This window comes from Pseudomonas sp. PA27(2017), assembly GCF_001945445.1.
GTDB lineage: Bacteria > Pseudomonadota > Gammaproteobacteria > Pseudomonadales > Pseudomonadaceae > Aquipseudomonas.
Genome location: NZ_MSXW01000058.1, coordinates 110,180 through 166,868, shown reverse-complemented (window position 1 = coordinate 166,868; position 56,689 = coordinate 110,180). Strand labels below are relative to the sequence as shown.

Annotated in this window: 53 protein-coding genes, 1 pseudogene and 1 riboswitch (1 of these 55 only partly in view); of the genes and pseudogenes, 41 read left to right on the top strand and 13 right to left on the bottom strand. The window is 64.4% G+C overall.

The window, feature by feature from the left end; translation table 11 throughout:
- Positions 1-229 precede the first annotated feature (229 nt).
- Positions 230-524, top strand: a riboswitch (FMN riboswitch).
- A gap of 92 nt (positions 525-616) precedes the next feature.
- The 9 genes from BVH06_RS21035 (at position 617) to BVH06_RS20995 (ending at position 6,804) form a co-directional block, all read left to right on the top strand.
- The gene (locus BVH06_RS21035; protein ID WP_075931537.1) at positions 617-1,078 is read left to right on the top strand and encodes a 6,7-dimethyl-8-ribityllumazine synthase; all 462 of its coding nucleotides are present in this window, start codon (positions 617-619) and stop codon (positions 1,076-1,078) included.
- A 12-nt stretch (positions 1,079-1,090) separates the two neighbouring features.
- The gene (locus BVH06_RS21030) at positions 1,091-1,753 is read left to right on the top strand and encodes a riboflavin synthase (protein ID WP_075935372.1); all 663 of its coding nucleotides are present in this window, start codon (positions 1,091-1,093) and stop codon (positions 1,751-1,753) included.
- A 13-nt stretch (positions 1,754-1,766) separates the two neighbouring features.
- Positions 1,767-2,858, top strand: coding sequence for a bifunctional 3,4-dihydroxy-2-butanone-4-phosphate synthase/GTP cyclohydrolase II (gene ribBA / locus BVH06_RS21025; protein WP_075931539.1), 1,092 nt, complete (start codon positions 1,767-1,769; stop codon positions 2,856-2,858).
- Between the two features lie 98 nt (positions 2,859-2,956).
- Complete coding sequence (gene ribE, locus BVH06_RS21020) at positions 2,957-3,433, top strand: 6,7-dimethyl-8-ribityllumazine synthase (protein WP_075931540.1); 477 nt, start codon at positions 2,957-2,959, stop codon at positions 3,431-3,433.
- Complete coding sequence (gene nusB / locus BVH06_RS21015; protein ID WP_075935371.1) at positions 3,430-3,909, top strand: transcription antitermination factor NusB; 480 nt, start codon at positions 3,430-3,432, stop codon at positions 3,907-3,909. Before ribE ends, nusB begins: the two co-directional genes overlap by 4 nt.
- 5 nt (positions 3,910-3,914) lie before the next feature.
- Entirely contained in the window at positions 3,915-4,880 is a 966-nt protein-coding gene (gene thiL / locus BVH06_RS21010) for a thiamine-phosphate kinase (protein ID WP_075935370.1), read from the top strand.
- Positions 4,873-5,406 (top strand): phosphatidylglycerophosphatase A, encoded by a 534-nt coding sequence (locus BVH06_RS21005; protein WP_075931543.1) that lies wholly within the window; start codon positions 4,873-4,875, stop codon positions 5,404-5,406. Before thiL ends, BVH06_RS21005 begins: the two co-directional genes overlap by 8 nt.
- Positions 5,407-5,421: 15 nt before the next feature.
- A complete protein-coding gene (locus BVH06_RS21000; protein WP_075935392.1) occupies positions 5,422-6,144 on the top strand; it encodes an ABC transporter substrate-binding protein in 723 nt (240 codons plus the stop codon).
- A gap of 15 nt (positions 6,145-6,159) precedes the next feature.
- Positions 6,160-6,804, top strand: coding sequence for a TIGR02281 family clan AA aspartic protease (locus BVH06_RS20995; RefSeq protein ID WP_075935368.1), 645 nt, complete (start codon positions 6,160-6,162; stop codon positions 6,802-6,804).
- Positions 6,805-7,082: 278 nt separating this feature from the next.
- On the opposite strand, the gene BVH06_RS20990 is transcribed toward BVH06_RS20995, so the two are convergent.
- Positions 7,083-8,357, bottom strand: a complete 1,275-nt coding sequence (locus tag BVH06_RS20990; protein ID WP_075931545.1) for a sodium:proton antiporter — start codon at positions 8,355-8,357, stop codon at positions 7,083-7,085.
- A 307-nt stretch (positions 8,358-8,664) separates the two neighbouring features.
- On the opposite strand from BVH06_RS20990, the gene BVH06_RS20985 reads away from it, so the two are divergent.
- Genes BVH06_RS20985 through BVH06_RS20970 form a run of 4 tightly spaced genes read left to right on the top strand, consistent with a single transcriptional unit; the run spans position 8,665 to position 12,106 of the window.
- Positions 8,665-9,378, top strand: coding sequence for an ABC transporter permease (locus BVH06_RS20985; RefSeq protein ID WP_075931546.1), 714 nt, complete (start codon positions 8,665-8,667; stop codon positions 9,376-9,378).
- Positions 9,379-9,389: 11 nt separating this feature from the next.
- Positions 9,390-10,280 carry a glycine betaine ABC transporter substrate-binding protein gene (locus BVH06_RS20980; RefSeq protein WP_075935366.1) on the top strand — a complete coding sequence of 297 codons (891 nt, stop codon included), beginning with the start codon at positions 9,390-9,392 and terminating at the stop codon, positions 10,278-10,280.
- Between the two features lies 1 nt (position 10,281).
- Positions 10,282-10,941 (top strand): ABC transporter permease, encoded by a 660-nt coding sequence (locus BVH06_RS20975; protein WP_075931548.1) that lies wholly within the window; start codon positions 10,282-10,284, stop codon positions 10,939-10,941.
- A gap of 10 nt (positions 10,942-10,951) precedes the next feature.
- Positions 10,952-12,106, top strand: a complete 1,155-nt coding sequence (locus tag BVH06_RS20970; protein WP_075935365.1) for an ABC transporter ATP-binding protein — start codon at positions 10,952-10,954, stop codon at positions 12,104-12,106.
- 52 nt (positions 12,107-12,158) lie between these two features.
- On the opposite strand, the gene BVH06_RS20965 is transcribed toward BVH06_RS20970, so the two are convergent.
- A complete protein-coding gene (locus tag BVH06_RS20965) occupies positions 12,159-12,518 on the bottom strand; it encodes a cupin domain-containing protein (protein ID WP_075935363.1) in 360 nt (119 codons plus the stop codon).
- A gap of 248 nt (positions 12,519-12,766) precedes the next feature.
- Here BVH06_RS20965 and BVH06_RS20960 point away from each other — a divergent pair, with 248 nt between their 5' ends.
- On the top strand, positions 12,767-14,260 hold the full coding sequence (locus BVH06_RS20960; protein ID WP_075935362.1) for an aldehyde dehydrogenase: 1,494 nt from the start codon (positions 12,767-12,769) through the stop codon (positions 14,258-14,260).
- Positions 14,261-14,354: 94 nt separating this feature from the next.
- Complete coding sequence (locus tag BVH06_RS20955; protein ID WP_075935361.1) at positions 14,355-15,497, top strand: MFS transporter; 1,143 nt, start codon at positions 14,355-14,357, stop codon at positions 15,495-15,497.
- On the opposite strand, the gene BVH06_RS20950 is transcribed toward BVH06_RS20955, so the two are convergent.
- Both BVH06_RS20950 and BVH06_RS20945 read right to left on the bottom strand, forming a co-directional pair.
- Positions 15,492-17,045: a phospholipase D family protein gene (locus BVH06_RS20950; RefSeq protein ID WP_075935360.1), complete on the bottom strand. Its 1,554-nt coding sequence runs from the start codon at positions 17,043-17,045 to the stop codon at positions 15,492-15,494. The genes BVH06_RS20955 and BVH06_RS20950 overlap by 6 nt on opposite strands.
- A gap of 62 nt (positions 17,046-17,107) precedes the next feature.
- A complete protein-coding gene (locus BVH06_RS20945; RefSeq protein WP_075935359.1) occupies positions 17,108-18,541 on the bottom strand; it encodes a PLP-dependent aminotransferase family protein in 1,434 nt (477 codons plus the stop codon).
- Positions 18,542-18,718: 177 nt separating this feature from the next.
- Here BVH06_RS20945 and BVH06_RS20940 point away from each other — a divergent pair, with 177 nt between their 5' ends.
- Entirely contained in the window at positions 18,719-18,958 is a 240-nt protein-coding gene (locus BVH06_RS20940) for a DUF1127 domain-containing protein (protein WP_075935358.1), read from the top strand.
- 85 nt (positions 18,959-19,043) lie between these two features.
- Here the strand turns inward: BVH06_RS20940 and BVH06_RS20935 are convergent, their stop codons facing one another.
- Positions 19,044-20,357, bottom strand: coding sequence for an FAD-binding oxidoreductase (locus BVH06_RS20935; RefSeq protein ID WP_075935357.1), 1,314 nt, complete (start codon positions 20,355-20,357; stop codon positions 19,044-19,046).
- Between the two features lie 152 nt (positions 20,358-20,509).
- On the opposite strand from BVH06_RS20935, the gene BVH06_RS20930 reads away from it, so the two are divergent.
- Positions 20,510-20,863, top strand: a complete 354-nt coding sequence (locus BVH06_RS20930; protein ID WP_075931556.1) for a YkgJ family cysteine cluster protein — start codon at positions 20,510-20,512, stop codon at positions 20,861-20,863.
- A 1-nt stretch (position 20,864) separates the two neighbouring features.
- Here the strand turns inward: BVH06_RS20930 and dadR are convergent, their stop codons facing one another.
- Complete coding sequence (dadR, locus tag BVH06_RS20925; RefSeq protein WP_013789818.1) at positions 20,865-21,353, bottom strand: transcriptional regulator DadR; 489 nt, start codon at positions 21,351-21,353, stop codon at positions 20,865-20,867.
- Positions 21,354-21,509: 156 nt separating this feature from the next.
- Here dadR and dadA point away from each other — a divergent pair, with 156 nt between their 5' ends.
- The 6 genes from dadA to BVH06_RS20895 all read left to right on the top strand — a co-directional run bounded on the left by dadA (position 21,510) and on the right by BVH06_RS20895 (position 28,173).
- Positions 21,510-22,808: a D-amino acid dehydrogenase gene (gene dadA / locus BVH06_RS20920; protein ID WP_075935356.1), complete on the top strand. Its 1,299-nt coding sequence runs from the start codon at positions 21,510-21,512 to the stop codon at positions 22,806-22,808.
- Complete coding sequence (locus tag BVH06_RS20915) at positions 22,783-23,133, top strand: RidA family protein (RefSeq protein WP_075931558.1); 351 nt, start codon at positions 22,783-22,785, stop codon at positions 23,131-23,133. The genes dadA and BVH06_RS20915 overlap by 26 nt, the downstream gene beginning before the upstream one ends.
- A gap of 160 nt (positions 23,134-23,293) precedes the next feature.
- Positions 23,294-24,367 carry an alanine racemase gene (alr, locus tag BVH06_RS20910; RefSeq protein WP_075935355.1) on the top strand — a complete coding sequence of 358 codons (1,074 nt, stop codon included), beginning with the start codon at positions 23,294-23,296 and terminating at the stop codon, positions 24,365-24,367.
- A 96-nt stretch (positions 24,368-24,463) separates the two neighbouring features.
- The gene (locus BVH06_RS20905; RefSeq protein ID WP_075931560.1) at positions 24,464-25,012 is read left to right on the top strand and encodes a cupin domain-containing protein; all 549 of its coding nucleotides are present in this window, start codon (positions 24,464-24,466) and stop codon (positions 25,010-25,012) included.
- A 472-nt stretch (positions 25,013-25,484) separates the two neighbouring features.
- Positions 25,485-25,907, top strand: a complete 423-nt coding sequence (locus tag BVH06_RS20900) for a cytochrome c5 family protein (protein ID WP_075935354.1) — start codon at positions 25,485-25,487, stop codon at positions 25,905-25,907.
- 133 nt (positions 25,908-26,040) lie between these two features.
- Positions 26,041-28,173 (top strand): acetyl-CoA hydrolase/transferase C-terminal domain-containing protein, encoded by a 2,133-nt coding sequence (locus BVH06_RS20895; protein WP_075935353.1) that lies wholly within the window; start codon positions 26,041-26,043, stop codon positions 28,171-28,173.
- On the opposite strand, the gene BVH06_RS20890 is transcribed toward BVH06_RS20895, so the two are convergent.
- From BVH06_RS20890 to rep, 3 genes are all read right to left on the bottom strand, one after another.
- Positions 28,157-28,729, bottom strand: a complete 573-nt coding sequence (locus BVH06_RS20890; RefSeq protein ID WP_013789825.1) for a xanthine phosphoribosyltransferase — start codon at positions 28,727-28,729, stop codon at positions 28,157-28,159. The two genes, BVH06_RS20895 and BVH06_RS20890, sit on opposite strands and share 17 nt — an antisense overlap.
- A gap of 117 nt (positions 28,730-28,846) precedes the next feature.
- Positions 28,847-29,329, bottom strand: a complete 483-nt coding sequence (locus BVH06_RS20885; RefSeq protein ID WP_075931563.1) for a UPF0158 family protein — start codon at positions 29,327-29,329, stop codon at positions 28,847-28,849.
- 199 nt (positions 29,330-29,528) lie between these two features.
- Entirely contained in the window at positions 29,529-31,538 is a 2,010-nt protein-coding gene (rep, locus tag BVH06_RS20880) for a DNA helicase Rep (protein WP_075931564.1), read from the bottom strand.
- 257 nt (positions 31,539-31,795) lie between these two features.
- Here rep and BVH06_RS20875 point away from each other — a divergent pair, with 257 nt between their 5' ends.
- Complete coding sequence (locus tag BVH06_RS20875) at positions 31,796-33,472, top strand: bifunctional diguanylate cyclase/phosphodiesterase (RefSeq protein WP_075935352.1); 1,677 nt, start codon at positions 31,796-31,798, stop codon at positions 33,470-33,472.
- 185 nt (positions 33,473-33,657) lie between these two features.
- On the opposite strand, the gene BVH06_RS20870 is transcribed toward BVH06_RS20875, so the two are convergent.
- The gene (locus BVH06_RS20870) at positions 33,658-35,040 is read right to left on the bottom strand and encodes a NorM family multidrug efflux MATE transporter (RefSeq protein WP_075931566.1); all 1,383 of its coding nucleotides are present in this window, start codon (positions 35,038-35,040) and stop codon (positions 33,658-33,660) included.
- Positions 35,041-35,179: 139 nt separating this feature from the next.
- On the opposite strand from BVH06_RS20870, the gene BVH06_RS20865 reads away from it, so the two are divergent.
- The 9 genes and pseudogenes from BVH06_RS20865 to BVH06_RS20830 all read left to right on the top strand — a co-directional run bounded on the left by BVH06_RS20865 (position 35,180) and on the right by BVH06_RS20830 (position 44,847).
- Entirely contained in the window at positions 35,180-36,100 is a 921-nt protein-coding gene (locus BVH06_RS20865) for a LysR substrate-binding domain-containing protein (protein WP_075931567.1), read from the top strand.
- A gap of 186 nt (positions 36,101-36,286) precedes the next feature.
- Positions 36,287-37,408: pseudogene (locus tag BVH06_RS26405) on the top strand (Cache 3/Cache 2 fusion domain-containing protein); the annotation flags it as partial.
- Positions 37,403-38,263 carry a methyl-accepting chemotaxis protein gene (locus BVH06_RS26400; protein WP_371915310.1) on the top strand — a complete coding sequence of 287 codons (861 nt, stop codon included), beginning with the start codon at positions 37,403-37,405 and terminating at the stop codon, positions 38,261-38,263. The pseudogene BVH06_RS26405 and the gene BVH06_RS26400, both read left to right, overlap by 6 nt.
- Positions 38,264-38,783: 520 nt before the next feature.
- Complete coding sequence (locus BVH06_RS20855) at positions 38,784-39,947, top strand: type III PLP-dependent enzyme (protein ID WP_075931569.1); 1,164 nt, start codon at positions 38,784-38,786, stop codon at positions 39,945-39,947.
- Positions 39,948-40,082: 135 nt separating this feature from the next.
- A complete protein-coding gene (locus tag BVH06_RS20850; protein ID WP_075935351.1) occupies positions 40,083-42,551 on the top strand; it encodes a Lon protease family protein in 2,469 nt (822 codons plus the stop codon).
- A 180-nt stretch (positions 42,552-42,731) separates the two neighbouring features.
- A complete protein-coding gene (locus tag BVH06_RS20845; RefSeq protein WP_075935350.1) occupies positions 42,732-43,073 on the top strand; it encodes a hypothetical protein in 342 nt (113 codons plus the stop codon).
- A 189-nt stretch (positions 43,074-43,262) separates the two neighbouring features.
- A complete protein-coding gene (locus BVH06_RS20840; protein WP_075931572.1) occupies positions 43,263-43,751 on the top strand; it encodes a TIGR00645 family protein in 489 nt (162 codons plus the stop codon).
- 106 nt (positions 43,752-43,857) lie between these two features.
- Positions 43,858-44,163 (top strand): DUF6482 family protein, encoded by a 306-nt coding sequence (locus BVH06_RS20835; protein ID WP_075931573.1) that lies wholly within the window; start codon positions 43,858-43,860, stop codon positions 44,161-44,163.
- 66 nt (positions 44,164-44,229) lie between these two features.
- Positions 44,230-44,847: an FKBP-type peptidyl-prolyl cis-trans isomerase gene (locus BVH06_RS20830; protein ID WP_075931574.1), complete on the top strand. Its 618-nt coding sequence runs from the start codon at positions 44,230-44,232 to the stop codon at positions 44,845-44,847.
- Between the two features lie 221 nt (positions 44,848-45,068).
- On the opposite strand, the gene BVH06_RS20825 is transcribed toward BVH06_RS20830, so the two are convergent.
- Both BVH06_RS20825 and BVH06_RS20820 read right to left on the bottom strand, forming a co-directional pair.
- Positions 45,069-45,296: a hypothetical protein gene (locus BVH06_RS20825; RefSeq protein ID WP_070887188.1), complete on the bottom strand. Its 228-nt coding sequence runs from the start codon at positions 45,294-45,296 to the stop codon at positions 45,069-45,071.
- 172 nt (positions 45,297-45,468) lie between these two features.
- On the bottom strand, positions 45,469-46,437 hold the full coding sequence (locus BVH06_RS20820) for a polyprenyl synthetase family protein (protein ID WP_075935391.1): 969 nt from the start codon (positions 46,435-46,437) through the stop codon (positions 45,469-45,471).
- A 272-nt stretch (positions 46,438-46,709) separates the two neighbouring features.
- On the opposite strand from BVH06_RS20820, the gene rplU reads away from it, so the two are divergent.
- The 5 genes from rplU (at position 46,710) to BVH06_RS20795 (ending at position 50,460) form a co-directional block, all read left to right on the top strand.
- Complete coding sequence (gene rplU / locus BVH06_RS20815) at positions 46,710-47,021, top strand: 50S ribosomal protein L21 (protein WP_075935349.1); 312 nt, start codon at positions 46,710-46,712, stop codon at positions 47,019-47,021.
- Positions 47,022-47,059: 38 nt separating this feature from the next.
- Entirely contained in the window at positions 47,060-47,317 is a 258-nt protein-coding gene (gene rpmA / locus BVH06_RS20810; protein WP_013789841.1) for a 50S ribosomal protein L27, read from the top strand.
- 213 nt (positions 47,318-47,530) lie between these two features.
- Positions 47,531-48,754, top strand: coding sequence for an Obg family GTPase CgtA (gene cgtA, locus BVH06_RS20805; protein ID WP_075931575.1), 1,224 nt, complete (start codon positions 47,531-47,533; stop codon positions 48,752-48,754).
- A 101-nt stretch (positions 48,755-48,855) separates the two neighbouring features.
- On the top strand, positions 48,856-49,974 hold the full coding sequence (proB, locus tag BVH06_RS20800; RefSeq protein ID WP_075935390.1) for a glutamate 5-kinase: 1,119 nt from the start codon (positions 48,856-48,858) through the stop codon (positions 49,972-49,974).
- Positions 49,975-49,995: 21 nt separating this feature from the next.
- On the top strand, positions 49,996-50,460 hold the full coding sequence (locus BVH06_RS20795; RefSeq protein ID WP_075931576.1) for a CreA family protein: 465 nt from the start codon (positions 49,996-49,998) through the stop codon (positions 50,458-50,460).
- 279 nt (positions 50,461-50,739) lie between these two features.
- Here the strand turns inward: BVH06_RS20795 and rpsT are convergent, their stop codons facing one another.
- Positions 50,740-51,015, bottom strand: coding sequence for a 30S ribosomal protein S20 (rpsT, locus tag BVH06_RS20790; RefSeq protein WP_075935348.1), 276 nt, complete (start codon positions 51,013-51,015; stop codon positions 50,740-50,742).
- Between the two features lie 260 nt (positions 51,016-51,275).
- Between rpsT and murJ the strand changes: the two genes are divergently transcribed.
- From murJ to ileS, 3 genes are all read left to right on the top strand, one after another.
- A complete protein-coding gene (gene murJ / locus BVH06_RS20785) occupies positions 51,276-52,820 on the top strand; it encodes a murein biosynthesis integral membrane protein MurJ (RefSeq protein ID WP_075935347.1) in 1,545 nt (514 codons plus the stop codon).
- A 106-nt stretch (positions 52,821-52,926) separates the two neighbouring features.
- On the top strand, positions 52,927-53,877 hold the full coding sequence (gene ribF, locus BVH06_RS20780; RefSeq protein ID WP_075935346.1) for a bifunctional riboflavin kinase/FAD synthetase: 951 nt from the start codon (positions 52,927-52,929) through the stop codon (positions 53,875-53,877).
- Positions 53,874-56,689, top strand: the 5' portion of a protein-coding gene (gene ileS, locus BVH06_RS20775; RefSeq protein WP_075935345.1) for an isoleucine--tRNA ligase. Its footprint extends 19 nt past the window's final position; 2,816 of the gene's 2,835 nt are visible here — the first part of the coding sequence; its start codon is at positions 53,874-53,876; its stop codon lies off the right edge, out of view. The genes ribF and ileS overlap by 4 nt, the downstream gene beginning before the upstream one ends.

Below are 56,689 nucleotides of genomic sequence, written 5' to 3'. Positions count from 1 at the left end.
CCGACCTCGGGGCGAAACGATTGCAGCCTGACTGCCTATTTCGGCGGTGCCTGAGCGATTCGCCGCGAGGTCGCAGCTCCCACAATGGATCGGATAACGGCCGCTTGCGCCACGCTGCAGTCAAATAACTAAAGCCCGGCACGAAGATCGTGAACAGGCTCTTGGGCAGAGCCGCCGTGCGCTGGCGCAGCAAGTGTGGTAAAACGCCTGTCGGCTGCGACAAGCAGCCACACGTTCTCAGGGCGGGGTGTAATTCCCCACCGGCGGTAATGGTGCCAAGAACCTGTTTTAGATCTGCTGCGCGTCGGCCATACGGCGTTGAAATTGGGCTCGGGCTGCTCATTTACAGCCTGTAAACTCCGCGCCCTCGCCCAATTTCGCCTTGTCTGGCGCTAGCTCGCGAGATCTAAACTCAGGTTCTACCTAGCCCGCGAGCGCCCGGTACGGCACCAGCCGCCCGGGGACGAGCAGACCCGGTGCGATTCCGGGGCCGACGGTATAGTCCGGATGAAGAGAGAGCGGGATTGCCTGGTCAGGCAGCCCTCGTGCTGCTGCATGTCCGTACCATCCCTATCGATCCAAGCTGCCCTGTTTTAACCATAAACAGGAGTCGAACATGTCCATCTCTAACAACGTACGTCGGGTCGCCTTCGTGCAGGCCTGCTGGCACCGCGAAATCGTCGATCAGTCGCGCCATGCCTTCATCGAAGAAATGCAGCGCCAGGGTTACGCGGCCAGCGAAATCGATTGCTTCGAAGTCGGCGGCGCCTTCGAAATCCCCCTGCACGCCAAGCGCCTGGCCAAGAGTGGCCGCTACGCCGGCATCGTCGCTGCCGGGCTGGTGGTCGATGGTGGTATCTACCGCCACGAGTTCGTCGCCCAGGCGGTGATCGAGGGCCTGATGCAGGTGCAGCTAGACACCGACGTGCCGGTGTTCTCGGCGGTGCTCACGCCCCATCATTTCCATGCCGGCGAAGAACACCAGACGTTCTTCCGCGAGCATTTTCTGGTCAAGGGCGCCGAAGCGGCGCGCACTTGTGCCGACACGCTGCGCAAACTCAAAGAATTGCCGGTCTGACGAGGAGTTCTCATGTTCACCGGAATCATCGCATCCATCGGCAGCATCGCCGCCATCACGCCCAAGGGCGGTGATGTGCGGGTCTACGTGAAGACCGGCAAACTGGATCTGGGCGACGTCGTGCTGGGCGACAGCATCGCGGTCAACGGCGTGTGCCTGACCGCCGTCGAACTGCCGGGTGACGGCTTCTGGGCCGACGTCAGCCGGGAAACCCTGGCGCGTACCGCCTTCATCGACCTGAAGAGTGGCAGCCGGGTCAATCTGGAAAAGGCCCTGACGCCGACCACGCGCCTCGGTGGCCATCTGGTCAGCGGGCACGTCGACGGCGTTGGCGAGATCGTCTCCCGCGAGGAGAACGCCCGCGCCATCCAGTTCAAGGTGCGCGCGCCGCGCGAGCTGGCCAAGTACATCGCCCACAAGGGCTCGATCACCGTCGATGGCACCAGCCTGACGGTCAATGCCGTCGACGGCGCCGAGTTCGAGCTGACCATCGTGCCGCACACCCTGGCCGAAACCATCATGGCCGATTACCGCCCCGGGCGTCGCGTCAACCTCGAGGTCGACCTGCTGGCCCGTTACCTGGAGCGCCTGCTGCTCGGTGACAAGGCCGCCGAGCCGAGCAGCTCCGGGCTGACCGAAGGTTTTCTCGCCGAACACGGCTATCTGAAGCATTAAGGACACCGCCACCATGGCACTCAACAGTATCGAAGAACTGGTCGAGGACATCCGCGCCGGCAAGATGGTCATTCTCATGGATGACGAAGACCGCGAGAACGAAGGCGACCTGATCATCGCCTCCGAATGCGTGACCGCCGAGCACATCAATTTCATGGCCCGCTTCGCCCGCGGCCTGATCTGCATGCCGATGACCCGCGAACGCTGCGAAACCCTCAAGCTGCCGCTGATGGCGCCGCGCAACGGCTCCGGCTTCGGCACCAAGTTCACCGTATCCATCGAGGCAGCCGAAGGCGTCACTACCGGCATTTCCGCTGCCGACCGCGCGCGTACCGTGCAGGCCGCTGCGGCCAGGCACGCGGTGGCCGAAGACATCGTCAGCCCTGGCCACATCTTCCCGCTGATGGCCCAGCCCGGCGGCGTGCTGGCCCGTGCCGGCCATACCGAGGCGGCCTGCGATCTGGCGCGCATGGGCGGCTTCGAGCCGAGCGGGGTGATCTGCGAGATCATGAACGACGACGGCACCATGGCCCGTCGCCCGGAGCTGGAAGAATTCGCCGCCAAGCACGGCATCAAGATCGGCACCATCGCCGACCTGATCCACTACCGCATGCTCCACGAGCGCACCGTGCAGCGCATCACCGAGCAGCCGCTGGACAGCGAAGTGGGCCAGTTCAACCTGGTGACCTACCGCGACTCGGTGGAAGGCGACGTGCACATGGCCGTGACCCTGGGCACCATCTGTGCCGAAGAACCGACCCTGGTGCGCGTGCACAACATGGACCCCATGCGCGACCTGCTGATGGTGCGCCAGCCGGGGCGCTGGAGCCTGCGCGCGGCGATGACCGAAGTGGCCGAGGCCGGCAGCGGCGTGGTGTTGCTGCTCGGCCATTCGCTGGGCGGCGACGAGGTACTGGCGCATATCCGCGAAGCGGACGGCGCCACCACCAGCAAGATGCCGAGCACCTACAGCACGGTCGGTGCCGGTTCGCAGATCCTGCGTGACCTCGGCGTGCGCAAGATGCGCCTGATGAGCGCGCCGATGAAGTTCAACGCGATATCCGGTTTCGACCTGGAAGTTGTAGAATACCTGCCGCCCAAATAAGCGCGGCGACCGCGATGGAGCCTCGGCTCTCATCGCCTATATTTTCGGGGCCTGCCATGGCAGGCCCTGGCTCTTTAAAGACAGCTCGAGAACTCGCTATGACACTCAAGACCATCGAAGGTACTTTCATCGCTCCCAAGGGCCGCTTCGCCCTGGTGGTCGGCCGCTTCAACAGCTTCGTGGTCGAAAGCCTGGTCAGCGGCGCGGTCGACGCCCTGGTTCGCCACGGCATCAGCGAAGACGACATCACCATCATCCGCGCGCCGGGTGCCTTCGAGATTCCCCTGGTCGCCCAGAAAGTCGCGCAGCGCGGCGAGTACAGCGCCATCATCGCCCTCGGCGCAGTGATCCGGGGCGGCACCCCGCACTTCGAATACGTGGCCGGTGAGTGCACCAAGGGCCTGTCCCAGGTCTCCATGGAGTTCGGCGTACCGGTCGCCTTTGGCGTGCTGACCGTCGATTCCATCGAGCAGGCCATCGAGCGTTCCGGCACCAAGGCCGGCAACAAAGGCGCCGAAGCTGCCCTGTCCGCTCTGGAAATGGTCAGCCTGCTGGCGCAGTTGGAGGCCAAGTGAGCCAGAACGACAAAAAGCCAGCCAAGAAAGGCCCGAGCCCCAAGCTGCTGGCTCGCCGTCAGGCGCGCACCCTGGCCATGCAGGCCCTGTACTCCTGGCACATCGCGGGCCAGGCACTCAACGAGATCGAAGCGCAGTTCCGCGTCGACAACGATTTCAGTGCGGTCGACGGCGCTTACTTCCACGAGATCCTGCACGGCGTGCCGCGCCAGAAGAGTGAGATCGACGGCCTGTTCGAGCCGCTGCTCGACCGCCCGCTGGACGAGATCGACCCGGTCGAGCTGTCCATCCTGCGCCTGTCCACCTACGAGCTGCGTAACCGCATCGACGTGCCGTACCGCGTGGTGATCAACGAAGGCATCGAACTCGCCAAGGTGTTCGGCGCCACCGATGGTCACAAGTTCGTCAACGGCGTGCTCGACAAGCTGGCGCCGACCCTGCGCGCCGACGAAGTCCGCGACTTCAACAAGCGCTGAGTGTTTTGGGCGAGTTCGAGCTGATTCGTCATTACTTCGCCGCAGCCGCCTGTGCACAGGCGGCCGATGGTGTGGTGCTGGGGATCGGCGACGACTGCGCCCTGCTCGAAGTGCCCGCCGGCGAACAACTGGCGGTGTCCACCGATACCCTGGTCGCTGGCGTGCATTTTCCGGCCGATGCGCCGGGACGCCTGCTCGGCCAGCGTGCCCTGGCCGTTTCGGTCAGTGACCTGGCCGCCATGGGCGCCGCGCCCCTGGCGTTCACCCTGGCGCTGACCCTTCCTGACGTTTCTCCCGACTGGCTGGCCGAATTCACGGCCGGGCTGGAAAGCATGGCGCGCCAGTGTGGCGTACGCCTGGTCGGCGGCGACACCACCCGCGGGCCGCTGAGCCTGACCCTTACCGTGTTCGGCCGCGTCCCGGCTGGCCAGGCGCTGACCCGCGCGGGCGCCCGTCCGGGCGACCTGCTGTGCGTCGGCGGCCCGTTGGGCAATGCGGCCGGCGCGCTGCCGTTCGTGCTGGGCGAGCGGGCCGAGCAAGCCGGTGCTGCCGAGCTTCTGGCCCACTACTGGTCGCCCATGCCGCAGCTGCAGCTGGGCCAGGCCCTGCGTGGCATGGCCACGGCGGCGCTGGATATCTCCGACGGCCTGCTCGCCGACTGCGGGCACATCGCCCGGGCGTCCGGCGTCGCGCTGTTCGTCGAGCAGCAGCGCCTGCCGCTGTCGGCCGCTCTGCTGGCTTGTGTGGGTGACGAAAGCGCACGTCAGTTGGCGCTTGGGGGTGGCGACGACTACGTGCTTGCCTTTACCCTGCCTGCCGAGAAACTGGACGTGCTGCGCGCCATGGGCCAGCCTGTACAGGTGATCGGTCGGGTCGAGGCCGGACAGGGCGTGCACCTGCTGGACGCCAGAGGCCACGCCATCGAGCCACGGTACAGTGGCTACCAACATTTCGGAATGCACCGTGACTGATCATCCCAAGCAAGTCCCCGCCGAGTTCGTGCCACCTTCCGTATGGCGCAACCCGTGGCATTTCCTGGCCTTCGGCTTCGGCACCGGCACCATCGCCAAGGCGCCGGGTACCTGGGGTTCGCTGGCCGCCGTGCCGTTCATCCCGCTCTGGCAGATGCTGCCGGACTGGGGCTACTGGCTGATGCTGGGCGTGACCATGGTGTTCGGCGTGTGGCTGTGCGGCAAGGTCGCCGACGACCTGCGCGTGCATGACCATGAAGGCATCGTCTGGGACGAGATGGTCGGCATGTGGATCACCCTGTGGCTGGTGCCCGAGGGCTGGGGCTGGGTGCTGGTGGGGTTCCTGATGTTCCGCTTCTTCGACATTCTCAAGCCGTGGCCGATCCGCTGGATCGATCGCCACGTGCACGGTGGTTTCGGCATCATGCTCGACGACGTTCTGGCTGGGGTCTTCGCCTGGCTGGCCATGCAGCTGCTCGTTTGGGGCTGGGCCAATGGCCTGGCCTCCAACCTGGGCTTTGGCTGATCAGGAGGCAGGATGATGCGTGCGCTATGGCTGGCTCTGTTGTTGTCCTTCGGTGTCTGCGCTCAGGCGAGCAGTGACGTGCCGGCCAGCATCCGAATGGCCAGCGACGTGTGGGTCGATCGCATCAACCCCGACGGCACCGGTATGTCCTGGGACATCCTGCGCCTGGTCTTCGAGCCCGCCGGCGTCAAGCTGGAAATGCAGATCGTGCCCTATACCCGCTCCATCGGCCTGGTGAAGCGCGGCGAGGCGGACGCCTGGGTCGCCTCCTACCAGAACGAGGTCAGTGGCGGTGTGGTGTACCCGAGCTGGCATTACGATTCCGACCTGATCAGCGCCCTGAGCCTGGCGGCCAAGGCCGCGCCGGACCAGGCCGAGCTGCGCCGCTCGCGTCTGGTGTGGATGCGCGGCTACGAGTATCAGCGCTACATCCCCGGGCTGACCCATTACAACGAGCTGCAGCGGCGCAGTGGCATCCTGTCGATGCTCGACCAGGGCCATGCCGATTACTACATCGATGCCCGCCCAGAGGTCGAGCAAACGCTCGCTGGCGCCAACGATCCCGGCAAGTATCGGGTGACCGACCTGCTGCGCCTGCCGCTTTACATCGGTTTTTCCGATACGCCACGTGGGCGCGCGCTGGCCAAGCTGTTCGACCAGCGCATGGCCGAGCTGGTTGAAAAAGACGAGCTGCGTGCGGTCTTCGAGCACTGGGGCCAGCATTACCCTTTCGAATAGCTGGGAGAGGCACGGATGCGTCGAGTGATGATGGTCATGGCAGGCTTGTTGGCGGCGCCGCTGTTGCTGGCAGCCACACCGGTTCAGGTGGTCGGCCTGTTTCCCGGCGCGGCGGTGGTCTCGGTCGACGGCCAGCGCAAGCTGGTGCGCGTCGGTCAGACCGGTCCCGGCGGCGTGCAGGTGGTCAGCGTCGACAGCCGCAGCGCGGTGCTGCGCGTCGATGGCGTGGAGCGCAGCTACGGCCTCAGCCGCGAATACAACACCGAGGGTTTCGCGGCGCCGCAGAAGCAGACTCTCAGCATCGCCCGCAGCAATGGCGGCCATTACTGGGCCGAAGGCGCGATCAATGGCCGCGCCCAGCAATTTCTGGTGGATACCGGCGCCACGTCGGTGGCCCTCAATGAAAATCATGCCCGCCGCCTGGGCATCGACTACCGCACCCGCGGCCAGCCGATCCAGGTCAGCACTGCCAGCGGCACGGCTCGGGGCTGGCGGGTGACCCTGGACAAGGTCAGCGTCGGCTCCCTGCAGGTCACGGGCGTCGAGGCGGTGGTGCTCGAAGGCGCCTCGCCGACCGAAGCGCTGCTGGGCATGAGCTTTCTCAATCGCGTCGGCTGGCGGGTGGAGAACAACCTGCTGGTGCTCGAATCGCGCATCTGAATCTGGGCGCCATAGGCGGGCGCCCCTATCGTCTTAGAGCCTGTTCATAATCTTTAAGCCCAGGTTCGGCGATTTTGGCGGCTAAGTGGCGGGAGCGGTCGTTATTCGATCCACTGTAGGAGCCGCGACCTCGCGGCGATTCGCTCAGGCACCGCCGAAATAGGCAGTCAGGCTGCAATCGTTTCGCCCCGAGGTCGGGGCTCCCACAGATTGGTTTGAGTGGCTGCTTCTGCCTTGTAGTTGCCGCTTCATGCGCAGATAAGACTTTGAACAGGCTCTCAGTGCGAGTCGTCAGCGCTGGTCTGCGGCGTGCCGCGGTACAGCCGGCTGACTAGCGGGCCGATGGACAAGCCCTGGAGCAGGATCGAGGTGAGCACGACGATGTAGGTCAGGCTCAGCAGCAGATCGCGTTCCTCGCCGAGCGGCAATGACAACGCCAGTGCCACCGACACGCCACCGCGTAGCCCGCCCCAGGTGAGGATGCGGATCGCCCCGTGGGATACCTGGCGACGCCCGCCGGCACGCCGGCGCATCACGAACACCGCCGGCGCCACCGTCAGCAGGCGCGCCACCAGCACCGCACCGCCGAGCACGAAGGCGGCGATGATGTGCAGCCAGGAGAACGGCAGGAGCAACAGCTCCAGGCCGATCAGGGCGAACAACAAGGCGTTGAGGATCTCGTCGATCAGCTCCCAGAAACCGTCCACATAGCGGCGCGATTCGTCCGACATGGCGTGCTTGCGGCCCAGGTTGCCGATGATCAGGCCGGCCACGACCATGGCGATCGGCCCGGAAACGTGCAGCCGCGCGGCCAGTGCCGCGCCGCCGAACACCAGCGCCAGGGTCAGCATCACCTCGACCTGATACTGGTCGATGCTGCGCAACATGAGCAGCACGCCATAGCCCAGTGCGGCGCCGAACAGCAGGCCTCCCACCGCTTCGTGAACGAACAGCCAGCTCACCGTGCCCAGGGTCGGCGTGCTGCCCAGTTGCAGGATGCCGAGCAGGATGGTGAACACCACCACCGCGGTACCGTCGTTGAACAGTGACTCGCCGACGATGGTGGTGGCCAGTGGCTTGGGCGCGCCGGACGATTTGAGGATGCCCATCACCGCAATCGGGTCGGTCGGCGAGATCAAGGCGCCGAACAGCAGGCAGTAGATGAACTCCACGTGCCAGCCGAACAGGGCAAAGATGTAGTAGGCCAGGGTGCCGATCACGCTGGTGGCGATCAGCACGCCGACGGTGGCCAACAGGCCAATGGGCCATTTGTAGCTGCGCAAATCATGCAAGTCGACGTGCAATGCGCCGGCGAACAGCAGAGCCGGCAGGAACCAGGTCATCAGGATGTCGGAGAAGTCGATGCGGCGGATGATTTCCTGCGCCTCGATCTCGATCAGTGGATAACCGAGCTGGCTCAGGCCCTGGGCGATCAGCGAGAAGATCAGCGCGGTGGCCATCACGCCAATGGTCGGCGGCAGGCGGATGAAGCGGTAGTTGACGTAGGTAAGCAGCGTGGTAAGGACGATGAAGGCGGCAACGAGGTCGAGCACGGGGTCTCCTTTGACGGCTGATGTTCGCCATCCCGGCGAACACCCTGGAGACCCGATGATACCTGGCTTGTAACCGGATATGTTGCAGCATCGGCCCGCCGGCCCATGGCAGAACGATGGCAAAAAGGGGGAACCGAAGCGGCGCTACAGGGTCGAGTAAACATGGGTCGGAAGGCTGCAGGGCGCGTGCGCCCTGGCAAGAGGGGCATCGCGTGACGATGTTCCAGCCTCCGGCATTGGAGGGCCGATGCGCAATGCATACGGCCAGCTCGACACGCCAACGGCGGTCGTAAACTGGAGTCGAAATATGCTGAAAAGCTTCGGCAAGGTGCTGCTGGGCGCTGTTGCGCTGATCGCAGTACTGGCCTTGCTGGTCCACTGGATCACCCCGGCGGTGCTCGCGCAGCACCGCGAAGACCTCATCTATTACCTGCAGGCGCACCTGTTCCTGGTGTTCGTGTCGATGCTGGCGGCCCTGGCGGTTGGCATTCCGGCCGGTATCCTGCTCAGCCGTCCTGGCCGCGAGCACAGCGCCGAGCGCTTCATGCAGGTGTTCAACGTGGGCAACACCGTGCCGCCGCTGGCGGTGCTGGCCATCGCGCTCTCGGTGGTCGGCATCGGCAACGGCCCGGCGGTTCTCGCGCTATTCCTCGCCTCGTTGTTGCCCATCGTGCGCAATACCTACGAAGGCCTGCGCAACGTGCCGGGTTCCCTCAAGGAAGCCGCCACCGGCATTGGCATGACGCCGCGCCAGGCGCTGTGGAAGGTCGAGCTGCCCAACGCGGTGCCGATCATCGTCGGTGGCATCCGTGTGGCGCTGGCACTGAACGTCGGTACGGCGCCCCTGGTGTTTCTGATCGGCGCCAACAGCCTCGGCAGTCTGATCTTTCCCGCCATCGCCCTGGAAAACCAACCCCTGCTGATTCTTGGCGCCGCTGCCACGGCTCTGCTGGCGCTGCTGCTCGACGGCCTGGTGGCTGCCACCAGTCGTTTCTGGTTCGAGCGTGGGGTGGCCCGTTGAAGGAAAAGATAATGAAGTCTCTCGTTCTATGCTTCGGCCTGTTGCTGGCAGCGACCAGCCAGGCTGCGGAAATTCGTATCGGTGCCAAGGTATTCACCGAGCAGGTGATCCTCTCCGAACTCACCGCGCAGTACTTGCGCCCCCACGGCTACCAGGCGCGTATCGTCGGCAACCTGGGCAGCACCATCGCCTGGAACGGCATGAAGAGCGGCCAGCTGGACCTGACCTGGGAATACACCGGCACCTCCCTGGTGGCCTACAACAAGGTCACCGAGCGCCTCGACAAGGAAGCCGCCTACCAGCGCGTCAAGGAGCTGGATGCCAAGAGCGGTGCGATCTGGCTGGCGCCCTCGCGCTTCAACAACACCTACGCTTTGGCGCTGCCGGAAAAGGTCGCCGAGGAGAATCCGGATATCCACACCATCAGCGACCTTGCCCAGGCCCTGAAAACACCGGACAAAGGCAACCGCCTGCTGGCGCTGGACATCGAATTCGCCAATCGCTCCGACGGCCTGGACGGGCTGGTCAAGGAGTACGGCCTGACCTTTACGCGCAACGAAATCCGCCAGATGGATCCGGGCCTGGTCTACACCGCGCTGCGCAATGGCCAGGTGTTCGTTGGCCTTGTGTACACCACCGACGGCCGCCTGGATTCGTTCGGTTTGCGCCTGCTCGAGGACGACCGTAAATACTTCCCGGACTACACCGCCGCACCGGTGGTCAACGCCGACTACCTCAAGCAGCACCCGGAGCTGGAAGCGCTGCTCAAGCCGCTCGCCGAGCGCCTGGACGACGCCACCATGCGTCGCCTCAACGCCCGCGTCGACGTGGATCGCGAAACGCCCGCTGCAGTGGCCGCCGACTTCCTGCGTCAGGAAAAACTGATCGGGGAGGGCAACTGACATGGATTTCATGACCGCTTTCCAGCATATCGACTGGGGCCAGGTGCTCAGCCTGACCGTCGAGCACATCGCCCTGGTCGGCATCGCCGTGGGCCTGGCGATTCTCATCGGCGTGCCGCTGGGCATTCTGATGACCCGTTTCCCCTGGCTTGCCGGGCCGCTGCAGGGTTTGGCTACCGTGGTGCTGACGCTGCCGGCCATCGCCCTGTTCGGTCTGTTGCTGCCGTTCTACTCGCAGTTCGGCCAGGGCCTGGGGCCACTGCCGGCGGTAACCGCGGTGTTCCTGTACTCGCTGCTGCCCATCCTGCGCAACACCTACCTGGCGCTGACCAGCGTGGAGCCGGGTATTCGCGAGGCGGGCAAGGGCATTGGCATGAGCTTCTGGCAGCGCCTGCGCATGGTCGACCTGCCGATTGCCGTGCCGGTGATCCTGGCCGGCGTGCGTACTGCCGTGGTGATGAACATCGGCGTGATGACCATCGCCGCCACCATCGGTGCCGGCGGCCTCGGCGTGCTGATTCTCACCGCCATCAGCCGCAGCGACATGGCGACCCTTTTCGTTGGAGCCGTGCTGGTGAGCCTGCTCGCCATCGTCGCCGACCTGTTTTTGCAGTGGCTGCAGAAAACGCTCACTCCCCGTGGCCTGAAAGCCGCCCACTGAGGACTCGAACATGATTCAACTCGACAAACTGACCAAGAAATTCCACCAGAAAGGCAAGGACGTCGTCGCCGTCAACGAAGTCAGCCTGACCGTCGACGAAGGCCAGATCTGCGTGTTCCTCGGCCCCTCCGGCTGCGGCAAGAGCACCACCCTGAAGATGATCAACCGACTGATCGAGCCGACTTCCGGGCGCGTGCTGATCAACGGTGAAGACACCACCGGCATCGACGAGGTGACCCTGCGCCGCAACATCGGCTACGTGATTCAGCAGATCGGTCTGTTCCCCAACATGACCATCGAGGAGAACATCACCGTGGTGCCCAAGCTGCTCGGCTGGGACAAGAAGCGCTGCCACGAGCGCGCCGTGGAGCTGATGAGCATGGTGCAGCTGGAGCCCAAGCAGTACCTGTCGCGTTACCCGCGCGAACTGTCTGGCGGCCAGCAGCAGCGGATCGGCGTGATCCGCGCCCTGGCGGCCGACGCCCCGGTATTGCTGATGGACGAGCCCTTCGGTGCCGTCGACCCGGTCAACCGCGACGCCATCCAGAACGAGTTCTTCCAGATGCAGCGCGCGCTGAACAAGACCGTGATCATGGTCAGCCACGACATCGACGAGGCCATCAAGCTGGGCGACAAGATCGCCATCTTCAAGGACGGCACGCTGCTCCAGTTCGATCACCCGGACACCCTGCTGGCGCACCCGGCCGACGATTTCGTCAGCGGTTTCGTCGGCCAGGACAGCACCCTCAAGCGCCTGCTGCTGATCCGCGCCGAAGACGCCGCCGACGATGCACCCTCGGTACTGGCCGAGACCAGCATCGCCGATGCCGTGGAGTTGATGGAGGAGCATGACCGCCGTCACCTGGTGGTCACCGACGCTGGCAAGAAGGCCCTGGGCTACGTTCGCCGTCGCGATATGCGCGGGCAGGGCGGCTCGGTGCAGCCCTTCGTGCAGCCGTTCAACGCCACCGCCGCCCACGACGAACACCTGCGCATCCTGCTGTCGCGCATGTACGAGTTCAATCGCTCGTGGCTGCCGGTGCTCAGTGCGGAGAACGACTTTCTCGGCGAGGTGACCCAGGAGTCCATCGCCGACTACCTCAGCTCCGGCCGCTCGCGGGGCAAGAGCAGCATCGTCTCGCCGGCGGAGCAGGTCGCCAGCTGACGAGCTGCCCGAAGCCGGTCGTGTATGGCCGGCTTCGGGCTTACCCTCACGTTCAGGCCTGCTCGAAGATCACGTAGACCTTGCGGCATGGCTCCAGCACTTCCCAGGTGCCGGTGAAGCCGGCCGGAATCACGAAGCGGTCGCCGGCGCGCACGGTCTTGGCATTGCCATCACCGTCGCGCAGCACCGAGACGCCCTGGAGGATTTCGCAGTATTCGTGCTCGGTGTAGGTCACCGTCCACTGGCCGACCTCGCCCTCCCAGGTGCCGGCGTTGAATTGCCCGCAGGGGCTGGCGTAGTGGTTACGGACCTGCTGCTGCGGGTCGCCCTTGAGGATCTTTTCGGCAGCGGGACGGTAGCTTTCGGAGCTGCCGGCGCTTTGCGCGAAATCGACGATCTGCTGGATATTCATACTCGCTTCCCTGGTCAACGTGAACGTACGTCGATCTTCCCATGGCCACTGCAGGTCAGGGGCGGCGCGGCGTAACGATTTGTTCGAGTCTATGTTTAAAAAAATGAACGCAGCAAGGGCGTTTGCCCACCAAGTGTCAAGAATATTGAAAATCCTGCGAGCGCTGGTTTAGTGTGGCTCGCAGTTTTTGGCCCATGGCGGCCACCGTAGGCGCCCACGCGCCTCCACCGACGAAAGAGGATGATCAGATGACCCGTTTGACCCGTACCGACTGGGAGCAGCGTGCAAAGGATCTGAAAATCGAGACCCGCGCCTTCGTGCAGGGGCAATACCAGGCTGCACAGAGCGGTGAAACCTTCGAATGCATCAGCCCGGTCGATGGCCGGGTACTCGGCCAGGTCGCCAGTTGCGACCTGGCCGACGCCGAACTGGCGGTGAAATCGGCGCGCGCCGCCTTCGATTCCGGCGTGTGGTCGCGTATCGCTCCGGCCAAGCGCAAGGCCAAGATGATCCGCTTCGCCGAGCTGCTGATGGCCAACGTCGAAGAGCTGGCGCTGCTGGAAACCCTCGACATGGGCAAGCCGATCAGCGATTCGCTGGGCATCGATATTCCAGCGGCGGCCAACGCCATTCGCTGGAGCGCCGAGGCGATCGACAAGGTCTACGACGAAGTCGCGCCTACGCCCCATGACCAGCTCGGCCTGGTGACCCGCGAGCCGGTTGGCGTGGTGGCAGCCATCGTGCCGTGGAACTTCCCGCTGTTGATGTCCAGCTGGAAGCTCGGCCCAGCCCTGGCCACCGGTAACTCGGTGATCCTCAAACCCTCCGAGAAATCTCCGCTGACCGCCATTCGCGTCGCTGCCCTGGCCGTCGAAGCGGGCATTCCGGCTGGCGTATTCAACGTGCTGCCCGGCCATGGCCATACCGTGGGCAAGGCCCTGGCGCTGCACATGGACGTCGACACCCTGGTATTCACCGGCTCCACCAAGATCGCCAAGCAGTTGATGATCTATGCCGGCGAGTCGAACATGAAGCGCGTGTGGCTGGAGGCGGGTGGCAAGAGCCCCAATATCGTCTTCGCCGATGCGCCGGACCTCAAGGCCGCCGCCGAGTCCGCTGCCAGCGCCATCGCCTTCAACCAGGGTGAGGTGTGCACCGCCGGCTCGCGCCTGCTGGTGGAGAACGCCATCAAGGAGCGCTTCCTGCCCATGGTGGTCGAGGCCCTGAAAGGCTGGAAAGCCGGCAACCCGCTGGACCCGGACACCAACGTCGGCGCGCTGGTCGACACCCAGCAGATGGACACCGTGCTGCGCTACATCGAAGCCGGCCACAAGGATGGCGCCAAGCTGCTGATCGGCGGCAAGCGCACCCTGGAGGAGAGCGGCGGCACCTACGTCGAGCCGACCATCTTCGACGGCGTGACCAATGCCATGACCATCGCCCGCGAGGAAATCTTCGGGCCGGTGCTTTCGGTGATCGGCTTCGATAGCGCCGAGCAGGCCGTGCAGATTGCCAACGACACCGTGTACGGCCTGGCCGCCGCGGTATGGACAGCGGACATCTCCAAGGCGCATCTCACCGCTCGCGCCCTGCGCGCCGGCAGCGTGTGGGTCAACCAGTACGACGGCGGCGACATGACCGCGCCTTTTGGTGGCTTCAAGCAGTCGGGTAACGGCCGTGACAAGTCGCTGCACGCCTTCGACAAATACACCGAACTGAAAGCCACCTGGATCAAACTCTGATCCAGCACGGATGAGGCTCGCCAGCCGGCGAGCCAGAGCAGACCGGCGGCCGGGCTCCTAGAGCCCGGCCGCTGTGCTTTTACTGGAGTCAGTGATGCGTTGGGGAACCTACTTCGCCGTCTGTGCGGCGGTGATCAGTATTGGCCTTGCCATGGGCGTGACCATGCCGCTGGTGTCGTTGCGTCTGGAGAGTTGGGGCTATGGCTCGTTCGCCATCGGCATCATGGCGGCCACGCCGGCCATCGGCGTGCTGCTGGGCGCCTCGTTGGCCGGTGGGCTGGCTTCGCGCTGCCCGACGCCGCGGCTGATGCAGTTCTGCCTGCTGGCTGGCGCGCTGTCGGTCACTGGCCTGGCGCTGCTGCAGAGCTACGCCATCTGGATCGTGCTGCGCCTGTTGCTGGGCGTGACCCTGACCGTGGTGTTCATCCTCGGTGAAAGCTGGATCAACCAGCTGGCCGTCGAGAAGTGGCGCGGCCGCTTGGTGGCGCTGTATGGCACCGGCTATGCGCTGAGCCAGCTGTGCGGGCCGCTGCTGCTCAGCGTACTGGGTACCGATACCGATCTGGGGTTCTGGTTTGGTGTGTCGCTGCTGATCGGCGGCTCGCTGCTGTTGATCGGGCGCACTGGCGCGCCGGTGGTCGATGCCCACAGCGCATCCGGGCGTGGCCTGTTGGTGTTCTGCCAGCGTATGCCGGCGATCGCCTGGGCGGTGATGCTGTTCGCGGCCTTCGAGGCGATGATGCTCACCCTGCTGCCGATCTACGGTCTGCGCCAGGGCTTCACCCAGGAAGTGGCGCTGTTCATGGCCAGCGTGGTGGTGGTCGGCGATGCCGCGCTGCAATTGCCCATCGGCCTGCTGGCCGATCGCATCTCGCGGGTCACGTTGTTCCGGGCCTGTGGCGTGGTGCTGCTGTTCTCCAGCCTGGGCATTCCGCTGCTGTTGCACACGCCAGTGATCTGGCCGGTGCTGGTGCTGTTCGGCGCCAGCGCGGGCGGCCTGTTCACCCTGTCACTGATCCTTATCGGCGAGCGCTTTCGCGATGACCAACTGGTGCGCGCCAATGCCCACGTGGCGCAGCTGTGGGGCATCGGCTGCCTGATCGGGCCGCTGGCCACCGGCGCGGTCAGCCAGTGGGTCAGCGGGCATGCGCTGCCGATGTTGATGGCGGTCGGCGCGGCGGCGTTCATCTGGCTGGCCTGGCGGCCCCATGCCTTCGACGAACAGGTCGCGCTATAGCATCTTCTCCAGACCGATGGCCCGGGCGAACCAGGCGTTGAAGCGCCGCCAGCGGCTGCCCGGTTCCTCGGTGAGGACGAATTCCTTGCCGTCGTCCTCACCGAGCCAGACCATCCGCGTCGCACCGTTGGCGTCGTGCTGCAGGCGCACTTCGTAGCTCACCGATGGCTTCATGCCCTGCAGTGCCAGTTCGCGCAGGTAGGCGGCGAGTTTGGGGCTGTCGACCAGTACGCCGACCTCGGTATTCCACAGCACCGAGCGTGGGTCGACGTTGAAGGAGCCGACGAAGGATTTCTGCTTGTCGATGACGATGGCCTTGCTGTGGAGGCTAGAGTTGGAGCTGCCGCTGAAGCTGTAGGCCGGTGGCGAATCCGCGCCGGGCTGGCTGCGCAGCTCGAACAGGCGCATGCCGTGCTCGAGCATTTCCTGGCGATAGGGCGCGTAGCCGCCATGCACGGCGGGCACGTCGGTGGCTTCCAGGGCATTGGTGAGCAGGCGGATCTCCACGCCGTTGTCGGCTAGGCCGATCAGGTACTGCAGGCCGGCGGGGGCGGGTACGAAGTAGGCGGACACCATCACCAAATCGCTTTTGGCGCCCTGCAGGTGCGGCGCTAGCTGGGTGGTGAGCAGCAATTGTGGGTCCGGTTCGCCGCTGGCCAGCACCTTGCTCGGTGCATCCCACAGGGCGATGCCTGGCGCCCAGATCAGCTCGTCGAGCCACACCTTGAGCTTGGGGTCGTGTTGGTAGGCGAGCAGGCGTTCGTAAAGCTCCGGCTGTTCGACGCGGGCGGTGTCCAGGTAGTCGCGCAGGCCCTTGCGCGCCTTGTCGAGATCCTTCTGCGAGGGCTGGCGCCAGACGAATTCCTCGATGGGCTTGCTCAGCCGGCTGTTCCAGTACTGGTCGAAACTCTGCGCCAGGTCGCGGGCGACCGGGCCGATGGCGAGCATGTCGATGTCGGTGAAATTCATGTTCGGTTCGGCGTCGAAATACTCGTCACCCAGGTTGCGCCCGCCGACGATGGCCGCGGCACTGTCGGCCAGCCACAGCTTGTTGTGCATGCGCCGGTGCTGTTGCGAGAGGTTCAGGCCGCGGCCGATCACCCGGGTTACCCCCGTCAGGCGGCCCAGGTGCAGCGGATTGAACACGCGGATCTGGATGTTCGGGTGGGCGGCCAGCAGGGCGATCCGGTAGTCCTCGCCGTCGCTGGTGGTGTCGTCGAGCAGGATGCGGATGCGCACGCCGCGGTCGGCGGCCTGCAGCAGCTCCTTGACCAATGCGCGGGTGCTCAGGCCGTCGTGCACGATGTAGTACTGCAGATCGAGACTGTGCTGCGCGGCGCGAATCAGTTCGGCGCGGGCGGCGAAGGCTTCGTTGCTGGCCGGCAGCAGGCGAAAGCCGGAGTGGCCCTGATGCTCGGCGGCGCGCGCTTCGAGCCCCGCGCCGAATGAAGACTGGGCCGCGGGGATGGCCTGGCTGGGCACGATGGGCACCTGGTTGGTACAGCCGCCGAGGATCAGCAGGGCGATAAAGAGCACGCGCAAGGGCACAGTTGCAGCCTCCAATCGGCTGTCCGGATGTGCTGATAGGACGCCGCTGCGCAGGGAAAGATTCAGTCTCTCGGCGGTGGTGACTCTTCCAGCATGGCTGCGACGGTTTCGCCCACCTTGCGCACCGCTGCCTCGATGGTCGGGCTGGGGCGCGTGGCGTAGTTCATGCGCAGGCAATTGCGGTACTTGCCGGCGGCGGAAAAGATGCTGCCCGGCGCGACCTGGATCTTGTGCGCGGCCAGTTCGCGGTTCAGGCGCTGGCTGTCGAAGCCCTCGGGCATCTCCACCCAAAGCATGAAGCTGCCCTGGGGGCGGCTGACCCGCACCGAAGGCGGGAAGTAACGGCTGACCCAGTCGCTCATCTGTTCCAGGTTGCGCGCGTACTGGCCGCGCATGCGGCGCAGGTGCGGCTCGTAATGGCCGCCTTCGATGTACTCGGCCAGCGCCAGTTGCGGCAACTGCGCGGTGGCACCGGTGCCCATGTACTTCATGTGCAGCACCTGGTCGAGGTAGCGGCCGGGAGCGATCCAGCCGACGCGAAAACCGGGCGCCAGGGTCTTGGAAAACGAGCTGCACAACAGCACGCGGCCGTCGTCGTCATAGGATTTGATGGTGCGCGGGCGCGGGTAGTGAAAGGCCAGCTCGCCGTACACATCGTCTTCGATGATCGCCACGTCGTGGCGCTGGGCCAGGGCCAGAAGAGCGCGCTTGTTGGCCTCGGGCATGATGTAGCCCAGTGGGTTGTTGCAGTTGGGGGTGAGTTGGATGGCCTTGATCGGCCACTGTTCCAGGGCCAGCTCCAGCGCCTCGAGGCTGATGCCGGTGAGCGGGTCGGTGGGCAACTCCAGGGCCTTCATGCCGAAGCCCTTGAGCGCCTGCATCACGCCGTGGAAGCTCGGCGAATCGACGGCAACGATATCGCCCGGCACGCAGATCGCCCGGATCGCCGCCGAAAGCGCCTCGTGGCAGCCGGTGGTGACGACGATGTCCTCATAGGTCAGCTGGCAGCCGGAGTCCAGGGTCAGGCGGGCGACCTGTTCGCGCAGGCGCACGTCACCGTAGATGCTGCCGTAGGTGAGGGTGTGCAGATCCTGCTTGCGGCTCAGCCGAGACAGCGCGCGCAACAGGGGCTTGAGCGTGGGGCTGTCGATGTCCGGGCGGCCGCGACCCAGTTGGACGAAGTCATTGCGTGGTGACGGGGCGATCTGTTCCAGCACCTGGTCCCACTGCGAGACGTCCACGGGGCGTTGCGGCGCCCGGCTGATCTTCGGCAGCGCCGGCTTGTCCCGCCCTTGCGGAACGAAGTAGCCGGATTTCGGTTTCGGCAGCGCCAGGCCGCGATCTTCCAGATGGCGGTAGGCCTGCTGCACGGTGCTCAGGCTGACCCCGTGCTCCTGGCTCAAGGCGCGCACCGAGGGCAGGCGGTCGCCCGGCCGGTAGAGGCCCTGCTCGATGCGCTCGCCAATCAGGTCGGCCAGGTTGGTATAGAGGGTCATGTTCGCGCACCTGTATGCAAGGGAGCCAGTTGAACCATACAGATGGCCCTTCGCGGAACCATTCAGTTCAATCGATGGTTGATCTGTATGGATTTAATTCCCTTTCTTTGCATCTGTCATGCTTTTTCGCTGGCCGCCATCATGATCTCCCATGACCTCAATGCGCAGGAGAGCGACATGAACGGGCTGAGCGATGTGCGATTGACCTTGAAAGGCAGCGAGCTGGAAGGCGGTAACGGGCTGCGACTGGCCGCGGTGCCGGCGCGCACGGTGATGACGCATCGCTGGCAGCGTTTCATCCGTCGCCTGACCACCCGGCGCGCGCTGCTCAAGCTCAGCGATGCTCAACTGCTGGACATCGGCCTGAGCCGCGAGCAGGCGCAGCGCGAAGCCACGCTGCCGTTCTGGAAACTCTAGACAGGTAGCCCGGCGTTGAGCGCAGCGATACCCGGGACTCATTTTCCTGGGTATCGCTGCGCTCAACCGCAGGCTAGCGGCGCCATCAGACCAGTTCCTTGAGGCGGTGCCAGAGCATGCCCAGCGCCAGCAGGGGCGAGCGCAGGTGGCGACCGCCGGGAAAGTTCATGTGCGGCACCTTGGCGAACAGCTCGAAGCCGCCGCCGGCTTGCCCGGCGATGGCTTCGGCGAGCAGTTTGCCGGCCAGGTGCGTGGCATTCACGCCGTGGCCCGCGTAGGCCTGGGCGTAAAACACGTTGGGCTGATCCTTGAGTTGACCGATCTGCGGCAGGCGGTTGGCGCCGATGCCGATCATCCCGCCCCACTGGAAGTCGATGCGCACGTCCTGCAACTGCGGGAACACCGCGAGCATCTTCGGGCGCATGTAGGCGGCGATATCGGCAGGGTCGGTGCCGGAATAGCGGCAGGCGCCGCCGAACAGCAAACGGCGGTCGGCGGAAAGCCGGTAGTAGTCGACGGCCACCCGCTGGTCGCAAAGCGCCATGTTCTGCGGGATCAGCGCGCCGGCCTGCTCTTCGCTCAACGGCTCGGTGGCGATGATGTAGCTGCCCGCCGGCAGCACCTTGCCGCCCAGGTTCGGGTTCAAATCGCGGATGTAAGCGTTGCAGGCCAGCACCAGTTGCGCGGCGCGTACCACGCCCTGGGCGGTGTGCACGCGGATCTCGCTACCATAGTCGATGCGCGTGGCCGGCGAATGCTCGAACAGCCGCACGCCCAGGCTTTGTGCCGCAGCAGCCTCGCCGAGTGCCAGGTTAAGCGGGTGCAGATGCCCGGAGCCCATGTCGATCATGCCGCCGACATAGCGGCTCGAACCGACCACTTCGTGCATCTGTTCCGGTTGCAGCAGGCGCAGCTCGTGGCGATAGCCGAGGCCCTGCAGTTCGGCGGCATCCTCGGCGAAGCCGGCCAGGTCGCGCGGCTTGTTGGCCAGGTCGCAGTAGCCCCAGGTCAGGTCACAGGCGATCTCGAACTGGGCGACTCGCCGCCGCACCAGCTCCACTGCTTCCAGGCCCATCAGTTTCAGTTCGCGCACGCCGTCCTTGCCGATCACCGATTCGAACTGCTCGACGCCATGGCCGACCCCGCGAATCAGTTGCCCACCGTTGCGCCCGCTGGCGCCCCAACCGATGCGATGCGCTTCGACCAGCACCACCGACAGGCCTTTCTGGGCCAGCTCGATGGCCGTGTTCAGGCCCGAGAACCCGCCGCCGACGATGCACACGTCGGCGCGCTGCTCGCCTTGCAGAGTCGGCAGGTCGAGTTGCTGGTTGACGCTGGCGGCGTAGTAGGAGGGCGCATGCTCGGCGCTATGAACCGGCGGGTGGGCACGGGCGGTCATGTGCGAAATCCTGATTTCGGTGTAGGTAAAAATTGACGAAGCATAAGCGCGCAATCCGCTGCGAGCCAACCGCCGATTGCCGAGCAGGCCGAGCTTTGCCTGGCTTGAGGCGGCCTGTACCATGCCCGCCTGCCGTTCCAGAGCCCCTGACCATGAGTTGTACCAGCCGCAAGATCGACCTGTTGCGCCGTCAGATTCCGCGCTTCGAGTGCGTGCCGGGCTGCCATGATTGCTGCGGCCCGGTGACCGCCTCCTCCGAGGAAATGGCGCGCCTGCCGCGCAAGACTCGCGCCGAGCAGGACGCCGCCTTGGCCGAGTACAACTGCGTGCACCTGGGGCCGAACGGCTGTCAGGTGTACGACCAGCGCCCGCTGATCTGCCGGCTGTTCGGCACCACGCCGAAGCTGCCGTGCCCCCATGGTCGCGGGCCCGAGCAGCCCATCGAGGCGCATGTCGAACAGCAGGTGCACCAACTGATCGCCTCGACGCGACAGGTGCTCGTCTAGGTCACTCTGGTACGGGCAGCGCCAGGCTCTCCTTGACCTCTTCCATCACGATGTAGCTCTTCGACTCGCGCACGTGGGGCAGCTTGAGCAGGATGTCGCCGAGCAGCTTGCGGTAGCTGGCCATCTCGTTGATGCGCGCTTTCACCAGGTAGTCGAAGTCGCCGGACACCAGGTGGCATTCCAGCACGTGTGGCAGTTTGAGCACGGCGCGGCGGAAATCCTCGAAGGTGTCGCCGGACTTGTAGTCCAGGCTGATCTCCACGAACACCAGCAGGCTGGCCTTGAGGTTCTGCGGGTTGAGGCGGGCGTGATAGCCCATGATGATGCCTTCGCGCTCCAGGCGGCGGACCCGCTCGGTGCACGGCGTGGTCGACAGCCCGACCCGTTCGCCCAGCTCGGTGAAGGAGATGCGGCCATCCTCCTGGAGGATGCGCAGGATGTTGCGGTCGATCTTGTCCAACTCGCGGCGGCTCTGGTGTTGCGTACGCATGCTCGGCACCTCTCCGTGAAAGGCTGATAAAGCCAGAATTCCCTTCGAATATACGAGTGTATACAGTGAAAAGCACTGCCATTCACTTTCTATACTGTACGCATCGACTTCTCAAATCGTAATACGCCAGTGCATCGTCGCGGCGAGGAGAACATCATGCGGGTTCTGGTGCTTGGTAGCGGTGTGATCGGTACGGCCAGTGCGTATTACCTGGCCCGCCAGGGCTTCGAGGTGGCCGTGGTGGATCGCCAGGACGGCCCGGCCATGGAAACCAGCTTCGCAAACGCCGGCCAGGTATCGCCGGGTTATGCCTCGCCCTGGGCGGCGCCGGGCATCCCACTGAAGGCGATGAAGTGGCTGCTGCAAAAGCACGCGCCGCTGGCCATCAAGCTGACCGGCGATATCGACCAGTACCTGTGGATGGCGCAGATGCTGCGCAACTGCACCGCCGCCCGCTACGCGGTGAACAAGGAGCGCATGGTGCGCCTGTCCGAGTACAGCCGCGACTGCCTCGATGAACTGCGCGCGGAAACCGGTATCGGCTACGAAGCCCGCCAGCTCGGTACCACCCAGCTGTTCCGTACCCAGGCGCAACTGGACAATGCCGCCAAGGATATCGCCGTGCTCGAGCAGTCCGGCGTGCCCTACGAGCTGCTCGATCGCGCCGGCATCGCCCAGGTCGAACCGGCCCTTGCCAGCGTCACAGACAAGCTGGCGGGCGCCCTGCGTCTGCCCAACGACCAGACCGGCGATTGCCAGCTGTTCACCCGTAAGCTGGCCGAGATGGCCACCGCATTGGGCGTGCAATTTCGTTTCGGCAAGAACATCCAGCGCCTGGATGTCGCCGGTGACCGCATCAACGGCGTGTGGATCGACGGCAAGCTGGAAACCGCCGACCGCTACGTGCTCGCCCTGGGCAGCTACAGCCCGCAACTGCTCAAGCCGCTGGGCATCCGTGCGCCGGTCTATCCGCTCAAGGGCTACTCGCTGACCGTGCCGATCACCAACCCGGACATGGCGCCGACCTCGACCATCCTCGACGAGACCTACAAGGTCGCCATCACCCGCTTCGACCAGCGTATCCGTGTGGGCGGCATGGCCGAGATCGCTGGCTTCGACCTGAGCCTCAACCCGCGTCGTCGCGAAACCCTGGAGATGATCGTCGGTGATCTGTATCCCCAGGGTGGTGACCTGAGCCAGGCGGATTTCTGGACCGGTCTGCGCCCGGCGACCCCCGATGGCACGCCCATCGTCGGCGCCACCCCCTATCGAAATCTGTTTCTGAACACCGGACACGGTACCCTAGGCTGGACCATGGCCTGCGGCTCCGGTCGCCTGCTGGCCGACCTGATTGCCAAGAAGCGCCCGCAGATCAGCAGCGAAGGCCTGGATATTTCCCGTTACGGTAGCCCCAAGGAGTTGAACAACCATGTCCATACAGCGCCTGCGAACTGAGCCGCGCCTGAGCGAAATCGTCATTCACAACGGTACCGTCTACCTGGCTGGCCAGTTGGACGAGAACCACAGCGACGGCATCGAAGCGCAGACCAAGGCGACCCTGGACAGCATCGATGCCTTCCTGGCCGAGGCGGGCACCGATAAAACGCGCATCCTGTCGATCACCATCTTTCTGAAAGACATCGACGACCGCGATGGCATGAACAAGGTCTGGGACGCCTGGGTACCGGCCGGCCACTCGCCGGCGCGCGCCTGCGTCGAGGCCAAGCTGTATTCGCCCGATGTACTGGTGGAAATGACGGTGATCGCTGCGCTGCCTTGAGAGGCGTATCACCCTTGGCCTAGGAATTGGCCAACTTGTGGGAGCGAGCGGGGACGCCCAGTCCATGCCCGCGAATTCGCGCCTATGACGCGCTTCCACAAAAAGTACGCCACTGACGGCTTACACCTTGTTTTGTGATCTTCTGCCCTTCGAGATAACCATGCGTCCCGCTCGTGCCTTGATCGACCTGCAAGCCCTGCGTCACAACTACCAACTGGCCCGTGAACTGGCTGGCGCCCGTGCGCTGGCGGTGGTCAAGGCCGATGCCTACGGGCATGGCGCGGTGCGTTGCGCCCAGGCGCTGCAGGCGGATGCCGACGGCTTCGCCGTGGCATGTATCGAAGAGGCGCTGCAACTGCGCGCAGCGGGCATCACCGGGCCCATTCTGTTGCTCGAGGGGTTCTTCGAGGCCAGCGAGCTGGCGCTGATCGACGAGCATGACCTGTGGTGCGTGGTGCACGCCGGCTGGCAGTTGGAGGCCATCGAGCAGGCGGACCTGAAGCGCCCATTGAGCGTCTGGCTCAAGCTGGACAGCGGCATGCATCGTGTCGGTTTCCACCCGGCCGATTATCAGGCAGCCTACCGGCGCCTGCTGGCCAGCGGCAAGGTGGTAAAGATCGTGCTGATGAGCCACTTCTCCCGCGCCGACGAGCTGGGCTGCAGCCGCAGCGATGAGCAACTGGCGGTGTTCCAGCAGGCCCGCGAAGGTCTGGCCGCCGAGGTCAGCCTGCGCAATTCGCCGGCCTTGCTGGGCTGGCCGAGCATCCCCAGTGACTGGTCGCGGCCCGGCATCATGCTCTATGGCGCCACGCCGTTCGAGCAGGCCCAGGACGTCGCGGCCCGGCTGCAGCCGGTGATGACCCTGGAGTCGCGCGTCATCAGCGTGCGTGACCTGCCGGCCGGCGAGCCGGTCGGCTACGGCGCGCGCTTCGTCAGCGAGCGTGCAACGCGGGTCGGCGTGGTCGCCATGGGCTATGCCGACGGTTACCCGCGTCACGCGCCGACCGGCACCCCGGTGCTGATCGACGGCCAGCCATCGCGGATCATCGGTCGGGTATCGATGGACATGCTCACCGTCGACCTCAGCGACCTGCCAGGCGCTGGCCTGGGCAGCCGCGTCGAGTTCTGGGGCCGTGGCGTGCTGGCCAGCGATGTCGCCATGGCCGCCGGCACCATTCCCTACCAGCTGTTCTGCAATGTGCGGCGGGTGCCGCTGGTCTACAGCGAAGCCTAGGCGCGATGGACTCCCGGGTGTTCGGACTGTTGTAAATACTGAACACTGTCGCCATGATAAGACCACTTTTCATGGCTTCACTGAGGGTATCCAACATTGGACGTCGGTCTTCGCCTGCAATCGATCCGCAAGCAAAAGGGGCTTTCCCAGCGCGAACTCGCCAAGCGGGCGGGGGTTACCAACAGCACCATCTCGATGATCGAGAAGAACAGCGTGAGCCCGTCGATCAGCTCGTTGAAAAAGGTGCTGGCCGGCATTCCGATGTCGCTGGTGGAATTCTTCTCCCTGGAAGCTGAGCAGGACAGCCAGGTGCAGGTGGTCTACCGCGCCAGTGAGCTGACCGATATCCACAGCGGCGCGATCACCATGAAGCTGATCGGCAAGGCCCATCCCAGCCGCGCCATTTCCTTTCTCGACGAAACCTACCCGCCGCACAGCGACACCGGCCTGGAGATGTACGCCCACGAGGGCGAGGAGACCGGCATGCTGGTGGAAGGGCGCCTCGAGCTGACCGTCGGTGACGAGGTGTTCATTCTCGAGAGCGGCGACAGCTACTACTTCGAGAGCAGCAAGCCGCACCGCTTCCGCAATCCCTTCGATCAGCCGGCGCGCTTGATTAGCGCCACCACGCCCGCCAACTTCTAGGGTCTGTTCCCGTTTCACGCACGACCGCGCCGGAGCCAGTTTTTGCGCGAGGCAAGGGCCGCGCCCGCTCCCGGCGGGCTTGCGGCATTTCCCACATCCATGTGGGTCACACAGATGCGAAGTTTGGCAGGCCAAATGAGCCATCGAGTAACGCCGCATCGCGCAAAAACTGGCCCGGCCCTCCGGGTGGGGCCGCCTAGGTTGCGCGGGAAATGACCTCCGCTGTCGTTGCAGGACTTGGCAAGGGAAGACGCGGACGGCTAGTCCATTCCCTGCGTCCTGCGCCTAACCGGAGGCCATTTCTCGCGGCAACGCGGCTCGCGCTGAAATGGGAACAGACCCTAGGTCGGCGCACGGCAATCTGCGCCGCCGTTGATCTGCGTCATGGGTTGGCTGATCCCGCCGTTTCGGCCAGTCGGTATACTTTGCCGGCTTGCGAAACCGTGGCCGAGCCACCCATGAGGGCATCTGAGTGAACCCAATTAGAAGCATGCTGATCGCGCCGGCCATCGCCCTGGCGCTATGGGCCGTGACGGTCCAGGCGAACACCGACGAGGCGATCGCCGAGCGGATCAAACCCATCGGGCAAGTGTGCATCGCCGGTCAGGAATGCAAGGGTGTCGAAGCCGTGGCAACCGCAGCCGCGGGTGCTGCGCGCAGCGCCGACGACATCATCGCCAGGCACTGCACCGCCTGCCATACCACGGGCCTGCTGGGCGCGCCGAAGATCGGCGACACCGCGGCCTGGAAAGACCGTGCCGACCACCAGGGCGGGCTGGACGGCATCCTTGCCGCGGCCATCAACGGCATCAACGCCATGCCGCCGAAGGGCACCTGTGGCGACTGCTCGGACGACGAGTTGCGCGCTGCCATCGAGAAGATGTCCGGGCTCTGACTCGAGGCATTTTGTCGTCGTACCAAGCCGCCGTCAGGCGGCTTTGTTGTTTCAGGCTGATGACGACATGCAGCAAAAGGCGCAGCGGGGGAGTCCAAAGAGGACGATCCCGACCGTTGGCCTGGAGAACCGCATGCCCCAATCCCGCACCCTCGAGCAAGCTGTCGACCATGTGCTGAGCGCCATCGACGGGCCGATTCATCTCGGCCTGCCCCTCGGCCTGGGCAAGCCCAACCGCTGGGTCAACGCACTGTATGCGCGTCTGCGCGAGATGCCCGAACGGCAGCTGACCATCTACACGGCGCTGTGCCTGGGGCGTCCGCGGGCCGAGCAGGAACTGCAGCAGCGCTTTCTCGACCCCTTCGTCGAGCGGGTTTACGGCGATTACCTGGAGCTGGATTTTCTCGCTGACCTGCAGGCCGACAGGTTGCCGCCCAACGTGCGTATCGAGCAGTTCTTCCTGCAGCCCGGCAGCCTGCTCGACAGCGCACCGACCCAGCAGGACTACACCAGCAGCAATTACAGCCACGCCGCCCGTGACCTGAACGCCAAGGGCGTCAACGTGGTGGCCCAGCTGGTCGCGACAGACGCCGCGCGACCTCAGCACTTCAGCCTCAGCTGCAACCCGGACATCACCCTCGACCTGCTGCCGATGCTCCAGGAGCGGCGCGCCCGCGGCGAAACCATCCTATGCGTAGCCCAGGTTCACGAGCAGTTGCCGTACATGGCGGGCGATGCCGAGCTGCCCCGCGAGGTCTTCGATATCCAGCTGCAGGAGAGCGAAGCCAGCACGCTGTTTTCCACGCCTAACATGCCGGTCACCGTGCAGGATCATTGTATAGGCCTCTATGCCAGCACCCTGGTACGCGATGGCGGCAGCCTGCAGATCGGCATCGGTGCGATGGGCGATGCGGTCAGCGCCGCGCTGCTGCAACGCCATCGCGACAACCCGGCGTACCGCGCGGCACTCGATGATCTGCAGGGCGGTCAGGTGCATCCGCTCTGCAATACGTTGGGTGACCTGCAGCCGTTTCGAACCGGGCTGTATGGCTGCAGCGAAATGTTCGTCAACGGCCTGCTGGACCTGGCCGAGGCCGGGGTGATTCGCCGTGTCGTCTACCCGGACGTAAGCGTGCAGCGCCTGGCCAGTGCCGGTGCCCTGGATGCCAGTGGCCAGCCGCGCAGTGTTCAAGCGATGCTCGATGCCGGCCTGCCCACGCGCCTGGATGACGCCGCGCTGGCCTGGATGCAGGAGGGCGGGCTGTTGGACGCCAACCTGAAGATGCAAGGCGAGAACCTGCTGCTGCCCACCGATCAGCAATGCTCGACCGACTTGGCCGATCCCCTCAGCCAGGCGGCCCTGCGTGATTACCTGACGCCCGCCGCGCACGGCGTGGTGGTGCACGGCGGCTTCTTTCTCGGGCCGCAATCCTTCTACGAGCGCCTCAATGCCATGACGACGGAGCAGCGCAGCCGTTTCGGCATGACCGGCATCGGCTTCATCAACGAGCTGTACGGGCAGGAAGAACTGAAGCGGCTGCAGCGCGTGGATGCCCGCTTCATCAACAGTGCCTTCACCGTCACCCTGCTCGGCGCGGCGGTGGCCGATCAGCTGGAAGATGGCCGTGTGCTCAGCGGCGTCGGTGGGCAGTACAACTTCGTTGCCCAGGGCCACGCGCTGCCCGGCGCCCGCTCGATTCTGCTGCTGCGCAGCTGGCGCGAGTCGGCCGGCGAGGTCAGCTCCAACATCGTCTGGGAATACGGCCACGTGACCATTCCCCGCCACCTGCGCGACGTGGTGATCACCGAGTACGGCATCGCCGACCTGCGCGGCAAGACCGACTCCCAGGTGATCGAGGCGCTGCTGGCCGTGAGTGATTCACGCTTCCAGGGCGAGCTGATGGCGCAAGCCATCGAGGCCGGCAAGCTGCCCAAGGATTTTCGCCTCGACGCGCGCTACGCCGACAACACGCCCGAGCGCCTCGAGCAGGCCGCCGCAGGCCACCGGCCGGTGTTCGCCGAGTACCCGTTAGGCAGCGATTTCAGCGATGAGGAGCAAGCGCTGTTGCGGGCGCTGACCTGGCTGAAGGGCAAGTTTCGCCTGAGCGAAGTGCTGGAGCTGGGCAAGGCGGCGTTCGATGCGCCGCCTGCCGAGGCGTTTCCAGAAGCCCTGCAGCGCATGGGCCTGGAGCGGCCCGAGGGTTTGCGCGAGGAGCTTTACCAGCGTTTGGTGCTGGCCGGGCTGCAGGCTACTCGAGAAAGGTGACCTTGCCGCCTTCCAGAGACTTGATGCGCGCCAGGGATTCGATCCGGTAACCCTGGGCGTCTAGGGTGCTGCGACCGCTCTGGAAGGACTTCTCGATCACCACGCCAATACCGGCGATGCTGGCGCCGGCCTGACCGACCAAGTCTATCAGCGCCTTGGCGGCGTGGCCGTTGGCCAGGAAGTCGTCGACCAGCAGCACGTGATCATTGGCGTTCAGATGCTTGGAGGAGATCGCCAGGGTGCTCTCGGTCTGCTTGGTGAAGGAGAACACCTTGGAAATGTACAGGTTGTCCTTCAGCGTCAGCGACTGGTACTTGCGGGCGAAGATCACCGGCACACCCAGTTCCAGGCCGGCCATCACGGCCGGTGCGATGCCCGAGGCTTCGATGGTGACGATCTTGGTGATGCCCTGACCCTTGAAGCGCTCGGCGAACTCGTGGCCGATCTCCTGCATCAGCTTGGGATCGATCTGGTGATTGAGAAAGGCATCGACCTTGAGCACCTGCTCGGAGAGGACGGTACCTTCACTGCATATCTTTTGTTTCAACGACTCCACGATCGATCCTCTGGGCTCTAGAGCAAAGCGGCGGATTTTCGCTCAAATTGCCGATCATTTGTAGCGAAAACACAGCGTGCGCCATCCGCTCGTCCATTGCCGCGCCCAGCCGGGCGCTCAGGCGCTGCGCGTCAGCCGGCGCAGGATGTCCCGCGGAATGCCGCGCGGGTCCAGCGGCAATTTGTCCGGTGCCGGCTCCAGGCCCAGTTCGAACAGCCAATTGAGAGCGTATTCGCGCAGTTGCTTCTGCTCGTACTCCTGCCATTGCTGGCGCAGGGCGGGGAAGTAATCGATTTCGTAATCGAAGGCCTTGAGCGGTTTACGGCCGGTCAGCGCGGCGCTGAGCAGCGGGTGGGCATTGAGGTCGTTGAGGGTGAACAGAAAGGATTCGCGCATCGCCACGCGTTGGGCCACGTCGAGATTGGGCACGTGGGCGTAACGGTCGGGGTTGAGCTGAACCTGCTGGCGCTCATCGCTGCCCTGGTCTTCCGGCGACAGGGTCAGCACCGTGCCGGCTTCCATGTCGAGCCAGTGTTCGAGGGTTTCGCGGCCGTTGATCAACTGGGTCAGGGTGTCGAGGTCGAGAGTGAGCGTGCGCATGGTGCCGGGCCTCTGCAAGGGGAGCTGACGATGACGGGCCGGCTGCTGGAGCCGGCCTCTCACTCTGACTACGAAATGTTGCACTGGTGCCCGTCGGGATGGTGGGCTCGGTGAAAAGGTCACCTGGGTCGAGCTATGCGATACCCAGGTCGATTTTCCGGGCGTCGCTGCGCTCGACCCGGTCTACCGGTTCATGCTTTCAACGCTTGAGCATCGCTCGCATGCTGGCCAGGGCGTCGTTGCCGCGGGCCGCCTTGACCTCCACCGGCGCCTCTTCCTGGCCCTCCCAGACCAGATCCTCCGGCGGCAGCTCGTCGAGGAAGCGGCTTGGCGTGCATTCGATGATCTCGCCGTACTGCTTGCGCTTGGCGGCGAAGGTCAGCGCCAGGTTGCGCTTGGCGCGGGTGATGCCCACGTACGCCAGCCGGCGTTCTTCCTCGATGGTGTCGGATTCGATGCTGGAGCGGTGCGGCAGGATCTCCTCTTCGAAGCCGATGATGTATACCGACGGAAACTCCAGGCCCTTGGAGGCGTGCATGGTCATCATCTGCACGCCGTCTGCGCCTTCTTCTTCTTCCTGCTGGCGTTCGAGCATATCGCGCAGCACCAGTTTGCCGATGGCATCCTCGATGGTCATGTCTCCCTCTTCGTCCTTGTCGAGGGTGTTTTTCAGGGCGTCGACCAGAAACCACACGTTGCCCATGCGCGCATCGGCGACCTTGTCGCTGGAGGCGTTCTGGCGCAGCCAGTTCTCGTAGTCGATGTCCATGACCATGCTGCGGATCGCGGCGATCGGCTCGTTGACCACGCACTGCTCGCGCACGCCGTCCATCCAGCGCTTGAAGCGCGCCAGGCGCTCGGTATAACGGCTGTCCAGGTGCTCGCCGAGGCCGATCTCGTCGCTGGCCGCGTACATGCTGATCTTGCGCTCGTTGGCGTAGTTACCGAGTTTTTCCAGGGTCGTGGAACCGATCTCCCGGCGCGGCACGTTGATCACCCGCAGGAAGGCGTTGTCGTCGTCCGGGTTGACCAGCAGGCGGAAGTAGCTCATCAGGTCCTTCACTTCCTGGCGGGCGAAGAAGCTGGTGCCGCCGGACAGGCGATAGGGAATCTGGTGGTGCTGCAGCTTCAGCTCCATCAGCTTGGCCTGGTAGTTGCCACGGTAGAGAATGGCGAAATCGCTGTAGGGCCGCTGGGTGCGCAGGTGTTCGGTGAGAATCTCCAGAGCCACGCGCTCGCACTCGGCGTCTTCGTTGCGGGTGCGGATCACGCGGATTTCGTCGCCCATGCCCATCTCGCTCCACAGCTGCTTCTCGAAGGCGTGGGGGTTGTTGGCGATCAGCACGTTGGCGCACTTGAGGATGCGGCTGGTGGAGCGGTAGTTCTGCTCGAGCATCACCACCTTGAGCGACGGGTAGTCTTCCTTGAGCAGGTTGAGGTTCTCCGGCCGTGCTCCGCGCCAGGCGTAGATGGACTGGTCGTCGTCGCCGACCACGGTGATCTGGTTGCGCATGCCCACCAGCAGCTTCACCAGCAGGTACTGGCTGGAGTTGGTGTCCTGGTACTCGTCGACGAGCAGGTAGCGGATGCGGTTCTGCCACTTTTCCAGAATGTCCTGATGCTCCTGGAACAGCTTGACCGGCAGCAGGATCAGGTCGTTGAAGTCCACCGCGTTGTACGCCTTGAGCGTGCGCTGGTAATGCAGGTAGACGATGGCCGCGGTCTGCTCCTTGGGCCCGCGGGCGTTGGCCAGGGCTTCGTCGGGCAGGATCAGGTCGTTCTTCCAGCTGTCGATGTAGTTTTTCACCTCATCGGCGCCATCGTCGCCGGCGTACTCCTTCTGCATGATGTCGGTGAGCAGCGCCTTGATGTCGCCATCGTCGAAGATCGAAAAACCGGGTTTGTAGCCCAGGCGCGCGTACTCCTTGCGGATGATGTTCATGCCCAGGTTGTGGAAGGTCGACACCGTCAGGCCGCGGGCTTCGGCGCCCTTGAGCAGGGTGCCGACACGTTCCTTCATCTCGCGCGCGGCCTTGTTGGTGAAGGTCATGGCGACGATGTGCTGGGCGCGGATGCCGCAGTTCTGCACCAAGTGGGCAATCTTGCGGGTAATCACGCTGGTCTTGCCGGAGCCTGCGCCGGCGAGCACCAAAAGAGGGCCGCCGACGTAGTTCACGGCTTCCTGTTGCCGGGGATTGAGTCGGGACATCGTGTCTATCGCAGAAGAAAATGGCCGCGCATTTTAGCCGAAAGTCGGCGGCCATTTCGTGCCTTTGCTGCAGCAGCCGACAACCGTGCTCGCGAGCACGTTCACGGCGCTTGTTTGCGCCGATGGGCTTGTCGTTTACCGGGGTTTTGTCGCAGGATGTTCGCCGATTTACACGGAAGTGATTGATTTGACGCCGGATGTGGCGCACTCAGAAGCGCCATGGGCGCTCATCTTTTTCGTGCATCGGGGGATTTTTCTTGAGCGCATTCGTCGAGCCGTTGCGCCTGGTACTGCTGGCGGAGACGCCGCAGTGGAGCGAACTGCTGCGCGAGCGCCTGGATGCCGTCGGCGGGCCGATGCCCCTGAGCTGCGCCGCCAACTGGCCGGATGCCCGGCAACTGCTCGACGACGCCGGCGAGGCGGTATTGCTGACCACTCCGGCGCATTTGCCGGACTCGCGGCGCTGCACGGCGCCGATCATCCTGTTGCTGGAGCAGGAGCCGGCCGACACGCCGCCCCTGGTCTGCGACTGGCTGGTGCGCGATCAACTGAGCCCCGATGTGCTGCGCCGCAGCCTGCGCTACGTGCGTGAGCAGGGCCGCCTGCGCCTGACCGTGCAGCGCCTGGCCGAACAGGACGCGCTCACCGGCATCGCCAACCGCCAGGGCTTTCATACCCTGCTGGCGGCGCGCCTGGCCGAACAAGGCCGTCGCGGCTTGGCGCTGATCCAGCTGGACCTGGACAACTTTCGCCAGGCCAACGACGCCCTCGGTCATCGCGCTGGTGACCAGCTGATCCAGCAGGTGGTGGCGCGGCTCAAGCAGTACCTGGAGCGCGGCGATCAGATGGCGCGGCTAGGTGGCGACGAATTCGCCCTGCTGCTCGACAGCCACGATGATCTCGAACGCCTGCATGGCCGCGTGCAGCACCTGCTCGAAGCGCTGGGCGAGCCGTACTGGCTGGAGGGCGAGAGCCTGCTGCTAGGTTGCAGCCTTGGCGTGGCCCTGGCCAAGCCGGCGAGCACTGCCGATGCGCTGATGTGGCACGCTCACATCGCCATGCAGCAGGCCAAGAGCCGCCACGGCTGCACCTACCATTTATACGACGAACGCCTGGATCACGGCATGCGCAGCCAGGTCGACCTGCAGCGCGAACTGCGCCGGGCGCTGCGCAAGGGCGAGTTGCAGCTGCATTACCAGCCCAGGTTCTGCCTGCACAGTGGCAGCATCGTCGGCCTGGAAGCCCTGGTGCGCTGGCAGCACGAACGGCACGGGCTGCTGATGCCCGGCGAGTTCGTGCCGCTGGCCGAGGAATGCGGGCTGATCGTGCCGCTCGGCTACTGGGTGATCGACCGCGCGATGCGCGACATGCAGTGGCTGCGCGAGCGTGGCCATCCGGCGTTGCACATGGCGGTCAACCTGTCGTTCCGCCAGTTCCAGGACAGCCAGCTGTTGCCGACCCTGGAGCGGCTGATCGACAGTTGCGGCATCGACAGCCACTGGCTGGAGTTCGAGCTGACCGAAACCGCGGTGATGCGCCGCAGCGAATACGTGCTGCAGACCATGCGCCGCCTGGGCCACCTGGGCGTGCGTTTCTCTCTGGACGACTTCGGCACCGGGTTCTCGTCGTTCGAGCACCTGAGCAATCTGCCCATCGCCCTGCTGAAGATCGACCGCAGCTTCGTCACCGGCATGGAGCTGCGCCCGCAGAGCCAGCAGCTGGTGCAGGCGATGATCAGCCTGGCCCACAACCTCGACCTGCAGGTGGTCGCCGAAGGGGTGGAAAACCTGGAGCAGCTGCGCCTGCTGCGCGAGTTCGGCTGTGATCAGGTGCAGGGTTACCTGATCAGCCGCGCCGTGCCCCGCGCCGAGCTGGACGATGTGCTGACCCGGGCGCGGGTGTCGCCGCCCGGTTCACGGCAGCGCGACGCCTGACTTTACGCGAGGGTCTGTTCCCGTTTCACGCACGGCCGCGCCGGAGCCAGTTTTTGCGCGAGGCAAGGGCCGTGCCCGCTCCCGGCGGGCTTGCGGCATTTCCCACATCCATGTGGGTCACACAGATGCGAAGTTTGGCAGGCCAAATGAGCCATCGAGTAACGCCGCATCGCGCAAAAGCTGGCCTAGGACAGGCAGGGCGCTGCGCCGGCACCTTGCACCCGCTGCAGGCGAGTGGTCTTCCAGCGAAAACCCACTACCAGGCCGGTTGCCGTTACCGCCAGGCCGGCGGCCAAGCCCCACCAGACGCCATGGGCGCCCCAGCCGAGCGGGAAGGCCAGCAGCCAGGCCAGCGGCGCGCCGATGCACCAATAGCCGGTCAGGCCGATCACCAGGGTCAGACGGCCGTCGTTGAGGCCGCGAATCGCGCCCATGGCGATGCTCTGCAGGCCATCGAACAGCTCGAACCATGCGGCGATCGCCAGCAGGCTCACCGCCAGGGTGACGATACTGGCGAACGCCGGATCGTGGCGGTCGAGGAACAGGCTGATGATCCACTCCGGCAGCAGCCAGAACGCCAGGGCGAACATCAGCATCAGCACGGCGCCCATGCCCATGCCCAGGTGGCCGGCCAGGCGCGACAGATGCAGGCGGCCCGCGCCGTAATGCATGCCGACGCGGAAGGTCACCGCGTAGGACAGGCCATGGGGCACGATGAACGCCAGGGCGACCGACTGCATGGCGATCTGGTGCGCCGCCAGTTGCACGCTGCCCAGGGCACCCATGCACAGCGTGGCGAAGGTGAACAGCCCCTGCTCGGCGGCGTAGGTGCCGCCAATCGGCAGGCCGAGGCGCAGCAGATCACGAATTTCGGCGCGTTGCGGGCGACCCAGCCCGCCGCGCAACCGGTAGCGCTGGTAGGTCGGCGAGATCAGGATGTACAGCCCCAGTGCCAACGCCATGGCGCTGCTGACCAGCGCTGTGGTCAGGCCGATACCGCTCAGGCCCAGGTCCACGCCCAGCCAGCCCTTGATCAGTGCGTAGTTGATGACGAAGTTGGCAAGGGTGCCGACGATGCTGATGGTCATCACCGGGCCGGGATGGCCAATGGCGCTGGTGAAACCGCGCAGAGCCATGAAGCAGAGGTAGGCGGGCAGGCCCAGCGACAGCGGGCGTAGGAACGTCATGGCCTCGCTGGCTGCAGCCGGGTCCTGACCCAAGTGCGGCAACAGCGGGCCCAGGGCATTGAGGCACAACGCGCTGACGACGCCGAGCAGCATGGCCAGCCACAGGCCGTTGCGGATGAGGCGGGTCACGCCGTTCACATCGCCGGCACCATGGCGGATGGCGGCCAGGCTGCCGACCGCCGCGATCACGCCTGTGCAAAAGATCGAGAAGATGAAGTAACAGGTCGCGCCCAGCGCGCCGCCGGCCAACTGCCCCGGGCCGAGCATGGCCATCATCAGCGTGTCGGTGAAAATCATCAGCGCATGGGCCAGCTGCGCGGAGACCAGCGGGCCGGCCAGGCGCAGCAAGGCGCCAAGCTCGTGACCAAGGGGACTTTTCATGATGAGTAAAACTTCGGCTGGGTAAGCACTCCCGAGCTGTCGGGAGAAGGGCAATGCCAGCTATTCTCCGGTTTGCAGCACAAGTCCACAAAAGGAAAATAGCGATGCCAGGCATGATTAAAACTCATGGGGTAGTGCGGTGAGCCGGCACCTGCCACCGTTGTATGCCCTGCGCGCCTTCGAGGCCGCAGCGCGTCACCTGTCCTTTACCCGAGCCGCCGATGAGCTGGCGATTACCCAGAGCGCCGTCAGCCGGCACATCCGCACCCTTGAAGAACACTTCGCCTGCCGACTGTTCGAGCGCCGCGGCCGGGCGCTGCACCTGACCGAGCCGGCGAGCCTGTTGCTGCCAGGCGTACGCGAGGGCTTCGAGTCCCTTGAGCGGGCCTGTGCGCATTTGCGTGTGGAGGAGGGCACCCTGCGCCTCAAGGCGCCTTCGACCCTGACCATGCGCTGGCTGCTGGCGCGCCTTTCGCTGTTTCGCGCCCGGCAGGCCGATCTCGAGGTGCAGCTCACCAGCGCCTGGATGGATCTCGACCGCGTGGACTTCTTGCATGAGCCCTTCGACTGCGCGGTGTTGCTCGGTGCCGGTAATTTCAGCAGTGAATGGCACAGCGTGCGGCTGTTCGAGGAATGGCTGATTCCGGTGTGCGCACCCGGCGCTCTGGGCGAACGGTCCTGGGACGTCGGCCGGCTGCAGCAGGCCGAGCTGGTGCACCCCACGCCTGACCGTCGCGACTGGCGCCGCTGGCTGCAGGCCATGGGCCTGACCGATCAGGTGTCACTCAAGGGCGGCCAGGTGTTCGACACCCTGGAACTGGGCATCGTCGCTGCCGCCCGGGGCTACGGCGTGTCGATCGGCGACCTGGCGATGGTCGCCGAGGATGTGCTGCTGGGCCGTCTGGCGCTGCCCTGGCCGACCGCCGTCTCCAGCGGCGAAAGCTATTACCTGGTGTGGCCCCGGTCGCGCCGCGGCCAGGAGCGTTTCGAGCGGTTGGCCGAGTTTCTGCTCGCGGAAGTCGCAGCCATGCAATTGCCCGAGGTCGAGCTGCGCCGCTAGAAATTCGTTGAAAACTTGCACCTACGAGGCGTTTTTCATCACGCCACGTAAAAAATGGGGTGATAGCGTCACGATGGCCATTGACGCACTAAAACTCTCAAGTATTCTCCGCGCTCGCCGACGTACAGGCTGATCATTATTTATTCAATTACTCCATACAGGGACGATGGAGCTCGGAGATGTTTCATGAACCAACCTCGTTCCCGTATCGCCTGGCAACTGGCGACGGCCCTCGCCGCCATGCTGGTGCTGCTGATCAGTGTGAGTACCGTATTCGCCCTGCGCTCGCTGAGCAGCGCCAACCTGGTGACGCGCGAAGAGCACCTGGGCAGCGAAGCACGCCTGCTGGCCGATCAGCTGAGTACCTTCCACGAAAGCCTGCGTGAAAGCACCCAGCGTCTGGCCGGCCTGTTCGAGCGCCGCTTCAGCAGCGGCCTGCGCGTCAGCCCGGACGAGCGAGTGACCGTCGGTGCCCTGCAGGCGCCGGCCCTGTACCTGGGCAGCACTCAACTGAACAACGATTTCAGCGAAGTCGATGAATTTCGCCGCCTGACTGCCGGTGTGGCGACCATCTTCGTGCGTGATGGCGAAGATTTCGTGCGCGTTACCACCTCGCTGACCAAGCAGGACGGCGGCCGGGCCATCGGCACCGTACTCGATCGCAAGCACCCGGCTTATGCACGCCTGCTGGCCGGCGAAAGCTATGTGGGCCGCGCGCTGCTGTTCGAGCGTTTTTACATGACCCAGTACACGCCGGTACGCGACAGCGCCGGGCGGGTCATCGCCGTGCTGTTCGTCGGCTTCGACTACACCGATGCGCAGAACGCCCAGTTCGCCAATCTGGAGCGCTTCCGTATCGGCAGCACCGGTTCCCTGGCCCTGCTCGACGACCAGAACAATTGGCTGGTGGCGCCCTATGGCGCGCAACGTCCCGAGCAACTGACCAGCAACATGACCAAGGTGCTCGGCACTCCGGGCAAGGGCGGTTTCTGGAGCGACGGCGCCCAGGAGTTCTACAGCGTCGCCGTGCCGTTCGCTGGCGGGCCGTGGACCGTGGTGGCGAGCATGCCGGAGGAAGAGATTCAGGCCGTAACCTGGCGCGTCGGCAGCCAGTTGGCGATCGGCAGCCTGGTGACCCTGGTGCTGGCCGTGCTGGCAGTGATCTGGCTGCTGCGTCGCAAGCTGCGCCCGCTCGGCGATCTGGTACGTCAGGCCCAGGCCCTGGGCGCCGGTGACCTGAGCGTGCGGCTGCAGGTCAGCAGCCACGACGAGATCGGCGAGCTGTCGCGCAGCTTCAACCAGATGAGCGAAGCGCTGTCGACCATGGTCGCGCGCATTCGCAGCGCCGCCGGCAACGTCAGCCAGCGCGCCGAGGCGCTGTCCGGCCTGTCCCGTGGTGCCTATGAAGGCATCGAGCAGCAGTCCGGCGAGATCAGCAGCATGGCTGGTGCGGTGGAAGAGTTCAGCGCCACTTCGCTGAACATCGCCGACAACATGCGCAGCACCGAGCGCATGGCCAGCGAGAACGCCAGCCAGACGCGCATCGGCCGCACCTCGATGGAAGAGGCGTCCAACGCGCTGGAGCAAATCTCCACCTCGCTGAACAGTGCGGCCAAGGTCATCGACAGCCTGGGGCAGCGTTCCCAGGAAATCGGCGGGATTCTCAGCGTCATCACCTCGATCGCCGACCAGACCAACCTGCTGGCGCTCAACGCGGCCATCGAAGCAGCACGTGCCGGAGAGCAGGGTCGCGGCTTCGCCGTGGTTGCCGACGAAGTCCGCAGCCTGGCCGGTCGCACCCGTGAAGCGACCACGGAGATCTCCAGCATGATCGGCAGCATCCAGGGTGAGACCAGCAGCGCGATCAGCACCATGGAGCAGGGCCGCCAGCTGATGCAGAACGGCCTGGAGCTCAACGCCAAGGTCGCAGCGGCGTTGACCCACATCGCCGAGCAGACCAGCGCCGCTGGCGAGCAGTTCGCCGCCATCACTACCGCTACCAGCGAGCAGAGCAGCACCGCCACGGTGCTGAGTAGCAACCTGCAGAGCATTGCCCTGGCCAACGGTGAGCAGCGTGAAGTGATCGCCAACCTGGCGCACACCTCCAAGGAGCTGGAAACCCTGGCCACCGACCTGCACCGCGAAGTCGAGCGCTTCCGCTAAGCCCGCCCTCTACGGCTTGCGCTGCCTACTGGCGCCAGCCGCCTTGCGAGCCCCGATTCCGGGGCTCGTCTACGCTTGAAGTCATCATCCTGAAAAGCCTCGGTGCCAAGCTGTCGCCCCGGTGTGGTGAGTGCTCGTGCAGCCCGCGGCTGTGCAGCATTTCGCCGCGATTCGTGTGGAATCCGAAACGCCTGGAAAATCAGTTTCCGTCACGGGCAATTTTTGATTGATCTGAACGAGTCATGGTCTTAAAGTCCGCGCCCGAACGTCCATGCTGGCAACGATCCATTCGGCTCAAGTACTGACGACGAGAGGTTGTCCGGCCTGTTTCAGGCCATGCAATTCTCGGCGACATGCCTTGGGAAGTAGGCGAACCAAAGTGGGGAAACTGATCAGACGTTCCTGGCCTGGCAGCAGGCTTTCCGGCCGATTGCAGAATTGGTCGCCCCCGACGTTGAACCTGTGCCCGGTTCAACTGCCCGAATCCTAGTGTTCATGGTTTAGCCATTTGGAGACCCGCATGTCGATCAAGGTCGAAGACTACTACCCACGCGAAACCTTCAACAAAATGAAGGCCTTCGCCGACCAGCAGGAAACCCCGTTCGTGGTGATCGACACCGCGATCATCAGCCAGGCCTACGACGACCTGCGCGCCGGTTTCGAATTCGCCAAGGTGTACTACGCCGTCAAGGCCAACCCGGCGATCGAGATCATCGAGCTGCTGCGCGACAAGGGCTCGAGCTTCGACATCGCCTCGATCTACGAGCTCGACAAGGTGCTGTCCGCCGGTGTCGGCCCGGAGCGCATCAGCTACGGCAACACCATCAAGAAAGCCCGCGACGTTCGCTACTTCTATGAAAAAGGCGTGCGCCTGTTCGCCACCGATTCCGAAGCCGACCTGCGCAACATCGCCAAGGCGGCGCCGGGCTCGAAGATCTACGTGCGCATCCTCACCGAGGGCTCGACCTCGGCCGACTGGCCGCTGAGCCGCAAGTTCGGCTGCCAGCCGGACATGGCCCTGGATCTGCTGATCCTCGCCAAGCAACTGGGCCTGGTGCCCTACGGCATTTCCTTCCACGTCGGTTCGCAGCAGCGTGACATCGACGTATGGGATGCGGCCATCGCCAAGGTCAAGGTGATCTTCGAGCGTCTCAAGGAAGAAGACGGCATCGAGCTGCAGATGATCAACATGGGCGGCGGCTTCCCGGCCAACTACATCACCCGCACCAACAGCCTGGAAACCTACGCCGAGGAAATCATCCGTTTCCTCAAGGAAGACTTCGGCGACCAGCTGCCGGAAATCATCCTCGAGCCTGGCCGTTCGCTGATCGCCAACGCCGGCGTGCTGGTCAGTGAAGTGGTGCTGGTGGCGCGCAAGTCGCGCACCGCCGTCGAGCGCTGGGTGTACACCGACGTGGGCAAGTTCAGCGGCCTGATCGAAACCATGGACGAGTCCATCAAGTTCCCGATCTGGACCGAGAAGAAGGGCGAGATGGAAGAAGTGGTGATCGCAGGTCCTACCTGCGACAGCGCCGACATCATGTACGAGCACTACAAGTACGGCCTGCCCCTGAATCTGGCCAGCGGCGACCGCCTGTACTGGTTCTCCACCGGTGCTTACACCACCAGCTACAGCGCCGTGGAATTCAATGGCTTCCCGCCGCTGAAAGCCTTCTACCTGTAAGCCTGCTGCATCGCCAAGCGCCCGCACCCGTTGCGGGCGTTTTGCTTTCTGCGCCAGTCGGCATTGGTGCCTTGCCAGCGGGAAGTGGGCAGCGCGAGAATGCAGACACTTCTCCGAGGTATTTAAGGATCCCCGATGCCCGATCCCGTTGCAGCCGGCCTGCGCCTGGCGCCCGATGCACTCACCCGTCCCTTCTCGCCCACGCAGTTCGCCTTCACCACCACCGATGACCTGGAGCCCTTTCGCGGTGTACTCGGCCAGGAACGCGCCGTGCAGGCGCTGCAGTTCGGCGTGGCGATGCCGCGCCCCGGATACAACGTGTTCGTCATGGGCGAGCCGGGCACCGGCCGCTTCTCGTTCGTCAAACGTTACCTGCAGGCCGAGGGCAAGCGCCTGGACACGCCACCGGATCGGGTCTACGTCAATCACTTCGACGAGCCCCGCGAGCCGCGAGCCGTGGAGCTGGCGCCCGGCACGGCGGGCGAGTTCATCGCCGACATCAACGCGCTGATCGACAACCTGCTGGCGACTTTCCCGGCGGTATTCGAGCATCCGTCCTTCCAGCAGAAAAAGAGCGCCATTGACCGCGCCTTCAACAAGCGCTACGACCAGGCTCTGGATGTCATCGAGCGCCTGTCCCTGGAGCGCGGCATCGCCCTGTACCGCGACAGTACCAACATCGCCTTCACGCCGATGCTCGACGGCAAGGCGCTGGACGAGGCCGAGTTCGCCCAGCTGCCGGAAGCCGACCGCGAGCGCTTCCACGCCGATATCGCCGCCCTGGAGGAGCGCCTCAACGAGGAGCTGGCCAGCCTGCCGCAGTGGAAGCGCGAGTCCAGCAACCAGTTGCGTCAGCTCAACGAGGAAACCATCACCGTCGCGCTGCAGCCGCTGCTGGCGCCGCTGTCGGAGAAGTACGCCGAGAACGCCGGTGTGTGCGCCTACCTGCAGGCCATGCAGGTGGATCTGCTGAAAAGCGTGATCGACCTGCTGATCGAGGTGGAAAAGCCCGACGCCCAGACCCGTAAGCTGCTCGAAGAGCTGTACTGCCCGAGCCTGATCGTCGGCCACCATGTCGATGGTGGCGCGCCGGTGGTGTTCGAGCCGCACCCGACCTACGACAACCTGTTCGGCCGCATCGAGTACAACACCGACCAGGGCGCGCTCTATACCAGTTATCGCCAACTGCGCCCCGGTGCGCTGCATCGCGCCAACGGCGGTTTCCTGATCCTCGAGGCGGAGAAATTCCTCAGCGAGCCGTTCGTCTGGGAGGCGCTCAAGCGCGCCCTGCAGTCGCGCAAGCTGAAGATGGAGTCGCCTCTGGCCGACCTGGGCCGCATCGCCACCGTGACCCTGAACCCGGAAACCGTGCCACTGCAACTCAAGGTGGTGATCATCGGTTCGCGCCAGCTGTATTACGCGTTGCAGGACGCCGATCCGGACTTCCAGGAGATGTTCCGGGTGCTGGTCGACTTCGACGAAGACATCCCGCTGGCCGACGACAGTCTGGAGCAGTTCGCCCAACTGATGAAAACCCGCACCACCGAGGAAGGCATGGCACCGCTCACCGCTGCCGCGGTCGCGCGTCTGGCCACCTACAGTGCGCGCCTGGCCGAACACCAGGGGCGGCTGTCGGCACGCATCGGCGACCTGTTCCAGCTGGTCAGCGAGGCGGACTTCATCCGCAACCTGGCCGGCGAGGCGGTGACCGACGCCGATCACATCGAGCGTGCGCTCAAGGCCAAGGCCACTCGCACCGGGCGCGTCTCGGCGCGGATCATCGACGACATGCTCGCCGGCATCATCCTCATCGACACCGTCGGCGCGGCCATCGGCAAGTGCAACGGCCTGACCGTGCTGGAAGTGGGCGACTCGGCGTTCGGCGTGCCGGCGCGCATCTCCGCTACCGTTTATCCGGGCGGCTCGGGCATCGTCGACATCGAGCGCGAAGTCAACCTCGGCCAGCCGATCCACTCCAAGGGCGTGATGATCCTTACCGGTTTTCTCGGCAGCCGCTACGCCCAGGAATTCCCCCTGGAAATCTCGGCGAGCATTGCCCTGGAGCAATCCTACGGCTACGTCGATGGCGACAGCGCCTCGCTCGGCGAGGTCTGTACGCTGATCTCGGCGTTGTCGCGTACGCCGCTCAAGCAGTGCTTCGCCATCACCGGGTCGATCAATCAGTTCGGTGAGGTGCAGGCGGTCGGTGGCGTCAACGAGAAGATCGAAGGCTTCTTCCGCCTCTGCGAAGCCCGCGGGCTGACCGGCGAGCAGGGGGCGATCATCCCGCACTCCAACGTGTCCACCCTGATGCTCGACGAGCGTGTGCTGCAGGCCGTGCGCGCCGGGCAGTTCCATATCTATGCCGTGCGCCATGTGGATGAGGCGCTGAGCCTGCTGGTCGGTGAGGATGCCGGCACGCCAGACGACAAGGGCCACTTCCCCAAGGGCAGCGTGAACGCGCGCGTGGTCGAGCGCCTGCGCGAGATTGCCGAGATCGGCATGGGCGAGGAAGAAAAGCCCGAACAGGCCAAGGAAGCGCTCACCGCGGCGCTGCCGGAAAAGCCCAAGAAGCCGCGGGCGAAAAAGCCTGCGGCGGAATAGGGTGGTTGGCGAGCTGATCAATCGCTGATCGGCTCGCCTGCTGCCCTTTGGCCGGCAGCATGCAGGTGCTTGCGCACCTGTCATGCACAAGGTTATCCACAGCTTCTGTGTATAAACCTGCCTTTGCCGGCAGGCGCTTCGGGTGTAGGCTGCAGGTCTGTCTCTGCGAGGATCGCCGCCATGTCGCGTAGCCTCTGCCTGACCCGTGATTGTCTCGGTGTGATCACGCGCATCGAATGCACGGTGCTGCCCCTGGCGGGGGAGCAAGGACTTTGGACGCTGATCTGCGTTGCCGGCCTGTCTGCCCGGCAACCCTCCACCGTCAAGGCGCAAGGCCCATTCCACGGGCCTCTGGTGGTCGAACAACTGATCGACGACATCGCCGAAAGCCTGGCCGGCCAGGGTTACTGCACCTGCCACGAGCCCATGATCTGGCGCCTGCATGCCCAAGCGCAATTACGCCGCTTGAACAACGCGCGCAGCGCTTCTCGCGGCGTATCCCTGTCGCTGCCCGATAGTTGAGCGGGCCGTTTCGACGCGTTCGCGGCGCGACCCATCGGTCAGCCTGCGACGCCGGGCCGCAGATCTTATCCACAGTCGCCCAGCTACCGCATTCAGCATGCTTAAGCGCTGTCGTCGGCGAACCCGCCTGCTTGCCTGCGGTCGGACGCTGGGTATACTCGCTCGCCTGTTCATTACTTGTGAGAGTCCATGGAACGCTTTATCGAGAACGCGATGTACGCATCGCGCTGGCTGCTGGCCCCCATCTATTTCGGTCTGTCGCTGGGCCTGCTGGCGCTGGCCCTGAAGTTCTTCCAGGAAATCTTCCACATCCTGCCCAATATTTTCTCCATGGCCGAGGCGGACCTGATCCTGGTGCTGCTGTCGTTGGTCGACATGGCGCTGGTCGGTGGCCTGCTGGTGATGGTGATGATGTCCGGTTACGAGAACTTCGTTTCGCAGCTGGATATCGACGACAACAAGGAAAAGCTCGCCTGGCTCGGCAAGATGGATTCCAGCTCGCTGAAGATGAAGGTAGCGGCTTCCATCGTGGCGATTTCCTCGATCCACCTGCTGCGGGTGTTCATGGATGCCCGTAACCATGATCCCGAGCACCTGAAGTGGTACGTGATCATCCACATGACCTTCGTGATCTCGGCTTTCGCCATGGGTTACCTGGACAAGCTGACCAAGCACTGATCCCGTTGCCTGCCCAACGCCCGGCCTTCCCTGAAAAGCGCCGGGCGTTTTGTTATCTGCGCGGCGACAATCGTATAGTGGTGCCTCTTGCCTGCGAGGACATGCCATGACCCTGCCCGAATTGCTGCGAGCGGCTCGCGATGGTGCGGTTAGCGAGCTCGAACTGATTTCCCTGGAAGGCGGCATCTACCTGTTGCAGATTCTCGGCGCCGAGCAGCGCGCCTACCTGCGCGACGACGCGGGGCGCAACCTGCACCTGCGCTCGGTGGAACATGCTCGCGACCTGCTCGAGGAGCTGCCGGACGTGCCGCTGTTTCTGGTGCATGCCTCGGCCTACGACGAGATGTGCGGCTTGCCGAGCGGCACCCGCGACGCCCTGCGTGTACCGGTCGGCCTGCGCAGCCGCTGGTAAGGCACGGGCGGCGACTGGAACCGTGATAGGCTAGCCGGCCTTTTTTCCTGCTAGCGGAGCGGCGACATGTCCGAACTCGATCTTTCCACTGACGAAGCACGCGTCAGCTACGGCATTGGCCGTCAACTGGGTGGCCAGCTGCGTGACAACCCGCCACCGGGCGTGAGCCTGGATTCCGTTCTGGCTGGCCTGGCCGATGCGTTCGCCGGCCAGCAGAGTCGCGTCAGCGAAGCCGAGCTGTCGGCCAGTTTCAAGGTCATCCGCGATGTCATGCAGGCCGAAGCCAAGGCCAAGGCCGACGCGGCTGCCGGTGCGGGCCTGGCCTTCCTGGCCGAGAACGCCAAGCGTGACGGCGTCACCGTGCTGGCTTCAGGCCTGCAGTACGAAGTGCTGACCGCGGGCGAGGGCGCCAAGCCATCGCGCGACGACAGTGTGCGTACTCACTACCACGGCACCCTGATCGACGGCAGCGTGTTCGACAGCTCCTACGAGCGCGGCCAGCCGGCCGAATTCCCGGTAGGTGGCGTGATCGCCGGTTGGACCGAGGCCCTGCAACTGATGGGTACCGGCAGCAAATGGCGCCTGTACGTGCCGAGCGAGCTGGCCTATGGCGCCCAGGGCGTTGGCAGCATCCCGCCGCACAGCGTGCTGGTGTTCGATGTCGAGCTGCTCGACATCCTGTAAGCACCTGCGAAGGCTGCTGCGCGTCGGCCCTGCGGCGTTAAAAATAGATGAGGAAAGCCGCTTGCGGCTAACGCGCTTCAGCGCGGCCCGAAGGGCGAGCAGAGCGAGTAATGCTCATGTACGAAAGTACAGTCGGTTGCGACCCCGACCGCTTCTTCGCCTATTTTTGCGGGGCCGCCTAGGCCTTGCAGGGCTCTAGCTCGCGAGCCTTCGGATAAGTGTCACGGGCGCAAGGCCCGGGCATAGCAATACAGGAACAGGCTGCGCACCAGTTCCTTGAGGATCAGCGGCTCGCTCGAGCTCAGTTCGTGCAGATCCAGGTCACCCTGCTTACGCAATTCATCCAGCGCCTCTTCTTCGAGTACGGCGCAGACCTCGCCGGTCTCGCGGTGCAGGATGCGCAGGTAGGGATGAGGGCGGTCCAGCCAGGCGTCTATTAGATAAGTCATGCTCGCATCTCCCTGAATGATTGGTAGATATGAGAATAATTCTTATTACGTTAATAGCAAGTGTTAATCGCGCCTTTCGTCGAACGGTTGCCGTTACGCCTGGTTTGGAAGATGACGAGCATGAAAAAGCCCGTCGCAGGGACGGGCTTCGGGTCATGCGGTTTCCGCTGAATCAGTGCGTGCGCGCCACGGCGAAGTGGCTCAGCTCGACCAGGGCGTCGCGGTAGGCGCTGGCAGGCAGCACCTCCAGGCAGGCAATGGCGCGTTCAGCGTATTCGCGTGCCAGGTTGGCGGTGTAATCCAGGGCGCCTGCGGCCTGCACGGCTTCGCGGATGCTTTCCAGGTCTTCCAGGCCACCTTTCTGAATTGCCTTGCGTACCAGAGCGGCTTGCTCGGCGCTGCCTTCACGCATGGTGTAGATCAGCGGCAGGGTCGGCTTGCCCTCGGCCAGGTCGTCGCCGACGTTCTTGCCCAGCGTGGCGGCATCACCCTTGTAGTCGAGCAGGTCATCGACCAGTTGGAAGGCAACACCAAGATGGTCACCGAACAGGCGCAGCGCCTCGTTCTGCTCGGCGCTCGCTTCGGCCAGGGCGGCGGCGCTCTGTGTCGACGCCTCGAAGAGCATGGCGGTCTTGCCGCGGATGACTTCCATGTAAGTTTCTTCCGTGGTGCTGGCGTCGCGGATCTTCGACAGCTGCAGCACCTCGCCCTCGGCAATCACCCGGGTGGCCTTGGAAAGGATCTTCATTACCGGCATCGAACCGAGCTCGACCATCATCTCGAACGAGCGCGAATAGAGGAAGTCGCCGACCAGCACGCTGGGCGCGTTGCCCCACTGTGCGTTGGCGGTGCTGCGGCCACGGCGCATGTCGGACATGTCGACCACGTCGTCGTGTAGCAGGGTGGCGGTGTGCAGGAATTCGATGGTGGCGGCCAGCAGGCGCAGACGCTCGTCGTTCAGGCCCAGGGCCTTGCCACTGAGCAGCACCAGCAATGGGCGCAGGCGCTTGCCGCCAGCGGAGATGATGTAGTCGCCGATCTTCTCGACCAGCGGGACGCGGGATACCACTTGCTGACGGATAATGCCGTCAACAGCGGCGAAATCATCCGCTACCACACTGTAGAAAGTCTGGGGTTGCATCAGCGACATAAGCTCCTTGGACCGGCACTATCGGCTTTAATAGGCCATAGTTTGCGCGGCATGCTAGGGGGCAGGGTGGGGGCTGTCAAGGCGATGGCAGGCGGCGCTTGCGCTGTCCCGGTGGCTTGCGTACAATCGCGCACCCTGAACTTCCCCCTGGGTATTTCCCTGCCTTACGCAATTGCAAGGGTGTCCATCCGGCCCCGAGCAGCCATGCCAGCCGACACTATTCCTATAAAGCGCTGGGTGAGCAGGATCAACGGAGATTTACCATGTACGCAGTAATTGTTACTGGTGGCAAGCAATACAAAGTCACCGAAGGCGAATTCCTCAAGGTCGAGAAACTGGAGCTGGCCGCTGGCGAAGCACTGACTTTCGACCGCGTGTTGCTGGTTGGCAACGGTGATGACGTCACCATCGGCGCTCCTGTCGTCGAAGGCGCCAAGGTATTGGCTGAAGTCGTTTCGCAAGGTCGTCACGATAAAGTCACCATCATCAAGTTCCGTCGTCGTAAGCACCACATGAAGCGTCAGGGCCACCGTCAGTGGTTCACTGAGATCAAAATCACCGGTATTCAGGCCTGATTCATTTCGCTTGAACCCTTTATAGGAGTATTGAACTCATGGCACACAAAAAAGCTGGCGGTAGTACCCGCAACGGTCGCGACTCAGAAGCCAAACGCCTTGGCGTGAAGATGTATGGCGGCCAGAAAATCGTTCCTGGCAACATCATCGTGCGTCAGCGCGGCACCCAGTTCCACGCTGGTTACGGCGTTGGCATGGGCAAGGATCACACCCTGTTCGCCAAGATCGAAGGCGTGATCAAGTTTGAAGTAAAAGGTGCCTTCGGTCGCCGTTACGTAAGCGTCGTCGCGGCCTAATCGCGAAGTTGCTGGAAAAGCCCCGTCCTGCGACGGGGCTTTTTTGTTTCTGTATCCTGTTGCGCTCGGCTTCGTCCGATTCGGGCGCCGCGCGCGCATCGTGTGGGTTCTTGCCAAACTGTCCTGGGTTGACGCGGGTGGTTTCAGGGCAATTTCGCAAGCACCCGGTGTTTCCTGTTTCAGTGACCCGCGATTATGGCGGGAGGTGTACCCATGAAATTCGTCGATGAAGTATCGATTTCTGTAAAGGCCGGCGATGGTGGCAATGGCATGATGAGCTTCCGTCGCGAGAAGTTCATCGAGAACGGCGGCCCCAACGGTGGTGATGGTGGTGACGGTGGCTCGATCTACATCGAGGCCATGGCCAACCTCAATACCCTGGTGGATTACCGCTATACCCGCCGTTTCCAGGCGCCCAATGGTGAAAAGGGTGGCAGCACCGACTGCACCGGTGCCAAGGGCGAAGACCTGATCCTGCCGGTGCCGATCGGCACCACGGTCATCGATGCCGGTACCCAGGAAGTGATCGGCGACCTGACTAAGGCCGGGCAGCGCCTGATGGTGGCCCAGGGTGGCTGGCATGGCCTGGGCAATACCCGTTTCAAGTCCAGCACCAACCGTGCGCCGCGCCAGACTACGCCTGGCAAGCCGGGTGAGGCGCGTGACCTCAAGCTGGAATTGAAGGTATTGGCGGACGTCGGTCTGCTCGGTTTGCCGAACGCGGGCAAGAGCACCTTCATTCGCTCGGTGTCGGCGGCCAAGCCGAAGGTCGCCGATTACCCGTTCACCACGCTGGTGCCGAACCTGGGGGTGGTCAGTGTCGACCGCTACAAGAGTTTCGTGGTCGCCGACATTCCCGGTTTGATCGAGGGTGCCTCCGAGGGTGCCGGGCTGGGTATTCGCTTCCTCAAGCACCTGGCGCGTACGCGTTTGCTGCTGCACCTCGTCGACATGGCGCCGCTGGATCTGACCGATCCGGCCGAGGCCGCGGCCACCATCGTCGCCGAGTTGACCAAGTTCAGTCCGGCGCTGGCCGATCGTGAGCGCTGGCTGGTGCTCAACAAGGCCGACCAGATCCTCGATGAGGAGAAGGAGCAGCGCGTTGCCGAGATCGTCGCTCGCCTCGAGTGGGAAGGCCCTGTCTACGTAGTCTCCGCCCTGGCGCGCGAAGGCACCGAGCAGCTGTGCTACGACATCATGGATTTCCTCGAAGCGCGCGCCGAGCGCATCCAGGAGAATCCCGAGTACGCCGCCGAGCTTGCCGAGCTCGACCAGCGCATCGAAGATGAAGCGCGTGCTCAGTTGCAGGCGCTGGACGACAAGCGTGCGCTGCGCCGCTCCGGCGTGCGGGCCGTGGGCGACGTCGACGAGGACGACAGCTTCTGGGACGAGGAAGACGAAGAGGACGGCCCGGAGATCATTTACGTCCGGGATTGATAGGACGACAGACGCCGCTTTTTAGCGGCGTTTTTGTAGGTTTTGGCCGTTGCTACCGGTGATGGCTTGCGAAAATGTGCTTCTGGCTGGGGTTGGAAAACATGCGTGACAAGGTAAGTGGTGCGCAGCGCTGGGTAGTGAAGATCGGCAGTGCCTTGCTGACCGCCGATGGCAAGGGGCTGGATCGCGGCGCCATGGCGGTGTGGGTCGAGCAGATGGTGGCGCTGCGAGCGCAGGGCGTGGAGCTGGTGCTGGTATCGTCCGGCGCGGTGGCGGCGGGGATGAGTCGTCTTGGCTGGACGGCACGCCCGAGCGCCATCCACGAGCTGCAGGCTGCCGCGGCGATCGGCCAGATGGGCCTGGTGCAGGCCTGGGAGTCGAGCTTCGGCGAGCATGGTCGACGCACTGCGCAGATCCTGCTGACCCACGATGACCTGTCCGACCGCAAGCGCTACCTCAATGCGCGCAGCACCCTGCGCACCCTGGTCGAGCTCGACGTGGTGCCGGTGATCAACGAGAACGACACCGTGGTGACCGACGGTATCCGTTTCGGTGACAACGATACCCTGGCCGCGCTGGTGGCTAATCTGGTCGAGGCCGATCTGCTGGTGATTCTCACCGATCGTGACGGCATGTTCGATGCCGACCCGCGCAACAATCCCGATGCTCAGTTGATCCATGAAGCACGCGCTGACGACCCGGCCCTGGATGCGGTGGCGGGTGGCGTGGGCGGCGCACTGGGTCGCGGTGGTATGCAGACCAAGCTGCGCGCGGCGCGCCTGGCGGCCCGCTCTGGTGCGCACACGGTGATCGTCGGCGGCGCCATCGATCAGGTTCTGGCGCGCCTCAAGGCGGGTGAACTGCTCGGCACCCTGCTGGTGCCCGAGCGCGGCATGCTGGCGGCGCGCAAGCAATGGCTGGCCGGCCACCTGCAGACCCGCGGCACTCTGGTGCTGGACGATGGTGCGGTCAAGGCGTTGGTCTCCGACCGCAAGAGCCTGCTACCGGTCGGCGTCAAGGCCGTGCAAGGCAGCTTCCGTCGCGGCGAAATGGTGGTCTGCGTGGCGCCGGATGGTCGGGAAGTGGCCCGGGGTCTGGTCAACTACAGTGCTCTGGAGGCACAGAAGATCATCGGTCGTCCGTCGGACGAGATCGAGCGCCTGCTCGGCTACGTCGACGAGCCGGAGCTGGTGCACCGCGATAATCTGATTCTGGTCTAGTGAGCCCTTTGGGAGGTGGCGATGCGTAAGCTTCTGCTGGTTGCTGCGGCGTTGATGGCTGTGCCGATGGGTGCCCTGGCCGAGGAAATCGGTCAGGTCTCCACGGTATTCAAGTGGCTGGGGCCGAACGACAAGATCGTCGTCGAGGCCTTCGACGATCCCAAGGTGGCAGGCGTGACCTGCTACCTGTCGCGGGCCAAGACCGGTGGCGTGAAGGGCGGCCTCGGCCTGGCCGAAGACCGCGCCGAAGCCTCGATCGCCTGCCGCCAGGTCGGGCCGATCAGCTTTGCCGGTGACCTGAAGGATGGCGAGGAGGTGTTCCGTGAGCGCACCTCGCTGGTGTTCAAGACCATGCAGGTCGTGCGTTTCTTCGATCAGAAGCGCAACACCCTGGTTTATCTCGTCTACAGCGACCGCATCATCGAGGGCAGCCCGCAGAATGCGGTGACGGCAATCCCGATCCTGCCCTGGCCGCAGGGTAACTGAGGCGCTGGCCGCTAGGTTCGTCAGTAGGGTCGCTTCGCTGTGCCTGGGCAATTCGGAACGCGTTTTTGTTGGCGGCTCCGCTGGTTTGATATTGCCTCTGCTGCCTCTGTGGGGCCTTGCTGTTGCTTTTGAGGTCTTCAAATGTTCTGGCGCGGGCGGGGCGGATTGTCAGATGGGGGCTCAGTACTTGCGTGGAGAAGGGCATGGAGCAAAAGGTGGCACTTTTCTCTGAGCAATAAAAAACCGGCCCTGAGGCCGGTTTTTCATGAAGCGGTACGCTTAGGCAGCAGCTTGGTTGAGTGCCTTGACGTGGCCGTTCAGGCGGCTCTTGTGACGAGCGGCCTTGTTCTTGTGGATGATGCCCTTGTCGGCCATACGGTCGATAACAGGCACAGCCAGGGTGTAAGCAGCTTGTGCTTTCTCGTGGTCTTTGGCGTCGATAGCCTTGACTACGTTCTTGATGTAGGTACGAACCATGGAGCGCAGGCTGGCGTTATGGCTACGACGCTTCTCAGCCTGTTTTGCGCGTTTTTTGGCAGAAGGTGTATTGGCCACCGTCAAGCTCCTCGAAAACTATGGGGTTACTGACAAATAAGGCCGCGAATCATGAAGGCGAGCGCGGCACTTGTCAAGGTCGATACTGCGTCAGTCGTCGCGGGGCGGATAACACGAAGGATGCTTTATCGCGCCGGCGATTCTACACTCCCGGCCGCACCGGCGCCGTCGCACCTTCGCGGGTCGGCGCGGTCTGTTGCTGGCGCGTGACGCGCGCGCCGAAATCGATCCAGTAAACGCCGATTGAGCATCCCTGCCGAATGAATCTTCTCAAGTCGCTGGCCGCGGTCAGTTCCATCACCATGTTGTCGCGGGTTCTGGGTTTCGTGCGCGACACCATCATGGCCCGGATCTTCGGTGCGGGTATCGCCTCGGATGCCTTCGTGGTGGCCTTCAAGCTGCCCAACCTGCTGCGCCGCATCTTCGCCGAGGGAGCGTTCTCACAGGCCTTCGTACCGATCCTGGCGGAATACAAGACGCAGAAGGGCGAGGAGGCGACGCGTACCTTCGTTGCCTACGTGGCCGGTCAACTGACGCTGATCCTGGCGCTGGTGACCCTGCTCGGTGTGCTGGCTGCGCCCTGGATCGTCTGGGCCTCGGCCCCCGGCTTCAGCGACAACCCCGAGCGCTTCGAACTGACCAGCGATCTGCTACGGGTGACCTTCCCTTATATTCTGCTGATCTCCCTGTCGTCCTTCGCCAGCGCGCTGCTCAATACCTGGAACCGCTTCGCGGTACCGGCTTTCGTGCCGACCCTGCTCAACGTCAGCATGATCGTCTTCGCGCTGTTCCTGACCCCGTATTTCGACCCACCGATCATGGCCATGGGCTGGGCGGTGCTGGTCGGCGGCCTGTTGCAGCTGCTCTATCAATTGCCGCACCTGCGCAAGATCGGCCTCCTGGTGCTGCCGCGTCTGAACCTGCGCGACAGCGGCGTATGGCGTGTGCTGCGGCAGATGGGCCCAGCGATCCTCGGTGTGTCGGTGGCGCAGATCTCGCTGATCATCAACACCATCTTCGCCTCCTTTCTGGTCGCAGGCTCCGTGTCGTGGATGTACTACGCCGACCGCCTGATGGAACTGCCGTCCGGGGTTCTGGGCGTCGCCTTGGGCACCATCCTGCTGCCATCGCTGGCCAAGACCCACGCCGCCGAGGATCCGGCCGCCTACTCGAAGCTGCTCGACTGGGGGCTGCGCCTGTGCATCCTGCTGGCGCTGCCCTGCGCCCTGGCCCTGGCGCTGCTGGCCGAGCCGCTGGTGGTGTCGCTGTTCCAGTACGGCAACTTCACCGCCAACGACGCCGACATGACTCAGCGCGCCTTGCTGGCCTATTCGCTGGGGCTGTTGGGAATGCTACTGGTGAAGGTGCTGGCGCCGGCCTTCTATGCGCGCCAGGACATTCGCACGCCAGTGCGCATCGCCATGTTCACCCTGCTGATGACTCAGGTGATGAACGTGCTGTTCATCTTCGTCATTCCCCTGGCCCATGCCGGCTTGGCCCTGGCCATCGGCCTGGCTGCCTGCCTGAACGCCGGGCTGCTGTTCTGGAAGCTGCGCGCCCGCGGTTTCTACCAGCCGCAACCGGGCTGGGGGATGTTCGCCAGCAAGCTGCTGGCGGCGCTGCTGGTGATGGTCGTGGTGCTGGTCGGCATGCTCTGGCTGATGCCGGCGTGGAGCGACGGCAACATGTTGGCGCGTCTGCTGCGCCTGGGGGCGCTGGTGGCCGCTGGTGCGCTGAGCTATTTCGCGGTGCTGGGCATCCTCGGTTTCCGCCTGCGCGACTTCTCTCGGCGCTCGGTGGCCTGAACCGCCGCCGTGTCGATGAGCAGTGCCGGTAACGGAGCGCCGTATCCGCTACCCGGCGCCAGCCGCTGTGCGTATAATTGGCCACTTTGTGAGCAAGAAGCGCGTTATGCAGCTGGTTCAAGGCCTTCATAATCTGCGGCCCCAGCATCGGGGCTGTGTCGCCACCATCGGTAATTTCGACGGCGTTCACCGTGGCCACCAGGCGATTCTGGCCCGTTTGCGTGAGCGCGCGGCAGAGCTGGGCGTGCCGAGCTGCGTGGTGCTGTTCGAGCCGCAGCCGCGTGAATACTTCGACCCCGAAGGCGCGCCGGCACGTCTGAGCCGCCTGCGTGACAAGCTCGCCCTGCTGGCTGCCGAAGGCGTCGACCGGGTGCTGTGCCTGACCTTCAACCCGCGTTTGCGTGAATTGAGCGCCGCCGAATTCGTGCAGCGCGTGCTGGTCGACGGGCTCGGCGTGCTGCATCTGGAAGTGGGCGATGATTTCCGCTTCGGCTGCGACCGCGCCGGTGACTTCGCCTTTCTGGCCGAGGCCGCGCAGCGTGAAGGCTTCAGTGTCGAAGCGGCCAAGACCGTGGTGATCGACGGGCAGCGGGTGAGCAGCACGCGAGTGCGCGAGGCCCTGGCCAGCGGCGACTTCACCGTCGCCGAACGCATGCTCGGCCGGCCCTTTCGCATCGTCGGGCGGGTGCTGCATGGGCAGAAGCTGGGCCGCCAGCTCAATGCGCCGACCGCCAACGTGCAGCTCAAGCGCAAACGTGTACCGCTGACCGGGGTGTATCTGGTCAGCGTCGAGATAGACGGCCAGCCATGGCCGGGCGTCGCCAATATCGGCGTGCGCCCCAGCGTGGCCGGTGACGGGAGCGCCCACCTCGAGGTGCACCTGCTGGATTTTGCCGGTGACCTGTATGGCCGGCGTTTGACGGTGGCTTTCCACCACAAGCTGCGCGATGAGCAGCGTTTCGCCTCGCTCGAGGCATTGAAGACGGCCATTGCGGCCGACATTGCCGCTGCCCGCGACCATTGGCAGCGCCAACCGCTGATGAAGAGCCCGACATGACCGATTACAAAGCCACGCTGAACCTGCCCGATACTCCCTTCCCGATGAAGGCTGGCCTGCCGCAACGCGAGCCGCAGACCCTGCAGCGCTGGATTGATATTGGTCTGTACGAAAAGCTGCGCAAGGCCGGTGAAGGCCGCCCGAAATTCGTGCTGCACGACGGCCCGCCCTATGCCAACGGCAGCATTCATATCGGTCACGCGCTGAACAAGATCCTCAAGGACATCATCACCCGCTCCAAGACCCTGGCCGGCTATGACGCGCCGTACGTGCCGGGTTGGGATTGCCACGGCTTGCCGATCGAGCACAAGGTCGAGACCACTTTTGGCAAGAACCAGCCGGCCGACCTGACCCGCGAGCGTTGCCGCACTTACGCGGCCGAGCAGGTCGAGGAGCAGAAGGCCAACTTCATTCGCCTCGGTGTGCTGGGTGACTGGAACAACCCGTACCTGACGATGAACTTCGCCAACGAGGCCGGCGAGATCCGCGCCCTGGCGGAAATGGTCAAGAACGGTTTCGTGTTCAAAGGCCTCAAGCCAGTCAACTTCTGCTTCGACTGTGGCTCGGCCCTGGCCGAGGCCGAGGTCGAGTATCAGGACAAGAAATCCGAAGCCATCGACGTGGCCTTCCCGGTCGAGGATGCCGACAAGCTGGCCGCCGCCTTCGGTCTGGCCAGCCTGAGCAAGCCGACCGCCATCGTCATCTGGACCACCACGCCGTGGACCATCCCGGCCAACCAGGCGCTGAACGTGCACCCGGAATTCACCTACGCGCTGGTGGACGTGGGCGACCGCCTGCTGCTGCTGGCCGAGGAAATGGTCGAGAGCTGCCTGCAGCGCTTCGGCCTCGAAGGCCAGGTGGTCGCCACCGCGGAAGGCTCGGCGCTGGAACTGATCAATTTCCGTCACCCGTTCTATGACCGCCTGTCGCCGCTGTACCTGGCCGAGTACGTCGAGCTGGGCGCCGGTACCGGTATCGTCCACTCCGCGCCGGCCTACGGCGAGGACGACTTCCAGAGCTGCAAGCGCTACGGCATGAGCAACGACGAAATTCTCAATCCGGTGCAGAGCAACGGTGTGTACGTCGACTCGCTGCCATTCTTTGGCGGCCAGTTCATCTGGAAAGCCACGCCGGCGATCGTCGCCAAGCTCGAAGAGGTGGGCGCGCTGCTCAAGCACGCCACCATCAGCCACAGCTACATGCACTGCTGGCGGCACAAGACGCCGCTGATCTACCGCGCCACCGCGCAGTGGTTCGTCGGCATGGACAGCAAGCCGAAGGAGGGCGGCACCCTGCGTGAGCGCTCCCTGGCGGCCATCGAAGACACCAAGTTCGTTCCGGCCTGGGGCCAGGCGCGCCTGCACAGCATGATCGCCGGGCGCCCGGACTGGTGCATCTCGCGTCAGCGCAACTGGGGCGTGCCGATCCCGTTCTTCACCCACAAGGAGAGCGGCGAGCTGCACCCGCGTACCGTCGAACTGATGGAAGAAGTCGCCAAGCGCGTCGAGCAGCAAGGCATCGAAGCCTGGTTCAAGCTGGATGCCGCCGAGCTGCTGGGTGCCGAAGCCGACCAGTACGACAAGAGCCGCGACACCCTGGACGTGTGGTTCGACTCCGGCACCACCCACTGGCACGTGCTGCGCGGCTCTCACGCCGATCTGGCGCACAGCAGCGGCCCGGTTGCCGATCTGTACCTGGAAGGCTCCGACCAGCACCGTGGCTGGTTCCACTCGTCCCTGCTGACCGGCTGCGCCATCGACGGCCACGCGCCGTACAAGGAACTGCTGACCCACGGTTTCACCGTCGACGAGCAGGGGCGCAAGCAGTCCAAATCCCTCGGCAACGTGGTCGCGCCGCAAAAGGTGATCGACAGCATGGGCGCCGACATCCTGCGCCTGTGGGTCGCCTCCACCGACTACTCCGGCGAGATGGCGGTTTCCGACCAGATTCTGCAGCGCAGCGCCGATGCCTACCGGCGCATCCGCAACACCGCGCGCTTCATGCTGGCCAACCTCAATGGCTTCAATCCCGCCACCGACCTGCTGCCGGCCGAGCAGATGCTCGATCTCGACCGCTGGGCCGTCGACGCCACCGCGCGTCTGCAGGACGAGCTGACCGACGCCTACGGCGAGTACCGTTTCTGGAACGTGTATTCCAAGGTCCACAACTTCTGCGTGCAGGAGCTGGGTGGCTTCTACCTGGACATCATCAAGGACCGTCAGTACACCACCGCGCCGGACAGCGTTGCCCGCCGTTCCTGCCAGAGCGCGCTGTTCCACATCTGCGAAGCGCTGGTGCGCTGGGTCGCCCCGATCCTGTCGTTCACCGCCGAGGAAATCTGGCAGTTCCTGCCGGGCGAGCGCGCTGAGTCGGTGATGCTGGCCACCTGGTACGAGAGCCTGGCACGCCTGCCGGAAGGCTTCGAACTGGACAACGCCTATTGGGAGCGCGTCATGGCGGTCAAGGGCGCGGTCAACAAGGAGCTGGAAAATATGCGCGCGAGCAAGGCCATCGGTGCCAGCCTTCAGGCCGAAGTCACCCTGTTCGGTGACGACGCCCTGCGTGATGACCTGGCCAAGCTCGGCGACGAACTGCGCTTTGCGCTGATCACTTCCGCCGCCGCCACCGCGCCGCTGAGCGATGCTCCGGCCGATGCCGTGGTCACCGAGGTCGAAGGGTTGAAGCTGAAGATCGTCAAGTCTGCCCACGCCAAGTGCGGCCGTTGCTGGCACCTGCGCGCCGATGTCGGCACTCACGCCGAGCATCCGGAGCTGTGCGGCCGTTGCATCAGCAACATCGAAGGTTCGGGCGA

Coding starts and splice junctions, on each gene's coding strand:
- BVH06_RS20940 (WP_075935358.1), top strand. CDS start 18,719: ATGAACGGGCTGAGCGATGTGCGATTGACCTTGAAAGGCAGCGAGCTG.
- ribF (WP_075935346.1), top strand. CDS start 52,927: ATGCAGCTGGTTCAAGGCCTTCATAATCTGCGGCCCCAGCATCGGGGC.
- BVH06_RS20965 (WP_075935363.1), bottom strand. CDS start 12,518: ATGAATATCCAGCAGATCGTCGATTTCGCGCAAAGCGCCGGCAGCTCC.
- BVH06_RS20930 (WP_075931556.1), top strand. CDS start 20,510: ATGAGTTGTACCAGCCGCAAGATCGACCTGTTGCGCCGTCAGATTCCG.
- BVH06_RS20855 (WP_075931569.1), top strand. CDS start 38,784: ATGTCGATCAAGGTCGAAGACTACTACCCACGCGAAACCTTCAACAAA.
- murJ (WP_075935347.1), top strand. CDS start 51,276: ATGAATCTTCTCAAGTCGCTGGCCGCGGTCAGTTCCATCACCATGTTG.
- BVH06_RS26400 (WP_371915310.1), top strand. CDS start 37,403: ATGAGCGAAGCGCTGTCGACCATGGTCGCGCGCATTCGCAGCGCCGCC.
- BVH06_RS20885 (WP_075931563.1), bottom strand. CDS start 29,329: ATGCGCACGCTCACTCTCGACCTCGACACCCTGACCCAGTTGATCAAC.
- rpmA (WP_013789841.1), top strand. CDS start 47,060: ATGGCACACAAAAAAGCTGGCGGTAGTACCCGCAACGGTCGCGACTCA.
- BVH06_RS20850 (WP_075935351.1), top strand. CDS start 40,083: ATGCCCGATCCCGTTGCAGCCGGCCTGCGCCTGGCGCCCGATGCACTC.
- dadA (WP_075935356.1), top strand. CDS start 21,510: ATGCGGGTTCTGGTGCTTGGTAGCGGTGTGATCGGTACGGCCAGTGCG.
- BVH06_RS20995 (WP_075935368.1), top strand. CDS start 6,160: ATGCGTCGAGTGATGATGGTCATGGCAGGCTTGTTGGCGGCGCCGCTG.
- BVH06_RS20945 (WP_075935359.1), bottom strand. CDS start 18,541: ATGACCCTCTATACCAACCTGGCCGACCTGATTGGCGAGCGCATCGAG.
- BVH06_RS20935 (WP_075935357.1), bottom strand. CDS start 20,357: ATGACCGCCCGTGCCCACCCGCCGGTTCATAGCGCCGAGCATGCGCCC.
- BVH06_RS20820 (WP_075935391.1), bottom strand. CDS start 46,437: ATGCAACCCCAGACTTTCTACAGTGTGGTAGCGGATGATTTCGCCGCT.
- BVH06_RS20830 (WP_075931574.1), top strand. CDS start 44,230: ATGTCCGAACTCGATCTTTCCACTGACGAAGCACGCGTCAGCTACGGC.
- BVH06_RS20825 (WP_070887188.1), bottom strand. CDS start 45,296: ATGACTTATCTAATAGACGCCTGGCTGGACCGCCCTCATCCCTACCTG.
- alr (WP_075935355.1), top strand. CDS start 23,294: ATGCGTCCCGCTCGTGCCTTGATCGACCTGCAAGCCCTGCGTCACAAC.
- BVH06_RS21000 (WP_075935392.1), top strand. CDS start 5,422: ATGCGTGCGCTATGGCTGGCTCTGTTGTTGTCCTTCGGTGTCTGCGCT.
- BVH06_RS20955 (WP_075935361.1), top strand. CDS start 14,355: ATGCGTTGGGGAACCTACTTCGCCGTCTGTGCGGCGGTGATCAGTATT.
- BVH06_RS20845 (WP_075935350.1), top strand. CDS start 42,732: ATGTCGCGTAGCCTCTGCCTGACCCGTGATTGTCTCGGTGTGATCACG.
- BVH06_RS20870 (WP_075931566.1), bottom strand. CDS start 35,040: ATGAAAAGTCCCCTTGGTCACGAGCTTGGCGCCTTGCTGCGCCTGGCC.
- BVH06_RS20970 (WP_075935365.1), top strand. CDS start 10,952: ATGATTCAACTCGACAAACTGACCAAGAAATTCCACCAGAAAGGCAAG.
- BVH06_RS20895 (WP_075935353.1), top strand. CDS start 26,041: ATGCCCCAATCCCGCACCCTCGAGCAAGCTGTCGACCATGTGCTGAGC.
- BVH06_RS20975 (WP_075931548.1), top strand. CDS start 10,282: ATGGATTTCATGACCGCTTTCCAGCATATCGACTGGGGCCAGGTGCTC.
- dadR (WP_013789818.1), bottom strand. CDS start 21,353: ATGCGTACGCAACACCAGAGCCGCCGCGAGTTGGACAAGATCGACCGC.
- BVH06_RS20835 (WP_075931573.1), top strand. CDS start 43,858: ATGACCCTGCCCGAATTGCTGCGAGCGGCTCGCGATGGTGCGGTTAGC.
- rplU (WP_075935349.1), top strand. CDS start 46,710: ATGTACGCAGTAATTGTTACTGGTGGCAAGCAATACAAAGTCACCGAA.
- BVH06_RS20985 (WP_075931546.1), top strand. CDS start 8,665: ATGCTGAAAAGCTTCGGCAAGGTGCTGCTGGGCGCTGTTGCGCTGATC.
- proB (WP_075935390.1), top strand. CDS start 48,856: ATGCGTGACAAGGTAAGTGGTGCGCAGCGCTGGGTAGTGAAGATCGGC.
- BVH06_RS20840 (WP_075931572.1), top strand. CDS start 43,263: ATGGAACGCTTTATCGAGAACGCGATGTACGCATCGCGCTGGCTGCTG.
- BVH06_RS20960 (WP_075935362.1), top strand. CDS start 12,767: ATGACCCGTTTGACCCGTACCGACTGGGAGCAGCGTGCAAAGGATCTG.
- rep (WP_075931564.1), bottom strand. CDS start 31,538: ATGTCCCGACTCAATCCCCGGCAACAGGAAGCCGTGAACTACGTCGGC.
- ribBA (WP_075931539.1), top strand. CDS start 1,767: ATGGCACTCAACAGTATCGAAGAACTGGTCGAGGACATCCGCGCCGGC.
- BVH06_RS21035 (WP_075931537.1), top strand. CDS start 617: ATGTCCATCTCTAACAACGTACGTCGGGTCGCCTTCGTGCAGGCCTGC.
- BVH06_RS20915 (WP_075931558.1), top strand. CDS start 22,783: ATGTCCATACAGCGCCTGCGAACTGAGCCGCGCCTGAGCGAAATCGTC.
- BVH06_RS20795 (WP_075931576.1), top strand. CDS start 49,996: ATGCGTAAGCTTCTGCTGGTTGCTGCGGCGTTGATGGCTGTGCCGATG.
- BVH06_RS21030 (WP_075935372.1), top strand. CDS start 1,091: ATGTTCACCGGAATCATCGCATCCATCGGCAGCATCGCCGCCATCACG.
- ribE (WP_075931540.1), top strand. CDS start 2,957: ATGACACTCAAGACCATCGAAGGTACTTTCATCGCTCCCAAGGGCCGC.
- cgtA (WP_075931575.1), top strand. CDS start 47,531: ATGAAATTCGTCGATGAAGTATCGATTTCTGTAAAGGCCGGCGATGGT.
- BVH06_RS20980 (WP_075935366.1), top strand. CDS start 9,390: ATGAAGTCTCTCGTTCTATGCTTCGGCCTGTTGCTGGCAGCGACCAGC.